Origin of the sequence: Bradyrhizobium semiaridum (genome assembly GCF_020329505.1) — a bacterium.
In the GTDB taxonomy this organism is placed as follows: domain Bacteria; phylum Pseudomonadota; class Alphaproteobacteria; order Rhizobiales; family Xanthobacteraceae; genus Bradyrhizobium; species Bradyrhizobium semiaridum.
The window spans coordinates 1-45,123 of sequence record NZ_JAGKJJ010000038.1 but is presented as its reverse complement, the minus strand read 5'-3'; the positions used below and the strand labels follow the sequence as shown (position 1 = coordinate 45,123).

Below are 45,123 nucleotides of genomic sequence, written 5' to 3'. Positions count from 1 at the left end.
GTCCGCCGGCGGAGGCCAGCCATGACGGCGTCACCATCCGCAACGACACCGGTGTGCAGGAGGGCGGCGAGATCTCGATCCATTACGATCCGATGATCGCCAAGCTCGTCACCCACGCGCCGTCGCGCGCGGCGGCGATCGAGGCGCAGGCGACCGCGCTCGATGCGTTCTACGTCGACGGCATCAGGCACAACATCCCGTTCCTGTCGGCGCTGATGAATCACCCGCGCTGGCGCGAGGGCCGACTCTCGACCGGATTCATCGCCGAAGAGTTTCCGAAGGGATTCTCCGCACGGCCCCCCGAGGGTGAGATTGCGCGGAGGCTCGCCGCGGTCGGTGCCGCGATCGATCACGTGCTGGGCGAGCGCAAGCGGCAGATCTCCGGCCAGATGGGCGGCCGCGTCGTGCAGCGCGAACGCCGCCGCGCGGTGTGGCTCGATCGTGACGAGATCGCGCTCGATGTCGCGCGCGAGGCCGATGCCATCGCGGTGCGCTTCGTCGGCACCGACGGGCTGCCGGGCAACCCGCACAATCTCGTCTCGAGCTGGGTGCCCGGCGATCCGGTCTGGCAGGGTACTATCGACGGCAATTACGTCGCGTTGCAGGTCCGCGCGATCAGCAACGGCTTCCGCCTCGCGCATCAAGGTTTTGAGGTCCCGGTCTATGTCTTCACCGAGACCGAGGCAACCTCGGCGCGGCTGATGCCGGTGGTCTCGGCCGCCGACACCGGCAAGAAGCTGCTGTGTCCGATGCCGGGCCTCGTGGTCTCGATCGCGGTGGCCGAAGGCCAGGAGGTCAAGGCCGGCGAGACGCTGGCCGTGGTCGAAGCCATGAAGATGCAGAACGTGCTGCGCGCCGAGCGCGACGGCACGGTGAAGAAGATCCACGCCGCGGCCGGCGCCACGCTGGCGGTTGACGCACTGATCCTGGAGTTCGCTTGAAGCTTCGTCATTGCGAGCGAAGCGAGGCAATCCGTCTCACCGCACACGCTGCTGGATGGATTGCTTCGTCGCTTCAGCGCAAAATTGCTTCGCAATTTTGTCGCGAGCTCCTCGCAATGACGCGGATGGAGAAGAAAAACCATGGCCTTCCGCAAACGCCGCGAAGCACTGCGCGCAATCCTCAACGGATCGACCTGCATCCGTCCGGGCTCGGTCTATGACGCGACCTCAATTCGGATCGCGGAGGATCTCGGCTTCGAGCTCGGCATGTTCGGCGGCTCGGTGGCCTCGCTCGCGGTGCTCGGCGACCCCGACATCGCGCTGATCACGCTCACCGAACTGGCCGAGCAGGTGCGCCGGATGTCGCGCGCCTCGACGCTGCCGTTCGTAGTTGACGCCGACCATGGCTACGGCAATGCGCTCAACGTTCGCCGCACCGTGCAGGAGCTGGAGGCCGCCGGCACCGCCGGCCTGACCATCGAGGACACGCTGCTGCCCCAGGCATTCGGGCAGGCGAAGCCGCAGCTGATCTCGCTGGAGGAGGGCGTCGGCAAGATGAAGGGAGCGCTCGACGGCCGCAGCGATCCATCGCTCGTCATCCTCGGCCGCACCGGCGCCGTCTCGATCACCAGTCTCGACGACGCGATCGCACGCGCCAGGGCTTATGAGGCGGTCGGCGTCGACGGGCTGTTCTTCACCGGTATCAAGTCGCGCGGCGAACTGGAGGCGATCTCGGCCGCGACGACGCTGCCGATCGTGCTCGGCGGCGCGCCGGAGGAGATGACCGCGCCGGACTATCTGGCCAGCCAGCGCGTCAGGATCGCACTGCAAGGCCACGCGCCGTTCGCCGCCGCGACGCAAGCCGTCTACGAGACGCTGAAGGCGCTGCGCGAGGGCACCTCGCCGAAGAACCTGAAAGGGATCGCCTCGGCCGAATTGACCAGTCGCGCGATGCGCGAAGCGGAGACGAAGGCGCGTAGCGGCGAGTTCCTGGGCCTCACGAAATGAGCGGCAGCGTCATCCGCCACGTCACCATCAGCGGCCGCGTTCAGGGCGTCGGCTATCGGGCCTGGGTGCATTCCGAAGCCACGATGCGCGGTCTCGAAGGCTGGGTGCGCAACCGCCGCGACGGCAGTGTCGAGGCGGTGTTTGCGGGACCCGACGCTGTCGTTGCCGAGTTGATCACGGCCTGCCGTCGTGGGCCGTCATCGGCGCGCGTGAACGATATGCAGGTAGATGCTGGCACGTCCGACCTGTTGAACCTGCGCGGGGCAGGCGAGCGGTTCGCATTTCTGCCGACGGTCTAAGCCGCCGAGATCACCAGCGCCTGAATCTTCCCGTCGATAGCACCGTTGCCGAAGCGGTTCGCCAGCGCCTCTGCTACACGCTGCGTTGTGGCCTCGAGGCCGGGCGTACCCCGCGCCTCGATCTCGCCGCGCATCGGGGTACCCTGACAGTAGGCGATGGCGGCATCGTGCGCCGAGGCAGCGGGACTGCGATGGGTGACCGTCTCGATCTGGATGTCGCCAAAGCCGGCGGCCGTCAGGTCCTCACGGATGCGCGCCGGATCGTGATAGCCGTGCGGCGTCCGTGCCATGAATAGCGGCGGGTTGGCCGGAAACACCTGATGCATCGCCTGCTGCATCACGTCGGCGAAATCGTTCTCCTCGATCCTGTCCCAAACGTTGAAGAGGAACCGGCCGCCCCGCCTGAGCACACGCCGTGCTTCGGCATAGCCCTTGACGCGGTCGGGGAAGAACATCACGCCGAACTGGCAGGCGACGATGTCGAAGTTCGTATCGCCAAACGGCAGCGCCAGCGCATCGGCCTGCTGCCAGGTGACGTTCGCGTTGCCCGCGAGGTGTGTCCTGGCCTGCGCCAGCATCGGCTCGTTGAGATCGGTTGCCGTGATCTGCGTGTCGGGCAATTCGGCGGCCAGCACCGTCGTGACGGCGCCGGTGCCGGCCGCGATCTCCAGCAGGTCGCGCGGCCGGTGGCGCTTGATGCGCTGCGCGAGATCGCGGGCATAGGGCGCGAAGATCATCGGCACCATCAGGCGGTCGTAGACCTGCGGGACCGATCCCGAAAACACGTTGTCGGAAGAGGGAGCAGTCATGACGTGTTCCTTTGCGAAAGGCGAGTGGCCGATCCTCGCCGTCACGGGCCAAGCCTTCGAAGTATGACGCAGTGACCAGGCCGCGCCAACACCCGGACCGGCGCCGCAGCGGAGTTCCGGCGCAGTGGCATCCGCCCGTTGACTTTCAATCCGAATTGTCTGATATTTCTGTCATGACAGAAATAACCGGCAAGAAGAAACTCCCCGCAGTCGTCGAGCGCTTCATCCTGCATTGGGGCGACATGGGCGACCAATGGGGCGTCAACCGCTCGGTCAGCCAGATCCACGGGCTGCTCTATCTGGCGGAGGCGCCGATGACCGCAGAGGACATCGCCGACACGCTCGGCATGGCGCGCTCCAACGTCTCCAACTCGATCAAGGAATTGCTGTCCTGGGGGCTGATCCGACGCGTGCCGATCCTCGGCGACCGCCGCGATCATTTCGAGGCCGAGACGGATATCTGGGAGGTCGCAGCGAAGATCGCTGCCGGACGCAAGGAACGCGAGATCGATCCGGCCATCGCGGCGCTGCGCGCCTGCGTGTCCGACGCTGCCGACGATCCGGCGATCAGCCCGGTCGCCAGCAAGCGGCTGAAGGAGATGCTGGGTTTCACCGAGCTGGTCGACCGCTGGTACGAGCAGATGCTGAAGGTGCCGCGGCCGCGTCTGGTCGCGCTGATCAAGCTCGGCGAGAAGATCGTGAGTTTTCTGCCGGCAGGCAGAGCCAAATAGGGACGGCGGCAACGGGAGTGTGCGATGGCGTCAGCAAGGATACCCGCTTTAAGGACATCGCCGGCTTCCGATACCAAATTGCTCGACGACCACCGCTTCCGCGCTTTGCTGTCGGATGAGGATTGGGGCCGCCTGCCGGTCGCTATCTGGCGGCGATTTTCGAAGCGCTTCGAGGACGGCAACACCGTCGTCTATGTCGGCGAGGTCGACGAGGCCAGCTTCAGCCGTCCCGGCTGGTGGGTGGCGCAGGCGGCACGCCTGATCGGCGGACCGCTTCCGACTGGCAGCGAGACGGGCGTGCCGATGATCGTCACGGTCACCGAGGACGCGGCGAGCGGCGGCCAGGTCTGGACCCGCATCTGCGCGCGCCGCGACGGCTTCCCGCAGGTCATTCACTCCGCCAAGCGCTTCGCCGGCCCGACCGGTCTCGAGGAATATGTCGGCTTCGGCGTCAGCATGGCGCTGCGCATCGCGGTCGAGCATGAGGCGCTGGTGTTCCATAGCGTGTTCTATGCGTTGCAGCTTGGTCCGTTCCGGCTGCGGCTGCCCGAATGGCTGACCCCCGGCGACCTCACAGTGACCCATTCCGATCTCGGCGGCGGCGACTTCCGCTTCACGCTCGAGATCATCCACCCGCGTTTTGGCCGGCTGCTGCGCCAGTCGGCCGTGTTCAGGGAGGCCTCGTCATGACGCCGCTGCTTTGGATCCTCATCGCCGTCCAGATCGCGATGGGCGTGTTCGACACCTTTTATCACCACGAATTCACCGAGCGGCTGGCCTGGCGTCCCTCGCAGCGCTACGAGCTGAAACTGCACGCCATGCGCAATATGCTCTATGCGCTGCTGTTCCTCGTGCTCGGCTGGCTTGAGGTGCACGGCATCTTCGCGATCGCCATCATCGCGGTGCTGGTGGTCGAGGTCGTGATCACGCTGATGGATTTCGTCGAGGAGGATCTGAGCCGCAAGCTGCCGCCGAGCGAGCGGATCAATCATACGCTGCTCGCGGTCAACTATGGCGCCATCCTCGTGCTGCTGCTGCCGGTGCTGATCGGCTGGGCGATGCGGCCGACCGGTGTCGTGCTCGCCTATGCCGGCTGGCTCAGCATCATCGCGGCCGCCTCGGCGGTCGGTGCCGCGCTGTGCGGTATCAGGGATTTTGCCGCCGCGAGGCGGCTTGGGCGGATGACCTCGGTGCCGTCGGCAACGCTGGTGGAGAAGCTGCCGGCGCGGCAGACCGTACTCGTCACCGGCGCGACCGGCTTTATCGGCAGCCGCCTGGTCGCAAGCCTTACCGCCTCGGGTCATCAGGTGATTGCGCTGATCCGCAATCCCGCCAAGACCGAAATGCTGCCGCCGCCGATCAACCTGATCACCAGCCTCGACCAGCTGCCTGCCGACACCAGGATCGACGCGATCGTCAATCTCGCGGGCGAGCCGATCGGCAACGGCCTGTGGACCGAAGCCAAGCGCCGCGAGATTCTGGCCTCGCGCATCGACATGACCGCCGATGTCGTCAGGCTGATCGCGCGGCTCGAGCGCAAGCCGTCGGTGCTGGTGAACGGCTCCGCGATCGGCTGGTACGGGCTATGGCAGGATCAGGTGCTGACGGAATCCGCAAAGTCCCATGCCTGCTTCAGCCACGAGCTGTGCGAGGCCTGGGAGACTGCAGCAAAGCCTGCCGCCGATCACGGCGTGCGCGTCGCTTTCCTGCGGATCGGCCTCGTGATCGGCACCGATGGCGGCTTCATCACGCGGATGCTGACGCCGTTCGAGTTCGGGCTCGGCGGCCCGCTCGGCTCGGGCAAGCAGTGGATGTCGTGGATCGAACGCGATGATCTGGTACGCCTGATCGCGCATGTGATCGCCACGCCCGAACTGTCCGGTCCGATCAACGCGACCGCGCCGATCCCCGTCACCAACACCACGTTCACCGAGGAGCTCGGCCGTCGCCTGCACCGTCCCACGATTTTCCGCGTTCCCGGGGCGCTGCTGCGAACTCTGGGCGGCGACTTCGCCAACGAACTCCTGCTCGGCGGCCAGCGCGTGCTGCCGAACAAGGCGCTGAGCAACGGCTTTGTGTTCCGGCATGAAACCCTGCGCAGCGCGTTCGAGACGATCTTGTAGGAGAGACCGGCATGACGTCGGCGACCGTCAAAGGCGGGCTCGCTGGATGCCTGGATCTTCGTCCCCGCCGGATGTGCGGCAGGACCAGGGCCGTGTACTGGTCGGGCGCCGGAAAACATGCCGGCGGCGAAGTTCAAGTGGCCGCTTGAGCGACGCTGCGGCCGGTTTGCCATTCAGCTCACGGACACTGCCCGTTGAGCGCGGTCTCGATCGTGCCGGTCCAGGCGGCGTAGCCGTCCTGGCTGAGATGCACGCCATCCGCGACCAGCGGGCTTGTCCGGGTTCGCAGCGTGCCGACATCGATCAGCGGGATTGCACGTTCGCGCGCGGTCTCGCGGATCACTCGGTCGATCTCCGCGAAGCGGGAACGGTCAACCTCGTCGGCCAGCGAGCCCGGTCTGGCGATCGGCGCCAGTGACACCGCGAACACCTTACCGCCGAGCGCAGCCGCCCGCTGTATGATCTCCGGATAGGTCTCCGCGAACGGACGGCGGTCGACCACGATGCTGTCGTTGACGCCGACCGAGATCACCAGCACGGCCGGCGAAAACCGGATGCGATCGAACGCCTCGACGAGGCGAAGCACGCCGCTCGCGACCGCGCCGGAATAGCCTGCATTGATCACCGGCCGCCCGCAGATGGACGGCGAGAAACTCGCATGCTCGACCAGGCTGTCGCCGAGGAAGACGACCGGCTTCACGCTGCCTTGGCCCGCGGTGAAATCCTCGATCCGCTGTAGCATTTCCCGTTCGCGGCGCTCGGCCGTCGGCGCTTGCAGAAAGTGAAACAGCAGCCCGGCGGCAATCAGGATGACGAAGGCGACCAGGAAGCGGGCGCGCATCAGGTGAGGGCAGGCTGTTCGCCGGCGCGGCGCGGCGCGGCGGCGCCGAATACCTCGACGAAGGCCTGCCGGAGCGCGATGTCGACATCGGCCATGGTGACGGGCAGGCCGAGATCGACCAACGAGGTGACGCCGTAGCGCGGATCGACCACGCCGCAGGGCACGATCGCCTGGAAGTGCGCAAGGTCCGGCTCGACATTGATGGCGATGCCGTGAAACGAGACCCAGCGCCGCAGCCGGACGCCGATCGCTGCGATCTTGTCCTCGTGTCCCGGCCCCTTGTCCGGGCGCTTGACCCAAACCCCGACGCGGTCCTCGCGGCGCTCGCCGCGGACGTTGAAGGAAGCGAGCGTTCGGATGATCCATTCCTCCAGCGAGGCGACATAGGCGCGCACGTCCGGCCGGCGCCGCTTCAGGTCGAGCATCACGTAAGCGATTCGCTGGCCGGGGCCGTGATAGGTGACCTGGCCGCCGCGGCCGCTCTGAAAGGTCGGAAAGCGCGGATCGAGCAGGTCGTCGGCCTTGCCGCTGGTGCCGGAAGTGTAAAGCGGGGGGTGCTCCAGCAGCCACACCTGCTCCGCCGCGGTGCCGGCGGCGATGGCGGCGACCCGGGCGTCCATGGCAGCGAGGGAATCGGGGTACGCGACCTGCTGGTCCGAAATCCGCCACTCCACCTCGCGATGGCCCGCGGCCAGCGCAAAACGTGTCAAATCAAGGCTTTGGCGCTCGTTAACCATTGGCTAACCCTAGCGTGGTCAGGTGAACCCACAATTTAGTTCCCATCCGGCGGTTCAGAAGTGGCCACCCTCGACAAAGTCAGCGTCAATCTCATGGTGGTCCTCGGCACCACCACGATGCCGATTCACCAGGTGATGCGGCTGTCCCGCGGCGCCATCATCGAACTGGATGCCACCGAGGCCGACGAGGTCAAGATCCTCGCCAACAACCTCCCGGTCGCCAGCGGCGTGGTTCTGGTCGACCGCAACAGAATCGCGGTCGAAGTCAAGCAGATGCTGCCGAAATCCCCCGATGTCAGGTAGTTAATTCGCTCACTTAACGCCCTTGTCCCTGCATCCGCGATTTGTTACATCGCGCCGTCGATCCGGCGGCACCCCTTGGGTTCCAACCGGCATCCCAGCGCTCGTGGCGGAATTGGTAGACGCGCTGCCTTGAGGTGGCAGTGGGTAACACCGTGGGGGTTCGAGTCCCTCCGAGCGCACCAAACCTTGTGACCCCTAAATTGCATGGTTTTCCGGGGCTTGGCTGCTCAGCGCCCTGTGCCCCGTCACGTCCAGACCTGAAGCCGGCTGGTGAAGCCTTGCAGCGTGAACAGGCCCTGCGCGGTGGCCAGTGCTGCCGCGGATGTGTCGCTGTCGTGGCTTGCGATGGTGCGCGAGACCAAATGGGCCAGCGGTGCAAGCGACGCGAGCTGATAGGTCTTCGCCAGGGGCGCCAGCAGGCGGTCGCGCGCCGAGGCGTGGAGGCCGGCTTCCGCGAATCCGATCAGCGCATCGAGGCCGCCTTGCAGCAGGCGGGCGGTCTGGCGCACGGAGAGGTCGGCCGGAGGAGGCGGCGCGAATTGGGCGACGGTCCGTCGCAGGCCGGCCATGAGGCGGGAGACCACGTCCTTGCCCGGCGTCGGGGCACGCTCGGGGAAATCGAGCGCCATCTGGCCGTCGCCCCACAGTGCGATCGGCTCCAGCACCATCTTGCCCGCCTCGGGCCGCGCGATCGCGACGATAGCGAAGGGCCGTTTGGTGCCGCCGTCGCCGAGCGCGGCTTCGAGCGCGGCGATACGGCGGGCGCCGAGGCCGCGGCCCTCGTCGTCATGCTCGAGCGTGAGCGCAATCCAGGCGCCGCTCGCATCCATCAGCGGCCAGCGCAGCCGCTGGCTCAGATCGTCGAAGGCCACCGGCGCGATCCGGCTCGGAAGCAGCACGAGCGGCTGTGCCGAGGGCGGCGGTGCATCGAGCGTCGGCGCGAAACAGCGCGACAGATGATCGGCCAGCATCGGCCATGACGCATGAGCGAGGGCGGCGAGCGAAGCATCCTGCGTCCAGTTGGCGACCAGCTCGCGGCTTGGCTTGAACGGCTGGATCGTCTCCGCGCGGCTGGTCTGCGACAGCGAGAGCCGGCCGGTGGAGGACGCCTGCGCGCCGGTGAGGCGGAATGTCGACGACGACAGCCGTGCCAGCGTCTGGCCCCAGACCGCCTGGTTGCGATAGCCGTCACGCGGGTCGAAGCGCGTGTCGTGGGTGGTGCTCCGTGCAAGTGTCGCGGTGAGCCGCCGTCCCGTCGCCGGCTCGACGAAATGACCGGTCACGCCGGCCGCGCCCGTGATGGTCTCGAACATGGTGGCGCCAAGGCCAATCAGTTCGACATCGCCGATCGGCTCGTATTCGGCACGCACTGTTCCGGCGAGCTTACGCAGGCGCGCGTCATCCTTGGTTTGCGAAACCGCGAACAGCAACGCGTGGGCAAAAGCGAGCTCGCGCAGCAGCTCGACCGGATCATGATTGACGTTCCGCGCACGGCGCTGCTCCAGCCCCTCGGCGACGCGCCGCAGGCTGGCCGACAGCCGCGGCATGGCCTCGGCGCGGCTCGACACAGCCAGCAACATCAACCGCTCCTCGAGCGCGCGCGAGGGGACGGCAAAGCCCTGCGCATAGGCGCGGCAGACCACATCCTGCATGATGCCGAGCAACGCCGGATCGGGTGCCAGCGTCGCCTGTTCGGACGCAGCTTCCGCATCGTCGATCTCGATGGCGTCGTGGCCGAAATGGCGGCGCGCGGCGAGGATCGCGGCGGCATGGCCGGCCGGTCGGCGGCGCTCGGCCAGACCTGATACGACCGAGCCGAAATCGCCCTGGCCGGGGATCGCGACCTCGATCTCCTCGGCCTTCAATCGCAGCACGACCTTGAGCGTCGCTTGGCCGGCGTCGATGGTCATAGCCTCGGTGAGAGCGAGCAATCGTAGCGCCTCGCGCAGGCCGGTCTTGCCGACGGCCTTGAGCAGGATCTTGCGATCGAACGTCGCGAGGCGGCCGGGCCAATCGATCTCGGCAACCGGTGCGGCGGCCGCCGGCGCACCGGCCTGCGTCCGCAACGCGAATACCACCGCGAGCTTGTGCCGGCACAGCGTCGCGGCGGGGCAGGTGCAGCGGGCCTTGGCGAGGCCCTTGGCGTCGAGCCGCACCGTGGCGCCCTCGATCGTTCCGACGATTTCGTCGGCGTCGAGCGCTTCGAACGTCACATTGGCCGCATCGGCGCGCGCCCGCCGAACGATGCCCTTGGAGGCCATCGCCTCCAGCGCGGCATCGTCGATCTGGGCATAGAGTGGGATCAGCGCGGACATCACGAGCCTCTAATCCATGATGCCGACCAGCCATTCGGCAAAGCGGTCGGGCGTCATCGCTGCGACGTGCATGCCAAGGCCAGACAGCTTCGCGGCGGTCGAGCGGTCGAACATCGCCTCGCCATTCGTATCGAGTGCGGCAAGGCCGATCAGCCGGGTGCGCGCTTCCGCCAGCCGCCGGACGCAGCGCAGCAGTTCGGTAAGCGAGCCGCCTTCCTCGAAATCGCTGATCAGCGCGATCACGGTTCGGGTCGGGTTGACGACGAGGCTCTCGCAATAGGTCATGGCGCGCGCGATGTCGGTGCCGCCGCCGAGCTGCACGGACAGCAAGAGGTCGACCGGATCGGCGAGCTTGTCCGACATGTCGACGATCGAGGTGTCGAAGGCGATGAAGCGAACGTCGACGGCCGGCAGACCCGCAAGGATCGAAGCCATCACGGTGGCATGGATCAGCGAGTTCAGCATCGAGCCGCTCTGGTCGACGCACAGGATGATGGTCCACGGCATCCGCCGCTTCTGCCGAGACACGAAGTGCAGCCGCTCGGCGATGACGGCCTTGTGCTCGGGACTGAAGTGCCTGAGATTGTCGCGGATGGTGCGACGCAGGTCGAGATTGGCCGCCGAGCGCAGCTTGCCGCGGCGGAAGCGATCGCGCCGGCCGGACAATGCGCGCTCCATCTCGGCCTTCAACTTCCGCTTCAGATCCTCGACCACGGCATCGACGACGCGGCGGATCGCCTCGACGAGGTCCTTGTCGGCCTTGCCCTTGAAGGCGAGCAGCACCTTCATCAGATCGAGATTGGGCTCCAGCTTCTGCAGCGCGGCGGGACTTGCGAACAATCCGGCGAGGCCGAGATCGTTCAGTGCATGGCCCTGGATGGTCTCGAACACCGAAGCAGGAAACAGCTTGCGGCTGTCGTTGAGCCAGTCGGGAATTGTGATCTGGCTCGGATCGAGCGAGCCCTTGCGGCCGCTGCCGAGACGCAAGCCACGCTGCCGGGAGCGTTCGGCATAGATGCGTTCGAGCAACTGATCGCGGCGCAGATCCTCGGCCGAGAGGCCGGAGCTGCCGAGCTGGTTGTCGGCATAGCGCCCGAGCGCCATGCGCCAGCGCAGCAGGCGGCGCGTCTGGTCGGCGGATAGCGGTTGCGTGGGGCGGTCGTTCGGCGGCGTCATGGCGCAGGCCCCAGCCAGGCGGCGAGGCCGTCGGCCTGCCATTGGCCGCGCAGGCGTTCGCTGAGCGCCAGATGATCCGTCAGTACGCGCGCATCCGGCACCTGCTGCAGCAGCGCGATGTCGTCCTCGCCGGCGCCGTGTGCGGCCGCGACGATCGCGGCGACCTTGTCGGTCTCCTGCGGCGAGAGCTCGGCGAAGGCCATACGCAGTTGCGGCAGCAGGTCGAGGAAGCCCTGGTCATCGACCGCACCGAACAGATTGTCGATCGCCGTGATGACGCTGCTGTCGTTGACGAACAGCTGCGGCGCCAGCGCCATCACGCCGGACAACGTGCGGATCGCGTCGCCGGGGCGCTCGAAGGCGCCGGCCAGCGCGGCCGACAGACGCCGGCCGGCCTCCGCCTCGTCGACCAGTCCAATCAGAGCGGCCAGCGCGATGACGGCGCCGGTCAGTTGCGGATCGAGTTGCGCGGCCATCAGGCCCTGCAGCGCATCGCGCAACGGCCGGGCCGGGAATGGCGGATCGGGATCGGCCATCGCCTCCGCCAGCGCCGCAAGGCAAGCGATCGCTTCGCCGACCGTGTCGGCGTTGACGGCGGCAAGGTCAGGCAGCAGCTCGGCGATCCGCCGCGCCAGCCTGTCGAGCAGCGGCGGGAGCAGATCGGCGAATGCCTTGACGGTGCCGTCGGACTGCATCGCCTTGGCGCGGCTGTCGAGCGCCTGACCCATGACGAGAGCATTGGTCAGCCGCAACAGGTTGGTGTCGGCGCCGACGGCGGTGCTGACGGCGGCGACCAGCGTGTCTGCGGCGCTGCCGATCCCGGCGTCGAAGGCAATGCTGAGGAGATTGAACGCCGCCGCGGCGTTGTTGCACTGGCCTTCGCGCTCGAGATCGCCGAGGCGCCGGATCAGGATCGTGGCGGCAACATCGCGCACGGTTTCGCCGTCGGCCGCCCGCTCGATCAGCGCGGCCTCGACGGCCGGCGACCAGGCGTAGGTCCAGGTCTCCATCAGCATGTCGGCGCGGAAGCCGTGCACCCGGTCGGGACCCTTGAGGCGCTCGGCAAAGGGCGGCGCGACCAGTCGCATCGCGTGCAGGAACCGGCTGGTCTGGCCATGGCGGGATTTGCGATAGATGTCCAGCTCGCGCGTCTTCGCTACGGCGTCTTCCAGCGACAGGCCGAACGACCTCGCTTCCGCGCGCGCCCGTTCGATCAGCGGCGGCAGCCGGCTGCCCGGCGGCAGATCGCCGAGCCGGTCGCCCTGCAGATAGGTCGTGAAGGCGGCGAGCAACGGATGCGCGCCGACCTCGATCTCCTCCTTGATGGCGGACGATTGCAACGCGTCGAACAGCTCGGTGCGTCCGGGCTCGCTGAGCCCGCGCAGCTCGGCGAGACGCCGGGCTGTCTCGACCATGGATCGCAGCGTCGGGAACGAGAACGCCAGCGCCGGCTCGCTTTCGATCAGATGCGCACGGAAGCCGACCAGGATGTCTTCAGTCAGCGAGTCTCCGGTCTCGCCGCCGTCTCCAATCAGACGCTGCCAGACGCGCTCGTAAAAGCCCGGCAGCGGCAGGCCGGCGCCGTAGCCGTTCAACCGGTCGAGCGCGCGGAAGTCGTAACGGATCAGCCAGGCATTCGAACGCGCGGCGGCACCGGCCGGGCGCACCGACTCCGCCTGCGCATCGATCAGGGCCGGCGTGTGAAAGCCGCCGGTGACGACGGCGATCGGCCCGGTGCGCGCTGCGATCGCGTCCTGGATGCAGGCGCGCATCATGGCTTCGCGCGGCAGCGTTCCGTCCGTCTGCAATTCATCCGGGTCCGACGCCGCGCGCAACGCCGAGCAATAGGCGCCGACGCTGGCGAAGAAACCGCGCCAGTCGGTGCCGCGTGCGCGGGCCTCGAACAGCCCGTCCCACAACGCAAAGCCATCGCGAAAGCCGGTCCGCGCGCACATCGCGTCGACATAGGCGCCGCGGTCGAACATCACCTCCCGCATCGGCAGCAGCGGCTGGTCCGGCCGGTGTCTGCGATCGGACAGCATCGCGGCATGGCGAGACGGCAGATCGATGAAGCGGACGGTGGCGCCGAGCTCGCTCGCCTCTCGGATCGCGATGAATTCGGGCGAATGCCGGCAGATCGGATAGTAGGTGGTGCCGCCGCGGCCCTTCTTGGCCCCATCAGGCAACGCCACCATGGCAACCGGCGGCACGACGCCGGGGGCGAGCAGCTCAGTGATCAGCGGTTCGAAGTCGACCGGTCCCTCGATCAGCACGGTGGCGGGACGGATCGCACGCAGCGCCTCGCGCAGATGCAGCGCGCAGGCCGGCGAGTGATGTCGGATCGGGAAGAAGTGCAGGTCGCGTTCGCTATCAAACAGGCGGATGGCGGTCGCGGCCGGATCGAGTACGGTCATGCCGCGAGCCTCAGCTCTCGTCCTTCATCGCCTTCACCGCGCCGAGAAAATCCGACCACACCTTGCTGCGGCGGGCCCGCTCCTTGACGATATGATCGACATAGGCGCGGACCTTCTTCACATCCTCCGCATTGTCCTTGACGATGACGCCCTGCAACTGCCGCCCGATATGGGCGCCGCCGACGTCGCCATTGCCGAGGAACGCCGCTTCGAGCGCCGCTGCATGCGCGATGTTGACGGCCTCCGCCGTCGACATCACCGCCGACGGCTTTGACAGCGGCACATTGTCCTTGGTCTGGCCGCGGCGCAGATCCTGGAAGGTGGTGACGAGCAGATCGGTGACTTCGTCGGGGAAGTTGACGGCGATCTCGGCCTGTCCGAGCCGCTTGCCGACTTCCTGACGGATCAGCTCCGTCTCCAGCGCCGGATCGGTCAGCGGCAGCACGGTCTCGAAGTTGAAGCGGCGCTTCAGCGCGCTCGACATCTCGTGCACGCCGCGGTCGCGCAGGTTGGCGGTGCCGATCACCGAGAAGCCCGGCGCGGCGTAGACACTGGCGCTCTCGCCGAGCTCGGGCACCGACATCACCTTTTCCGACAGCACCGAGATCAGCACGTCCTGAATTTCCGGCGGACATCGTGTCAGCTCTTCGACGCGGACGATGCGGCCGAGCCGCATCGCTTCCATCACCGGGGAAGGCACCAGCGCGCGCGGCGTCGGCCCCTCGGCGATCAGCAACGCATAGTTCCAGCCGTAGCGGACGTGATCCTCGGTGACGCCGGTCGATCCCTGCACCACCAGCATCGAGGAGCCGCTGATCGCGGCCGCCAGCAATTCCGACAGCATCGACTTGGCGGTGCCGGGCTCGCCGACCAGCATCAGGCCTTGCTCGCTCATCAGCGCAACCAGCGCACGTTCGACCAGCGCATCGTCGCCGTAGAATTTGCGGCGCACGGATAGCTTGCTATCGCCGAGGATGAAGCTGCGCACCGCGCGCGCGGAGAGCGCCCATCCCGGCGGCCGGCGGCCTTGATCGGCGGCCTTCAGTGCCGCGAGTTCGTCCGCGAACCGGGCTTCGGCGCTCGGGCGCAGCTGCAATGCATTTCGTTGTTCCATTACCAGGCCACCTTGTTGCGCCAGTCCTCGGCAAATCCGCTGCCGGTGGTGGCGATCTGATGCAAATCGTTCCAGACCTCGCTGAGCAGCACCGGCGGCACGTCGCTCAGCGGAAGCTGCGTGCCATAGGTCGACCGGCCGCCCTTGCGCGCGCGCACGAATTTGGCTGCGACCAGCGCCACGGCACGATTTTCCTCAGGCAGCGGTGATCCCGTGAACTCGATCACGGCGTTGATCCCGACACCCGCGAACGGCTTGAGGTATTGCGTGAACCAGCCGCCATCCTCGGCCTGGGCGCGCTCATAGCCGAGCTTCTGCGCCGCGCTGCGCAGCTTGAAGGCCTCGATGATGTGGCCGGCGCGATCGTCGATCGAAGTTCCGGCCGCGCCCGTCAGCACCGGGCGGTCGAGCTGGTTGAACAGCGGCTCGACCTTGTAGTCGGCGAGGTGCTGCTTCCAGGCTTCGCTCTGTTCGCCTGTGAGCAGCGAACGGTGCGCCAGCTGGATGCCGGCGAAAGATTCGGGATCGACAGCGTTGTCGCTGCTGTCGGTCAGTGACAGATCCTCGAGCGGCCGGAACGAGGCGACGATGTTGCCGTCCGCGTCGAGGCCGAGCCAGATCAGCCGCTGCACCAGCCGTCCGACGATCGGGTGTTCGAGCAGGAAGCGCTTCCATTCGGCAGGCTGCCAGCGCCGGCCGACGCAGAGTGCTTCGTACAGCCGCTTGGCTTGGAATTCGTGGACCTGCTTCAATTCCTTCTTGGCGTTGGCGAGCGCCTTCTTGGCTTCGCCGGCACTTTCCTTGTCCGGCCCTTCGCTGACCTGCGGCAGGCTCTTCACCACCTTGCCGTCCGGGTTGTACAGCGTGAGCACGTCTTCCTCGTCAAGCTTGACCTGATAGAGACGGGTGCCGATCTCGAGGTCGAGAATGCCGCGCTCGTCGAGGCCTGCGGTCGGGATGGTGCGGTCGGCGAGTTCGTCGGTGCTCCAGCCCCGCTCGTCGGCGATCCGCTCGACCAGCGCTTGCGCCAGCACCTGCACCGAATTGGTGCGATGGCGACGGGCGATCGATAGCAGCAGCTGCAGCGCTGCCGTTGACTGGTTGCCGCTGAGATATTCGGTCAGCGCCTTGACCTGCGAGACCCGCTTGTAATGATCGCGCATGTAGGTGCGGACCATCTGCACCGCGAAGGTGCCCTCGGCGCGCACCGCGAGCCCGAGGATGCCGCGGTCGGCATGGGCGTTGTTGAGATAGATCCCGAGCTTCTCGGCGCGCAGATCGGCGAACGCCTTCTCATAGGTGTAGGACCGGTAGAACTCGTTGTTCCAGCGCCTGGCGTATTCCTGATACTGGTCGTAGCGCTGCTGGGCGCGGGCCTTGGCGTGCGCATTGGCTTCGTCTTCGGAGCAGTGCGTGGCGTCGTAGCGAAGGAAGCTGCCGAGGATGTGGCGGCCGAATGCCTCGGCGCTCTCGGGACTGAGCTCATCGAGCCAGAGCGCAAACAGCGTATTGCCGCCGGGCTGCGCGAGCTTGCCGGCGAGCGCAATCCACCAGCGCGGAACGTCCGCCGGAACGGCGCCGCCGCCGGCCCAGGTGAGCGTGGGAAGGCTGTCGAGCGGAAACCAATCGATGTCCTTGGCTTTCTTGCCCTTCAGACCGGCCGCGGCTTCCTTGGTCAGGATCTCCGGCGAGACGTAGCTCGAAATATCGACCTTGAGACGGCGCAGCGCGCCGAGCAGGGAGGCCCGCACCAGTTCGGATTTCTCCTTGCCGAGTGCCTTCTTGAGCGGCTCGACGGCGGCCTCGGCCCCGATCGCGCCGAGCATGTCGGCGACGCCGGAGCGGACATCCTGCTTGCTGTCCGACAGGAAGGGCAGCAGACGCTGCTCGATGCCATCGATGCCGAGCAGCAGCGCGCGAGCGGGCTTGTTGAGCGACTTCTTGGATGACAGCGCGTGCGTCAGCACGGTGTTGAAATAGCGCGCGGGCAGCTTCGGAAACAGGCCGAGCAGGCCGAGCGCATTCAAGGACGGCAGGTCGCGAAAATCCGTTGCCGCCACCTGGCCAAGCGCCTGGTCGAGCACGTCGAACTGAGCCGCGAGGTAGGGCCAGATCGCTTGCGGGGGCAGGTCTTCGGAGACACCGGCAGTCAGCGCGTGGACGGCCAGCGTTTTCGCGGGTACGCGCGACTGCATAAAGGCGGCGACCGTCCGCAGGTCGAAGCCGTTGGTCAAGCGGGCATGGATCGATGCCGGGATGACGCCCTGGCCGTTCAGCAGGTTTCCGGTCAACCAGTAGTGGTTGCTGGTGCCGAGCGCTTCGATCGAGCGCGCGCGGCCGAGGTGCCATAGCGTCAGTTCCGGATCGTTGAACGGCGGATCGGCCGCGGTGGCGCCGGTGCTGTAGGACGCGAACGGCGCGACGTTGCCGATCTCCTTGATTGCGTCCTGATCGATCGGGTCGTCCGAGGCAAGGAACGCGCAGTAGCGATCGGCGACAGCGTGATCGACTGGTTTGGGCGCGGTCGGCACGTGCCAGTTCTTGCGCTGCTCGGGCGTCGCCTTCTCGCGTCGCTCCATCTGGTTTTCGTAGTTCTTCAGCCACTGGCCGTAGGCCTTGTCGAGCAGGCCGCGAAACCCCGCGGCGACGCTCTCTGGCAGCCGCGTCGGTCCCGGCATCGGCGCGAGCGGCGGCGACAGCACCTCGGTGCCGTCGGCGGCGAGGTAGCCTTCGGCGCCGTCGGCATTCAAGGTGCGCGGGATCTGGGCCGCGTCATCGCTGACGACCGCCGATCCGATGCCGAGTTCGATGATCTTGCGGACCGTCTTCGACGTCTCCTTGGCGAGATGGCTTTCGAGCAGAGCTCGCGCGTCTTCGCCCATCACCAGCGGCAGAAGCTGCGCGGCCTGCGCGCGCGCCGTCGGGTTGCCATCGGCCAGGGTCTGCGTTGCGCTTGCCGCCAGTTGCTCGGGTGGTGCGGCCAGCAGCGCGTTCTGGGCCGCCTCGCGAACCGCCTTGCTGGTGGACGACAGGTATTGCTGATAGGCGAAGTCGAAATATTCGCCCCGGATCAGATCGAACTGCTTCAGGATCTGGATGACGGTGGCTTGCGCCGGGCGATCGTATTTTTCGAATGCGGCAATGACCGCCGGCTTCTCGGCGGGCAAGGCGGTCTTGAAGTCAAACTTCGATCCGACGTCGTAATTGTGGAAATAGTACGGGCTGCTCTTCTCCAGAACGAGCAAGTCCAGCGCAAGCACCGTTGCGTTGTCGCCCTCATCGCGCCAATTCAGGATCGTGGTGAGATCGGTGCGCTCGGCCTGGTCGATCCTGTAGGACAGGAAGCCCCGGAGCCAAAGCGGGCTCGGTCCTTGATGGCCGTAGAGGCCATAGCGCGTCCCCTTTTGCCCCGAGGTGATGACCTCGAAATAGCGACGGATCCAGACGGCTTGCCGCCCATGTTGCCGCTTGAGGACATTGCTGCGGGCGAGGGCCGCCTTCTGCACTGCGGCTTGGGTCGCAGGACTGCCCCCGTATGAGTGGTGACTGAGCGCGGACTGGACCTGATTCGCCTGTTGCTCGAGTTGCAGCAGCACGGAGCTGTTCTCGCCGGTCAGGACGTAACTGATCGTCCGCCGTGCGAGATCCGGACTGATCGTCTCCAGCCGCCCGAGGTCAGTCGCGATGTCAGTTGCCGTGGCCCTGTCGGCGTCCGTGTCAGGCAGTCTCACCGATTTGCCGATGCCGATGACCGATTTGAGAAAATCAAACATGCGTGTGTTCTTGATTGAAAGGTGATCCTGCGGGCGCGGGTGCTAGGCGAGAATCCCTTGAGTTCGGGACGACCCAATCGGTTCATTGTAGCGATCGCAGATCACGGCTGCACGAACTGGAGACCGGCTCTGGCCATAACTGGCCGTTGCATCGGGAAGAACAGGCGAGGCGTCCTCCGCAGTATCGCCTGTTCCGCAATATGATTTAAAGGACATGGCTCAATTCCGATGCGAGCTCTTAGCGACATCGCAACGCTGCCGAGAGGCTTTGCGCAAGGAATTAGTAGGAGCGGACGTTGGTCCGGCGCCCCGTTATTGCCCCAAGCTGTTGAACTTGCTGCCGTCTTTGTCTCCCTCCAAGGGTCGCAGCGAACCTCGGCGCAGATTCGTCCTCGGCAATTTGGTGAATAGCGCTGCGATCGATGCCGTCGTGTAACGGCTGTCACCTATTGTCGCGGATGGCATGGTCCCGCCGGTTCGGCGTCGCCGGCCGGATGTACCTGCCTTGATCACGCAACCCCTCGCCAGCCAGCCCCACCCGGAGCGCCTGATGACGTTTCTCAGCTACGCCTACTGTGCCGTCTCCAATTTCGTGTTCCTGGGGCTGGTCTATTTCAGTCTGAACTTCCTCGACAAATATCCGCAGCGCGCGACCGTTGCGATCCTGATGCTGGTCTATGCGGGAATGCATGCGTTCTCGGCGCTGCGCTCGTTCTATTTCTTCCAGCGCATCGAACGGCTGGAAGGTGAAACGCGCCGGCTGGCCTCGACCGCCGCAGAGGGGCCCAATTCAGCCGCCTCGCGCAAGCAGATCGTCGGCGGAGTCACCGAACTCCGGCACGCCGGCGAGGTCAAGGCGTATATCGATCTGTTCTTCCTGGCGCTGGTGATCCTGCTCTGCATCGCCAAGATCGTCACCAATTGAAGCGGAGCATGCTCTAATCGGCCACCCGTTTGGCATTCGCCGACGCAACCGCGCGCGGCGTTCGCTTCTTCACATTGGCGACGCGCACCGGTGCGCTCGCCGCTTCGGGCGCTTCGGCAGCATGCAGGGGCAGGGGACGGCGCTTGCCGTGCGCTGCGGCCGGCGTTTGATGTGCGGCCTGCCTGGGGGGCTTTGCCTGACGGGCCGAGAGCGCCTGCGACCGCAGTGCGGCCGCGCCCGGTGCGGGCTGCGCGATCCTTTGACTGCGCAGCGATCGGGCGGCGAGCAATGTCAGGCTGAGCGCTTCAGGGATCCTGAAGACGTCGGCTCCGGGCTGCGCCAAGGTCGGGGCGGCTGCGAGCTGCGCCAGGCGCGGCTGCGGCCATACCGTCGGCCGAAGCGCGGGCAGGCGGGTGCGCTGCGCGTGGTCGAGCAGGTCGGCGTCACGCCAGTCCATCTCGGCAAGGACAGGCGCCGGCAGGGTCCGCGTCTCCGTGAAGACGAAGTTCGGAATGCTCGGCCAGAGCGTGATCGCCACCGTCTCGGATGGCGGGTGCAGATACCATTGCTGCGGCTCGGTCGGCGTCGCCGGGCGATCCGCCGTTGCCGGCACGACGTGGACGATGCGATAGCCGCGCTCCTTCAGCGTGGCCAGGATGCGCGGCAGCGCCGCGACGGTGCGCGGCTGGATGTCGTGCAGCAGCAGGATGCCCTTGCGCTTGGCCTCGATGCGCTGGATCGCGAGCTCATAGACCCGCTGCGAGGAGATGTGGCGCCAGTCGTCGGCCGGGAAGTCCGCGCTCCAGGTCTGGATGCCCTGCGAGGCCAGATAGTTCTCGACGATCTCGGCGCGCATCAATCCGGGGATGCGGAAGAACGGCGCCAGCTTGCTCCTGTCGCCGTTCAGCGCCGCCAGTGTCGAGACGATGCCGTCGTCGATCTCCTGCCGGGCGCGCTCGAGCGGCATCCGGTCCATGTTCAGCGGATGGTGCTGGCTATGGGTGCCGACGGTGTGCCCGGCCGCGATCAGCTTGCGCACGCCTTCGGGATTGGCGTTGGCCTGGCTGCCGATGGTGAAGAAGGTCGCCTTGACGCATTGGCTGGCGAGGATCGCCAGCACCTGGTTCGAGTATTTCGGCAGCGGTCCGTCGTCGAAGGTCAGCACCACCTCATGATCGGCGAGCGGCAGCGTCTCCCGGTACTGCATGGTGCCGATCCGCGGATGCTCCTGGGGATCGACCACGAGGGTGCGCGAGGTGCCGAGCGCGTTGGGGTTCGGGCAGTCAGCGGCGACGGCGCTCCGCGGCGTCACCAGGCAGCAGCCGAGCAACGCGGCGCCAATCACGGTCCGCGACCGCTTGCCGATGTTCACCAGGACGTTTGCAATCATCAATCTCGGCCGCATCCCAAACGCACTGGCGGATCCTTAAGTGTGGCGCCATGAATGCCGCCTTAACGGTCTGTAATCCAGCTTGGGCGCCGGGTTCAATGTGATCTGTCGGACACGGTTTTCATCCCTGGCGGGACGATGTGGACGACGCGATAATTATGCTCACGCAGGTATCTTAGAAACGCCGGCATCATCTCGGCTGTCCGCATTTGCGGGTCATGCAGCAGGATGATCCCCTTGCGCGCCGCTTCGAGCCGGCTGGTGAGCAGCTTGAGTTCCTCCTCTGGCGTCATCCTGACCCAGTCGCTGGCCCAGAAATCAGCCCCGAACACCGCGATACCGCGCCTTTCCAGGCGATTCAGCAGCTCGGGCGTGGACTCGAAATAGGGGAACCGGAAGAACGGCGTGGCCGGGGTCGTGCTCGCGGTTCCGCGCAAGGCCATCCCGACCGCTTCGATCCCCCGGTTGATATTGGCCTCGGCCAGATCCGTCGGGAGCCTGTTGAGATGCGGATGATCCCAGGTGTGATAGCCGATCGTGTGGCCGAGACGTGCGATCTTGCGGACCATATCGGGGTGGTCCGCCGCATTGCGGCCGACCATGAAGAAGGTGGCGCGCACGCATTCGGCCGCCAGCGCCGTGAGCACCTTGTCGGTGACAAAAGGCGTCGGTCCGTCGTCGAAGGTCAGCACGACCTCGTGATCCTGCAGCGGAAGGGTCTGCGGAAAGCTCTTCAGACCAACGCGCGGATAAGTCGCGGGGTCGACCTCCAGCACGCGAGCGGTGCCGAGCGCATCCTTGCGCGGGCAGTCGGCAGCCTGCGCAGAGGCGGCCAGCACCGCGGGCATGAATGCGAGCAGCACTGCGGCTGCGTTCAGGATCGATCGTGCTCCGCTCGACATATTTCTCATTGCGCCGGGCCCTGCCGATTAGGTAATCCGTTCCGCACTACTCACACCCGTTTTTCCCCTCCTGTCAAACCGGCAAATCACGGCATGGCCGAGAATATCGACGTTGCCCGCCCCGCCGAGACGCTGCTCGACCGCATGCCGATGCGGGACGAGGAGGGCCAGCTCCGCCCCGAATTCGTCGCAGAGGTTACCCGCGCCATCCACGCCGCCGACCGCCCCGTGCTGTGCGAGACGGTGGCGGAACTGCACGCGGCCGATCTTGGCGATTTGATCGCGGCGTTGGAGCCGGATGACCGCGTCACCCTGGTCGAAATCACCGGAACCGATTTCGACTTTTCCGCGCTCAACGAGGTCGACGAGAGCGTCCGCGAGGAGATCCTCGAGGAACTCGAGCCGGAGACCGTCGCCGAAGGCGTCCGCGAGCTCGAATCCGACGATGCCGTCGAACTGCTGCAAAGTCTCGACGAGGAGGACCAGGAAGAGATCCTGGAGAAGCTGCCGGCAGCCGAGCGCGAGGACATCGAACGCAGCCTGCTGTACCCGGAAAACTCCGCCGGCCGGCGGATGCAGACCGAGTTCATCGCGGTGCCACCGGACTGGACCGTGGGCCAGGCGATCGACTACATGCGCGACACGCCCGATCTGCCTGATCGATTCTACGAGATCTATGTGGTCGACGCCGAGAAGCACTGGCTCGGAGCGGTTCCGCTCGACGTGCTGCTGCGCGCGCGCCGCCCGGTACCGATCACCGACCTCGTCGACGAGGACCGCCGCCGCGTCTCCGCCCTGGAGGACCAGGAGCAGGTGGCGCGGATGTTCGGCAAGTACAATCTGGTCGCCGCGCCCGTGGTCGACACCACCAACCGGCTGGTCGGTGTCATCACCATCGACGACGTCGTCGACGTCATCGAGGAGGAGGCCGACGAGGACCTGAAGGCGCTCGGCGGCGTCACCCATCCGGAAGAGCTGTCCGACACGGTCTGGACCATCGCCCGTGGCCGTTTCAACTGGCTGCTGGTCAATCTCGCCACCGCATTCCTGGCCTCGTCGGTGCTCGGCCTGTTCGAGGGCCAGCTCGAGAAGATGGTGGCGCTCGCGGTGTTGGCGCCGATCGTCGCGAGCCAGGGCGGCAATGCCGCGACCCAGACCATGACCGTCGCGGTGCGTGCGCTTGCCACCCGCGAGCTCGGTTCCGCCAACGCGCTGCGCGTGGTGCTGCGCGAAACCATGGTCGGCCTCGTCAACGGCATCGCCTTCGCCGTCATCACGGGCGTTGCCGCGGTGGCCTGGTTCAAGATTCCCGGCCTCGGCCTCGTCATTGGCCTTGCGATCATCTGCAACCTCGTTGCCGGCGCGCTCGGCGGCATTTTGATCCCGATGGTGCTGGAACGGGTGCGGGCCGACCCCGCGGTCGCCTCCGGCACCTTCGTCACGACTGTCACCGACGTGGTCGGCTTCTTCTCGTTCCTCGGCATCGCCACGCTGTGGTTCGGACTGAAGTAGCGCAGCGTTTGCGAGCAGCGTGGTTCGCGTGGAGCAAACGCGTCCGGCGCGGGACGCTTATCGTTAATCGGACCTTTACGGGCTTCGTGGATGATGCACCTATCTCGAAGGGGGCCATCATGCGGCGCTTGCGTCTCAAGGCGGACGGACGGATCGTCGAACTCTGCGACGGCAGGGAAATCCCGCTTGTCCCGTCCGAGCTGGCATCGGCCGCAGCACCAGTCGCACAGCCTGCGGTGCGCGACCTGCGCCGAAAGGCGCAACTCACCCAGCTCGAATTCGCCGCCAAGCTCGGCGTCCCCGTCGAAACGATCCGCAACTGGGAGCAGGGCAAGCGCGCGCCCCGTGGTCCCGCCCGCGCGCTGCTCGCCGTAATCGCCCATTCGCCGGAGACAGTGTTCGCGGCGCTGGCGGGCGAGCCGACGGCGGCGTGAGTGGGAGCGCACGTTCTCCGTCATCATTTCCGAATAGATCTCGCTTGTGCGCCACACGCGCGTCCGGTCGAGCCGGGCGATGAGTTGTGAGTGGGATGTAGCTTCGCATTCTCGCGACATGATTTGTCCGAGCTTTGCATTTCGTTTCGCCCTTCTTCGAACAGAGGGCGCAGGGAAAGCCGGGTGCCGATCGCACCCATGGGCCCCGAGCGATGGGTAGAAAGCTCGGGGGTAGGACCACAGGTGTAACCGGAAGCAACCCGGCTTTCCCTGCGCGATGGGTTACGGCTTATACGTGCTTACCCCGGCGAGACTTGGCTTTGTTGTCACCGCCCTCGCAAGACGCAATTGCATCGAGCGAGAGGACACCTGCCGCTAGGGCGTCCGGCCTGCACGATTTCACCGTCCGCCTCGCGTGCTGTCGTCACTGACACGCGCGGCGTCCACCGCATCTCACCGCAACACCGTGACGATGCGCAGCGCCCCTCGATCGGGTGAGACAGGTGATATATACATTGAGTTGTCGTTCGGATAAAGCGAAAATTTTTTTGCGGCGGAGCTTGACGAGATGGGCAACTCAGTGATTGAGAAATTTGTCCAAAGGCAGCAGCAGGCGCACTAGGCTTGCTTGTGACGGAATGCCGCCTGTCGGGACATATCCATATTTTCTACAATTTGTGTTGCATCCGACGTGAAGGAGAAGCCAATGGCTGTTCGCCTCGTCAACACAGCAACCGTTTTCGATAACCCAAATCTTCTGCTCGCCGGCGCTTTTGGCGTGACCAGCGTCCTCGTCGGCGGGGTGCCTTACCTCTACGTATCCGGCTTCGCCGACTCCGGGATCAGCGCTTTTTCGATCAGCGGCACCGGCCAACTGATCAATGTGGCGTCCGGCAATCTCCTGGACAACGGTGTTACCGCATTTGGCGGCCCCACTGCGCTCGCCTCAGTCACTGCGGGAAGCAACGCTTTTCTTTACGCAGCGGGCTACAACGACGGCGGCATCAGCGGCCTCACTCTCAATCCGGCCAATGGCGGGATCACCGCGCCGACAGACCCGCCCCACAACATCCGCGACGTGGACTCGTCGATCTATCAGCTTCAGGGCGCTATCGACCTGGTCTCCGTCACAATTGGTGGGAGCAAGTATCTTTATGCGGCGGGTGTGCTCGATAATGGGATCTCCACTTTCTTCGTCAACCCGACTACGGGCGCGCTAACGGCCGGTGCCGGCGCGGCTTACCACTGGGCCGATCCGGCCGAACCGGGAGCCGGATTCCACACCGCGCTCGAGGGGGTGCGTGCGCTAGCCACGGCCGTTGTTGGCGGCACCACCTATCTGTTCGCGGCAGCAACGATCGACAGCGCTTTCAGCGCATTCACGGTCGCCCCGACCGGCGCCCTGACGCCTTATCAAACCATATTGGACAACGCGATGTTGAGGATTGGAGGCGCCAGCGCGATTGCAACGGCGTCGGTTGGCGGCAACACCTACATCTTCGTCGGCGGCGGCGAAGACGGGATCAGCGTTTTCTTGTTGCCACCGGGCGGCTTCATCAACAATGTTTTCAACCTGGGAGACGACGCGACCCTGCACCTCGACAATGTCACCGATCTATCGACGGCCAGCATCGGCGGGACCACGTATCTGTTTGCCGCCGGGCACGATGACGACGGCGTCAGCGTGTTCAGAGTCGCGGCCGACGGCAGCTTGGCAAACGTCGCGAACGTGTCGGATACCGGCGCCTTGGCCCTCAACGGCGCGGAGTCCCTGTCGACGATGGTCATCGGCGGCAGGACATTTCTGGCGGTTACCGGCTTTGACGACAGCGGTGTTAGTCTTTTCCGGCTCGATCTCGTTCCCCCGTTGAAGGATTTCAACGGCGACGGCCACAGCGATATCCTCTGGCAGAACGACAACGGCACGGTGTCGGTGTGGGACAGCGGCCAGCTGGGTGGCGCCCATATCATCTCCAGCGCGGGTGTCGTGCCGGCCAGTTGGCACATCAGCGGCAAAGGCGACTTCGACGGCAACGGCCGAACGGACATTCTCTGGCAAAACGACGACGGCAAGGTATCGATCTGGGATAACGGCCAGGTTGCCGGCGCCCATATCGTCGCCGGCACCGGCATCGTTCCGAACAGCTGGCATATCGCCGGTACCGGCGACTTCGACGGCAACGGTCACGACGACATTCTCTGGCGAAATGATGATGGCAAAGTGTCGATCTGGGATGACGGGCAGATCACCGGCGCCCATGTCATCGCCAGCGCCGGCGTGGTGCCGGGCAGTTGGCATATCGCCGGCACCGGCGACTTCGACGGCAACGGCCAGGACGACATTCTCTGGCAGAACGACAACGGCGCGGTGTCGATCTGGGATAACGGGCAGCTCGCCGGCGCCCACGTCATCGCCAGCGCCGGGGCTCTGCCGAGCAGTTGGCATATCGCCGGCACCGGCGACTTTGATGGCAATACGCGCGACGATATTCTTTGGCGAAACGACAATGGTGCGGTTTCGATCTGGGATAACGGGCAGATCGCCGGCGCCCATATCGTCGCAAGCGCGGGCCTCGTGCCCGGCAGCTGGCACATTGCGGATACCGGCGATTACGACGGCAATGGCCGCGTCGACATTCTCTGGCGCAACGACAACGGTTCAGCTTCGATCTGGGACAATGGTCTGATCGGCGGCGCTCACATCATCGCGACAATTTCCAATGATTGGCACATCGCATGACGGAGCTGCATCCTCGGCCGGGCCAGCGACTATGATCCGTGTTGGAAAGTTGCCCGAGCGGTCCTCCGGTAATGCTTCGCGGCTCTGCATCGCGGCAAAGCCGGCCCCGATCTTTGCCGAGCTGCCTCCGGGGATCTTGTGATAATCTGCACCGCGAAATCGCGGAGGACCGTGATGAAAGGCTTCGAAGCGTTCGCGATCTACGTAACCCCGTTCATCATCATCGGGGTCGCGATCAAGCTGCTGATGAGACGCTATGCAGTCGATCTGCGCGACGTCAAAAAGCAGGTGGGACCTGCGCCTAAGCGTAGATTCCTCCTCGGGGCCTGGCGCATGGATTAATGCGCAGGTTCACGAGCTCGCTGCCAAGGGCTGCCCCTGGCCAAAGCGGCGTTCACGCTGTATTCAGCCGATCTGGTTCAGCTTCCCGCACGGGCGCACAATCGATATTGGCGAGGTTTTCAATTGGCCGACCATTTCGATGAAATGGCTTTGGTGGTGGACTGGCTGGATTGCTGCAGGAGCCGTGATCTCAACGGGATGCTTGAACTTTATGCTGATGACGCCCGGCTAGACTGCGCCTGCGAAGGCGCTGGGATTAGCGGGCGGTCCGCGCTCGCGGACTACTGGAGGCCGAAGCTCGCCACCCTGTTGCCGGACGCATTCGGGCTTGAGGAGATCTCGCCGGGGTCGGATGGTGTTGTGCTCGATTATCTCAGCTTCGAGGGCAGGCCGGTCAGGATCACCTTTGCATTCGACGCGCAGGGCAGGATTTCGCACATGCGCTGTGCCCCGTCATCGCGGTGACAGGCCTCAGCGCGCGGCATGATGGTCGAGCGGAAGCTGGCAGCGAATGACGGTGCGGCCTTGCTCGCGAAGCAGCTCAAGCGTTCCATTGAGCGCGCGCACGCGTTCGTGCATGCCGGTCAGGCCGCGGCCGAACGACATGTCCCGCGGCAGGCCGACGCCATCGTCGGTAATCTCGATCTGGACTTGGCTCGCCTCGATCGAGACTGCGATTCCCATTGTCGTTGCCCGCGCATGCCGAAGCACGTTGGTGACGCCCTCCTGAACGACGCGATAGGCAGTCTGTGAGAGCAGGCCGTCGAGACCGTCCAAACGAGGATCGAGCCGGGACGTCAGGCGGATCCCGGGCGCCTGGGATTGCGCGTTGCGCAGCGAGGCCTGGATGCTCTCAAGCAATCCGAGCTCGGCCACGTAGAGCGGACTGAGCCCCTCGAGCACGCGCCGATTGGCCTGCTGCAAGGCCTCGGCCGCGCTCAGGATGCCATGGGCCGGCGAGCCGGGTTCGGGCGGTCCCTCTGCGCCGGCCTCGACAAGCGCCGTTGCATTGGCGCGAATGGCGAACAGCAGCGGGCCCATCTCGTCGTGCAGTTCGCGGGCCAGTTCGCGGCGCTCCTCGTCCTGCACCGCGACGATCTTGCGCAGCAGCTCGCGGTTGTCCTGGCTGAGACGCTTCAGCGTCGCGGCAAGCTGGTTCGCTTCCGCGCAGCTCTTGCGGATCTCCGGAGGGCCCGCCAGCGGGATGGTCGTGTCGTAATCGCCGTCGCGCATGCGCGTGAGGCCGGTGCCGAGTTGCGCCAATGGGCGGAGTGCGGTGCCCGTCGTGTAATATGCGCTGAGTGCGGCGAGCAGCATCAGTGCCGAGCCGGACGCCACGATCGCAAGGAACCCCATCCACTTCTCCTCCAGATCGGCGGTCAGGTCGGGGACGAAGACGATGTCGCCCACATGCGCAGTCCCGATCCTGATGGGATGGGCGGAGCCGAACTGAGGAACCTGCACCAGCGTGACGAACCATGCTGGAACGCTGCCGTGGGATACGAGCGTGCCGGAGCGGTGCGGCCGCGACCCGGACGGGACGAACGTGATTGCCTCATCGCTGCCGAGCCTGCGTGCGAACGCATCGAGAATCTGCTGCGGATTGGCGGCAGCCGCGAGCGCCGCGTTCAATGCGTCGGCCACCAGGCGGGCGGAGCGGGCGCCTTCGGCGTTCTCGTTCTCGAACTGCTCGGGCGAGACGGTCCGCAGGGCGAGGCCGCCGAGCAGCAGCGAGCCGACGACCATCGCTGCCATCGGCAGCAGCAGCCGGGCACGAAGCGAGAGTCTGTTCCAGATCGTTGGCATTCGGGCTCCGTTTGCCGATTTCGCTTTCAATTTCCGCGTGAAGTTCTATCTAGGCAGAGGAGGACTGTGTGCAGGATACGGCCAAATCAGCCACCAGAATATTGATCGTCGACGACCATCCGGTGGTGGTCTCGGGCTGCCGGTCACTGTTTGCCTCCGACAAATCGGTCAGGATCGATGAGGCCGCGGATGCCAGGGCCGGTCACCGTGCCTTCACACAGAAGCGGCCGGACATCACCATCATCGATATCAAACTTCCGGACGTGTCGGGCTTCGAGCTGATGCGGCGGATCCGGAAGGACGACCCGGACGCCCGCATCATCATGTTCAGCATGAATGACGATCCCGCATTCGTCGTGCGTGCGGTCGAGATGGGCGCGCAAGGCTATATCTCGAAGGGCGACGATCCCCGCCTGTTCGTCAAGGCGGTGCGCAAGGTCGCGGCGGGCGAGAAGTTCATCTCGCCGCATCTGGCGAAGGCGGTCACCTTCTCCTCGGCCGCGATCAAGGCGAATCCGGCCTCGATGATGACGGCCCGGGAACTGGAGATCCTGCGACTGCTCGGGCGCGGCGACAAGATCGTCGACGTCGCAGCGGCGCTCGGTATCTCCTACAAGACCGTGGCCAACACCACCTCGTTGCTCAAGCAGAAGCTCGGCGCAAAGAACCACTCCGACCTCGTGCGCATTTCCGTCGAGATGGAGCTGGGGTGACCCGCTGAATTGAACTGGCCGCGCCGTGGCGCGGCCAGTTCCTTACTGCCGGAGGCTGCATTCGCCGGGGCAATCGATGCGGCAGATGCAGGCCCGGCGAGTTCGCTTGTGTTGTTGGCGCTTCTTCACCAACTGGCGGAGGGCCAGCCGAACCAATCCGGCGTGCGGTAGCTGGCCACGCGCTGTCCGGCTTCACGCGTGGCGGTCCGCCGGCGGTTTTCGTACCGTGCTTGGCGTGTCGACCTTGCCTTGCGTGAGGTTGCCTGCGACTCGTCCGCCTGCGCCTGCTTCCCGGTCTGAGCCGGCTTCTGGAAGTGCGCCGGGGTTTCGGGCTGCGCCGGCGGAGCGGAGGCTTCGGCAGCCACAACGATCGGAACCGGAGCTGCTGCGGTGACGAGCGGTGCGCTCGTGTCCATTCGGATCGCCTCGGGCCATTTGTGGCGCGAGTGGATACGGATCACGGAACGGTCGATGTCGTTGCGCGTCTCGGTGAGCGGCGCCGCCGGAAGATACCAGTCCACCAGGAACAGCAGGCCGAGCAGCGTTGCTCCTGTGAACAAGAAGTATCGAAGCAGAGGCATCGCGCTTTCACCCGCCGTTCGCGGCCGGACGTCCGCGCCGGCGCCGACCAACGGGAAGAAATGGCAATGGTTCCTGGAGATCGGGTACCCCTAAAGCAGGAATCCTGCGCCATGGATACGGCGGAGCGACAAGCATGTCGTCACGGGCCTGTTCGTAACCGCGGGAAAAATATGCAACAAGTGTCGGAACGCTTTGTACGCCGCGGCGTTGATGCTGTGCTTCAAGGCACAATCAACTTCCCAATAAGAGCTCCGGCGCAGTTCCCCGGCTGCGCCGGAGCCGTTTTTTTTGCGCAGTTGCGGCGAGGCACCGAACCGGATGTGATCCCGGTGACTCGACCATCCGCATCTCACCTCGCCGGGAGTAGATGTGGGCGAACCGGGTGCGCCGTTAGAGATGGACCCGGACCTGTTGCACCGCGGGCATCGCGAGGTTCTTGGCTGACTTCGACGCCACGAACAGGTTAGCTGTCACGAGCAGCGCGATTGAAAACAGCGCTACCAGCGACGCGCATGCGAACTGTTCGCCCATACCCATCTCAGCCACTCCAGATGCCCTGATCGAAGAACCTGAAAAAAGTCGCTTCGTTCCAGTCGCCGGGAAAAAGTAGCAACGGTGCGGGCCGGCGCTCCGATCCGCGTGGCGGGGCGGCTTCACGCCCGATATCCCCGGCATGGCGGCATGCGGCGCCAGCAATTGACACGGGCATCGCCCCCGTTACCGTCTCGGACGGGAGCTTTCCCAGAGAATCAAGACCCAGAAGAAACCAAAGAAGAAGGGCAGAGAACGCCGTGAAACGCGTCTTCGCGTCGTGAGTGGGTCCGCGCGGACCTCCGCGCTCGCGCCATTCCGCATTCGCAGCTATCGCTTTCAATGGCCGTCCGACCTGCTCACCTCCTGGGCGTTCGAGGTCGAGACGCTGGTGCTCGGCTGGTACATCATGGTCGAGACCGGTTCGGTGCTGCTGCTCACGGTGCTCGCCTCGCTGCAATATGTCGGCACGCTGGTGGCGCCGGTGGTCGGGATGATCGGCGATCGGGTCGGGCACCGCGATCTGCTCGTCGTGATGCGCCTTGCGTACACGGCGCTGGCCGGGACCATCATGACGCTGGCGCTGACAGGGCATCTCGCGCCGCTCAATGTCATGATCATCGTCGCGATCATGGGAGTGATCCGCCCGTCGGATCTCGGCGTGCGGGGGGCGCTGCTCGCCGACATCATGCCGGGCGAGCAACTGGTCGGCGCCATCAGCCTCGCGCGCACCACGCAGGACTCGGCGCGCATCGCCGGCGCGCTGACCGGGGCCGGGCTGTTTGCCGCGCTCGGCATCGGCTACGTCTATGTCGGGATCACCTGCTTCTATTTCTTCGCCGCCGTGCTGATGATGTGCATGACCCGCCCGGCGAAGACCCACGTCATGGTGGATCACGCCGTCAGCGGCACATTCGCCGCGACGCTGCTGCGCGACCTCAAGGAAGGCATGGTCTATGCCTGGAGCGGGCCGGGCATGCGCGCCGCGCTCTGCGTCGCGTTCCTGGCCAATCTCACCGCGTTTCCGCTGACCAACGGCCTGCTGCCTTACGTCGCGCGCGACATCTTTCATACCGACCAGACCGGTCTCGGCTATCTCTCCGCCAGCTTTGCCGTGGGCTCGCTGATCGGTTCGATCACGCTCAGCATGGCCGGCGGCGTGCGCATCGCGCGGCTCCTGATCGGCGCGACGCTGGCCTGGTACGCGATGCTGCTGGTGTTCGTCGAGCTCCGGACCATGCCGGTGGCGATGGCCTGCCTGGTGCTGGCCGGCATCGCGCAGAGCATGTCGATGATCGCGGCCGCCGTGATGCTGATGCGCAACGCCAGCGCGCATCTGCGCGGCCGGGTGATGGGCGTGCGCATGATGGTGATCTACGGCCTGCCACTCGGCCTGCTCGCCGCCGGCAGCCTGATCGACCTGATCGGCTATTCCGCCACCGGCACGCTGCTCGCCGCCGCCGGCTTCATCGCGATGCTTGCCATCGCGCTGCACTGGCGCGCCGATCTGTGGCCGGTGCATGCGCCGGCGAATGCAAGGTGAGGGCTACGAAAGGCGACTAGCGCTTCCGGTCCAGAAATCCTTGCATCAGGCGCTGCGGCTCGCCGGTCAGGAAGGATTGGCCGAACACGCCGACGCTGAGGTTGACCGACTCCGTCAACGGCAACTCCTCCCACTGCCGCAGCAGATCCTTCTGGATGCGCAGCGCCTCGGGGCCGCATTCCAGCAGCGCCTTCACCGTGCGCTCGACGGCCGCGTCGAGGCCGCCGGGTTCGGCCACGGTGTCGACCAGGCCCCAAACCAGCGCTGTCGGTGCGTCGATGTTCTCCGCGGTCATCATGAGCCAGCGGGCGCGGCCCCAGCCGATCAGGCGCGGCAACAGCGCGGCGTGGATCACCGAGGGGATGCCGACGCGCACCTCGGGCATGCCGAACATCGCATCATGCGCGGCGATCCTGATATCGCAGGCCGCGGCGACCTCGAGGCCGCCGCCGAGGCACCAGCCGGGCAGGCGGGCAATCACCGGCGCCGGGAATTGCCGGACCGCCTCGCAGAGATCGCGCAGCCGGCTGATGAACTCCTCGGCGGAGCGCTGGTCGAGCCGCGCCATCTCCCTGATGTCAGCGCCGCCGATCATGCTGCGCTCGCTTTCACCGGTCAGGATCACGGCGCGGATGTCGCCGTTGGCGGCGAGGTGTTCAAAACCCTCGCGCACGCAGTCGGTGACGTCGGAGCTCAGGATGTTGAGCTTGCCGGCGTTGCAGATCGTCAGTCGAACGACGCCTCTCGCGTCGCCGTCGATGCCGCAATGGGGATTGAGCAGGTCCATGGATGGTCTCGGGAACAGGGAATGATTGCGCCATGTCCCGGACAATACCGGCCGCTGTCAAGGGACCGGCGGGACAGTTGCGTGCCGAGAGGCGCACGTATAGAATTATAAATATCATATAATGGAGCCGTCATGACCGCCGCCGGGACCACCGACCTTCATTCGCCCGATCTGCTGCGCGTGCGCGTCGTCGAATGGCAGGCGCCGGGGCCGGTGGCGAAGGCGGCGATGCCGATGTCCGGCATGGAGGCGATGCGCGCGATCCGCGACGGTGTGCTGCCGCCGCCACCGATGGCGAAGCTGATCGGCTTCCGCATGGCCACCGTCGATGAGGGGCGGATCGTCATGGAACTCGACCCGCATGAGAGCCTTGAGAATACCATCGGCCTGCTGCACGGCGCGACCGCGGCGGCGCTGATCGATACCGCCATGGGCTGCGCGATCTCGACCGTGCTGCCGGCCGGGCAGACCTCGGTGACCCTCGATCTCAAGCTGACCTATCTGCGGCCGCTCTCGGTACGCTCGGGAACCATCAGCGCCGAGGGCAAGGTGATCAAGCTCGGCCGTCAGACCAGCTACACCGAGGGCTTCGTCCGTGACGGCAAAGGCAATCTCGCAGTGCACGCAACCGCGACCTTTTCCATGATCGGGGAGGCGCCAAAAGCGCAATAGGAGCGAAATAGCAGCAGCTTTTCCGCCGCAAATCTGCTATTATATGATTGGAAACATTTCATGAGAGTGGCATGCGCTATTCCAAGGAACACAAGCAGGAGACCCATGCGCGGATCGTGCGCAAGGCCGCGGTGAAGCTGCGCGAGAAGGGCGCCCACGGCATCGGCGTCGCCGACCTGATGAAGGACGCCGGGCTGACCCATGGCGGCTTCTACGCCCATTTCGACTCGCGCGAGGCGCTGGTGATCGAGGCCTTCAACTACGCGATGGACCGTGGCATCGAGCGCTGGCGCAAGGTCGTCGCCGAGATGCCGTCCGAGAAGCGGCTTGCGGCCATCGTCGACGGCTACCTGACCCCGGTGCACCGCGACGATCCCGGCCATGGCTGCGCGATCCCGGCGCTCGGTGCCGAGATCGCCCGCGAGAGCCCGAAGACGCGCAAGGCCTTCGCGCTCAAGCTCGAGCAGATGATCGACATGATCGCCGACCAGATCGTCGACGTGCCGCGCAAGACCGCGCGCAAGCAGGCGACGGCGGTGCTGGCGACCATGATGGGCAGCATCGTGATGTCGCGGATCGCCGGCAATGGCGAATTGTCGGACGAGATACTCGGCGCCGGCCGCGAGGCGGTGCTGGGGCGTGCGGCGGCGGCGAAGAAGAAGGCGAATTAAGCGCGCTCTTTCCGCGACCCATAACCCCAGGGCTGTGTTGTTGAAGAACGCTGTGGCCCCCAGCATCGCGCAACAATCGACATTTGGGGTAATGGGTCCCGGCCTTCGCCGGGACGACGGCGGAGTTATTGTCCCCCAAACAGCGCGCGCTCCGCTTCCACCGTCTCGTAGATGTAATCCGCCACCGCGCGGATGCGCGCGAGGTCCTTGCTGTCGGCGTGCATCAGGAGCCAGAAGGTGCGGGAGATCCGCACTTCGTCAGGCAGCACCGGCTGCAATTCCGGATGCGCGGTCGCCATGAAGTGCGGCAGCACGGCGATGCCGAATCCGGCGATGGTGGCGTTGAGCTGCGCGATCAGATTGGCGCTGCGGAATTTGGCTGAGATCTTCGGCGAGACCTGCGGCAGGTAGTCCAGTTCCGGTGTGAACAGCAGTTCCTCGATATAGCCGACGAAGCGATGCTTCGCGAGGTCGGCACGCCCGGCAATGTCGGGCGCCTGCGCGAGATAGGCGGGTGCGGCATAAAGCCCGAGCGTGTAGTCGAGCAGCTTGCGGCCGACGATGCGACCTTCCTTCGGCATGGTCAGGCTGATCGCGATGTCGGCCTCGCGCTTGGAGAGCGAGAACAGCCGCGCGGTGGCTACAAGTTGCAGATCGAGATCGGGATACCGCTCCGTGAACTTGACCAGCCGCGAGGCCAGGAAGTGGCTGCCGAAGCCGTCGGGCGCGCCGATCCGCACCGTGCCGGTGAGATGGGCGCGCGAGCCGCCGACCGCCTCCTGGTTGGCGACGATGGTGGATTCCATCGCTTCCGCGCTGTCGGCAACGCGCTGGCCGGCCTCGGTCAGCAGATAGCCGGTCTTGCGCCGATCAAACAGCTTTGCGGAGAGGTGACGCTCCAGCCGGTCGACACGCCGGATCACTGTGGCATGATCGACGCCGAGCTGCTTGGCGGCAGCGGAAACCGATCCGCCGCGCACGATCGCCAGCACGAAACGGAAGTCATCCCAGTCGATCGTGCCGCCGCCTTGATCCAGCATTTCCGCACATCTATGGTGCAATTTATCGGACTTGAATCCCATAAAATGCAGGGTCAATACCGTTTGTAAAGCGATCTCGCCGCCCAGCCGCGGCGATTCAGGTCCCCAGAGGGAGGTTATCCATGCGCTCAATCGGACATTTCATCGGTGGCAAGGAGGTCAAGGGCACGTCAGGCCGCACGGCCGACGTCTTCGAGCCGATGACCGGCGACGTCCAGGCCAAGGTCGCGCTCGCCTCCAAGGCCGAAGTCCGCGCCGCGGTCGAGAACGCCAAGGCGGCGCAGCCGGAGTGGGCCGCGACCAACCCGCAGCGACGCGCCCGCGTCATGATGCGGTTCGTCGAGCTGGTGCAGCGCGACTACGACAAGCTCGCCGAGCTGCTCGCGCGCGAGCACGGCAAGACCGTTCCTGACGCCAAGGGCGACATCCAGCGCGGCCTCGAGGTCGCCGAGTTCGCCTGCGGCATCCCGCACCTGATGAAGGGCGAATACACCGAGGGCGCTGGCCCCGGCATCGACATCTATTCGATGCGCCAACCCCTGGGCGTCGTCGCCGGCATCACGCCGTTCAACTTCCCGGCGATGATCCCGATGTGGAAATTCGCTCCCGCGATCGCCTGCGGCAACGCCTTCATCCTGAAGCCCTCCGAGCGCGATCCCGGCGTGCCGCTGAAGCTCGCCGAACTGATGATCGAGGCGGGTCTGCCGGCCGGCATCCTCAACGTCGTCAACGGCGACAAGGAGGCGGTCGACGCCATCCTCGACGATCCCGACATCAAGGCGGTCGGCTTCGTCGGCTCGACGCCCATTGCGCAATACATTTATGAACGCGCCGCGCAGACCGGCAAGCGCTGCCAGTGTTTTGGCGGCGCCAAGAACCACGCCATCGTGATGCCCGACGCCGACATGGACCAGACCGTCGACGCGCTGATCGGTGCCGGCTACGGCTCGGCCGGCGAGCGCTGCATGGCGGTGTCGGTCGCGGTCCCCGTCGGCAAGACCACTGCCGATCGGCTGATGGAAAAGCTGATCCCGCGCGTCGAGTCGCTCAAGATCGGCACCTCGGTCGATCCGTCGGCTGACTACGGCCCGCTGGTGACCCGCGAGGCGGTCGAGAAGGTGAAGAGCTACATCGACATCGGCATCAAGGAAGGCGCGACGCTCGCGGTCGACGGCCGCGGCTTCAAGATGCAGGGCTACGAAAAGGGCTTCTATCTCGGCGGTTCGCTGTTCGACAACGTCACCAAGGATATGCGGATCTACAAGGAAGAGATCTTCGGCCCGGTGCTCTCGGTGGTGCGTGCCCACGACTACAGCGAAGCGCTGGCGCTGCCGTCCGAGCATGACTACGGCAACGGCGTTGCGATCTTCACCCGCGACGGCGACGCGGCGCGCGACTTCGCCGCGAAGGTGAATGTCGGCATGGTCGGCATCAACGTGCCGATCCCGGTGCCGATCGCCTACTACACCTTCGGCGGCTGGAAGAAGTCGGGCTTCGGCGACCTCAACCAGCACGGTCCGGATTCGGTCCGCTTCTACACCAAGACCAAGACGGTGACCTCGCGCTGGCCGTCCGGCGTCAAGGAGGGCGCGGAGTTCTCGATCCCGACGATGAAGTGATTGTGTCCTGAGAGGCGAAGCATGCAGTTCGCTCTCAACGAGGACCAGATCGCCATTCGCGACATGGCGCGGGCGTTTGCGGCGGAGAAAATCGCGCCGCACGCGCTTCGCTGGGATGAAGAGAAGCACTTTCCCGTCGACGTGATGCGTGAGGCAGCACACCTCGGCATCGGCGGCATCTACATCAAGGACGACGTCGGCGGCTCGGCGATGACGCGGTTCGACGCGGCGCTGATCTTCGAGGCGCTGGCCACGGGCTGCCCGACCACGTCGGCCTTCATCTCGATCCACAACATGTCGTCGTGGATGATCGATGCCTATGGCAACGACACCCAGCGCCACAAATGGCTGCCAAAGCTCTGCACCATGGAGCTCTTGGCGAGCTACTGCCTGACCGAGCCGGGCGCCGGCTCGGACGCGGCGGCGCTGCGCACCCGCGCGGTGCGCGACGGCGATTATTACGTGCTCAACGGCCAGAAGCAGTTTATCTCCGGCGCCGGCGACACCGATCTCCTGGTCGCAATGGTGCGCACCGGCGGCGACGGTCCGGGCGGCGTCTCGACGCTGGTCATCGACGGCAAGACTCCGGGCGTCTCGTTCGGCGCCAACGAGCGCAAGATGGGCTGGAATGCGCAGCCGACCCGCGCCGTGATGTTCGAGAACGCCCGGGTGCCGGTCGAGAATCGGCTCGGCGAGGAGGGGATCGGCTTCAAGATCGCGATGGCAGGCCTCGACGGCGGCCGGCTCAACATCGCGGCCTGCTCGCTCGGCGGCGCGCAGGCAGCACTCGACAAGGCCTTGGCCTACATGAAGGACCGCAAGGCCTTTGGAAAGCGCCTCGACGAATTCCAGGCGCTGCAGTTCAAGATCGCCGACATGGCGACCGAGCTCGAGGCCGCGCGCACCTTCCTGTGGCGCGCCGCTGCCGCGCTCGACCGCAAGGACCCTGACGCCTCGATGCTGTGCGCAATGGCCAAACGCTTCGGCACCGATGTCGGATTCGAGGTCGCCAACCAGGCACTGCAGCTGCACGGCGGCTATGGCTACCTCAGCGAATACGGCATCGAGAAGATCGTGCGCGATCTGCGCGTGCATCAGATCCTCGAAGGCACCAATGAAATCATGCGGCTGATCGTGTCGCGCAAGTTGATCGAGGGCGCACGATGAGTGACGCAACGATGGCCGATGGCGACCTGATCGCGCGCAAGGAGGGGACGGCCGGCATCATCCGCCTGAACCGGCCGAAGGCGATCAATGCCGTGACGCTGGAGATGTTCCACGACATCGACCGCGCGCTCGACGCGTTCGAAGCCGATCCCGAGGTCGCCGTCATCGTGCTGGAAGGCGCCGGCGAGCGCGGCCTGTGCGCCGGCGGCGACATCCGCGCGCTCTGGGAGAGCTCGAAGATCAAGGGCGATCTCGGCAAGATCCTGTGGCGCGACGAGTACATCCTCAACGCGCGGATCAAGAAGTTTCCAAAACCCTATGTCGCGTTCATGGACGGCATCGTGATGGGCGGCGGCGTCGGGCTGTCAGCCCATAGCCGGCACCGCGTCGTGACGGAGAAGACCAAACTCGCGATGCCGGAAGTCGGCCTCGGCTTCTTCCCCGATGTCGGCGGCACCTACTTGCTGTCGCGCTCGCCGGGCGAGATCGGCACCTATTTCGGGCTGACCGGCACCACCATGAACGGCCCCGATGCGATCTACGCGAAGTTCGCTGACGCCGTGGTGCCGAGCGCAAAGCTGCCGGCGCTGCGCGAGGCGCTGACCAAGGTCGCCCGCGGCACGAGCTCCGCCGAGATCGACCGGCTGATCGCGGGGTTTGCGACCGGCGAGACCGCCGGTCCGGTGGCGGCGATGCAGGCCAAGATCGATAGCTGGTTCGCGCATGATCGGATGGAGGATATCGTCGCAGCGCTGAAGGCCGACGGCTCCGACATGGCGCAGGCGACCTTGAAGACGCTCAGTGAGAAGTCGCCGCGCGGCATGGTGGTGACGCTCAAACTGCTGCGGCTGGCGCGCGCGGCCGAGACGCTTGAGGAGTGTCTGGTGCGCGAGTATCGCGCCGCGCTGGAAGTGTTCGCAAGCGACGATTTCCGCGAGGGCGTGCGCGCCGCTGTAATCGACAAGGACCGTAGTCCGAAATGGTCGCCCGACCGGATCAAGGGCGTGACGCCGGAGATGGTCGCGCCTTACTTCGCCGAGATCGGCGCAGACGAATTGAAGTTTCCGAATCGCAAATAGAAACGTCGCAAGGGGAGAAGCGTCATGGCAGCAGTCGCATTCATCGGGCTCGGCAATATGGGCGGGCCGATGGCGGCCAATCTGGTCAAGGCCGGCCACAAGGTGACCGCGTTCGATCTGGTCGCCGCTTCGCGCGATCAAGCCAAAAGCGACGGTGCCGCGATCGCCGAAAGCGGGGCCGGTGCGGTGAAGGGCGCCGATGTCGTCATCACCATGCTGCCGGCCGGCAAGCATGTGCTCGGCGTGTGGAACGAGATCATCCCGCACATGGCCAAGGGCACGCTGATCATCGATTGCTCCACCATCGATGTCGAGAGCGCCAAAGAGGCGCATGCGCTGGCCGCCAAGCACGGCATGGCCTCGGTCGACGCGCCGGTTTCCGGCGGCACGGGAGGGGCCAAGGGCGCGACGCTGACCTTCATGTGCGGCGGCGAGGACAAGGCGTTCGCGGCGGCGCAGCCGGTGCTCGCCAACATGGGCAAGAAGATCGTGCATTGCGGCGCCGGCGGCGCCGGGCAGGCGGCCAAGATCTGCAACAACATGATCCTCGGCATTTCGATGATCGCGGTCGGCGAGGCCTTCGTGCTTGCCGAGAAACTCGGCCTGTCGCACCAGGCGCTGTTCGACGTCGCCTCGACCTCGTCAGGGCAGTGCTGGTCGCTCACGACCTATTGTCCGGTTCCAGGCCCGGTGCCGACCTCGCCGGCCAACAACGGCTACAAGCCGGGCTTCGCTTCCAGCCTGATGGTGAAGGACCTGACGCTGGCGCAGGATGCCGCCAACGCCGCCGGCGCGGTGACGCCGCTCGGCAGGCACGCGCAGGAGCTCTATAAGACCTTCGATGCGTCGGGACACGGCGGGGTCGACTTTTCCGGAATTATCCAGCACGTTCGGGGACTCGCTGGGAAATAGCCGCTTCGCTCGTAGCCCGGATGGAGCGAAGCGAAATCCGGGACGACTTCGTCATTCGGCGCGACCGGCCCCGGATTGCGCTTCGCTCCATCCGGGCTACGTTGAACGCAAATTCGACGGGCTCGGAAGAAGATGACCACATTCCAGGACGCACGCGCCTTTCTGCTCAAGCACCGCACCGACTACGACACCGCGGTGAGGGATTTTCGCTGGCCGGATCCGGTGCCGTTCAACTGGGCGCTGGACTGGTTCGACGAGCTGGCGAAGGCTCCTGACAGCCGCGACCGCGCGGCGCTGTGGATCGTCGATGCCGCCAGCGGCAACGAGACGAAACTCTCCTTCGCGGAGTTGTCGCGCCGCTCCAACCAGGTCGCAAACTTCCTGCGCGCACAGGGGCTGAAGCGCGGCGATCATCTGCTGCTGCTGCTCGGCAACGTCGTGCCGTTGTGGGAGACCATGCTGGCGGCGATGAAGCTCGGCGTCGTCGTGATCCCCGCGACCACGCTGCTGACCCCGGACGAATTGCGTGACCGGCTGGAGCGCGGGCGGGCGAGGGCGGTGGTGGCCACGCAGGACCAGGTCGCCAAGTTCGCCGGCCTCGGCAGCGAAAAACTGGTGCGCATCGTGGTCGGCGCCACGCAGGCGCACGACGGCTGGCTGCCATTCGAGGATGCGGCGACGGCGGGCGAGGCGTTCACGCCTGACGGGCCGACCAATGCCGACGATCCGATGCTGCTCTATTTCACTTCGGGCACCACCGCAAAGCCAAAACTGGTGCGGCACAGCCAGCGCAGCTATCCAGTCGGCCACCTCTCGACCATGTACTGGATCGGGCTGCAGCCGGGCGACATCCATCTCAACATCTCCTCGCCCGGCTGGGCCAAGCATGCCTGGAGCTGCTTCTTCGCGCCATGGAATGGTGTGGCGGCTGTTCATCCAGGAGCAGCTCGCGAGCTTCAAGGTGAGCCTGCGTGAGGTCTGCGGCGCCGGCGAGCCGCTCAATCCTGAAGTGATCGACCAGGTGCAGGCGGCCTGGGGCCTGACCATCCGCGATGGCTACGGCCAGACCGAGACCACGGCGCTCGCCGGCAATTCGCCGGGGCAGAAGGTCAAGGTCGGCTCGATGGGCCGGCCGCTGCCGGGCTATCGCGTGCAGGTGACCGACAATGACGGCTATGCCGCGCGCGAAGGCGAGGTGACGCTGCTGCTCGGCGCCGACAGGCCGGCTGGCCTGATGCAGGGCTATCAGAGCGACGACGGCAAGCTCGGCGGCGCCGATGGCGAGATCTATCGCAGCGGCGACGTCGTGTTCACCGACGAGGAGGGCTATCTCACCTTCGTCGGCCGCACCGATGACGTGTTCAAATCCTCCGACTACCGGATCTCGCCGTTCGAGCTGGAGAGCGTGCTGCTCGAGCACGGCGCCGTTGCCGAGGCCGCGGTCGTGCCGAGCCCGGACCCGATCCGGCTCGCGATCCCGAAGGCCTATGTGCTGCTGGTCGCCGGCGTCGAGCGCACGCCGGAGACGGCGTTGTCGATCTTCAGGCATCTGCACACCCGCCTTGCGCCGTTCAAGCGTATCCGCAAGCTCGAGCTGGTCACCGAGCTGCCCAAGACGATCTCGGGAAAAATCCGCCGCGTGCAGTTGCGCCGGCTCGAACATGACGATAATCGCGGGGACGCGTTGCGCGGAGCCGAGTTCCGCGAGGAAGAATTTCCGGAGCTGCAGAAGGTGCGGGCTGCCGGATCGGAGAGCTAGCGAAATGAACGAAGTCTGGAAGAAGCCGCCGGTGTCCTTTGCTACCTATCAGGGCATGGTCGGCAAGGAGATCGGCGTGTCCTCATGGCACCTGCTGGATCAGGGCCGCATCGACACCTATGCCGACGTGATCGAGGATCACCAGTTCATCCATGTCGATCCCGAGCGCGCCAGGAAGGAGACCGCCTTCGGCACCACGATCGCCCACGGCTTCCTCACGATGTCGCTGATGTCGATCATGTCCTACGAGGTGATGCCGGTGCTCGAAGGCACCGCGATGGGCGTCAATTACGGTTTCGACAAGCTGCGTTTCATCTCGCCGGTCCGCTCCGGCAAACGCGTGCGCGGCCGCTTCGTGCTGGCCGAAGCCACGCTGCGCAAGCCGAAGGAACTGCTGTCGCGCACCAACGTCACGGTCGAGATCGAGGGCGAGGAGAAGCCCGCTTTGGTCGCCGACTGGCTCGGCCTGATCTATTTCTCCTGAGAGGATGTGAAGCTTTGTCCCACCCACCGCTGTCCTCGCCCGGCCTGTGCGCATTGCGCACATGGACCGGGCGATGACACCGAGCAAGTTGAGCAAACCTTCCCGTCACTCTGAAGGATCAGGCAACGCGATTGAGCAACGGCTGCGCCGGCTGTCCCGCTCGCGGGGCAGGGGTCTCCTTGATCCGATGGTGCGGTGCATTTGCCCACATGGCGCATTGACGGCGGCGATCTCCGGTGTCCATCATCCCTGCTTTAGGCGGTGCGGGTCCAGGGAGTGGCAGCCATGGTGCAGAACATCGTCGCCGGACTTGTTGTGGTCGCCTTGATTGTGATCGGCCTGATCAGCTACGCTCAGGAGCATCATGAATGCTGGAACGGGCACCTGATCAAGAGCCTGAAGCCGTGCGGATCGATGGCCCCGTCCGTCTAACCGTCTCCCGCGGCAGTCATGGCCGGGCTTGACCCGGCCATTTATCGCTGCTCAAAAGTCACCAACCTCTTCATGCCGCTCGGGCGGTGCACCCTCTCCCCTTGTGGGAGAGGGTCGCGACATCGAGCGGAGCGAGATGAAGCCGGGTGAGGGGTATCTCTCCGCGTGCTCATCTGTGGAGAGAACCCCTCATCCGGCGCGCTAACGCGCGCCACCTTTTCCCACAGGGGGAGAAGGTGAAGAAGCAGGACTTGCAAATGGCAATCAGGTTTGACGGACGCGTCGCTATCGTCACCGGCGCGGGCAATGGTCTTGGGCGGGCGCATGCGCTCGGGCTGGCCAGCCGCGGCGCCAAGGTCGTGGTCAATGATTTCGGCGGTGCGCGCGACGGCACTGGCGGCTCGCTGTCGCCGGCAGAGACCGTGGTCGAGGAGATCCGCAAGGCCGGCGGCACCGCGATGGCCGACGGCGCCGACGTCTCGAATTTCGAGCAGGTCACCGCGATGGTCGAGCGCGCCACCAAGGAGTGGGGCAGTGTCGATCTGCTCTGCGCCAATGCCGGCATCCTGCGCGACAAGTCGTTCGCAAAACTCGAGGTCGCCGACTGGGACAAGGTGCTCGGCGTGCATCTCACCGGCACCTTCTACTGCTGCAAGGCGGTGTGGGCCGGCATGCGCGAGCGCAACTACGGCCGCATCGTGCTGACGACCTCGTCATCCGGCCTGTTCGGCAATTTCGGCCAGGCCAATTATGGTGCCGCGAAGGCCGGCATGGTCGGCCTGATGAACGTGCTGGCGGAAGAGGGCCGCAAGAACAACATCAAGGTCAACACCATCTCGCCGACGGCGGCGACCCGCATGACCGAGGAGTTGCTGCCGCCGCAGGCGCTGCAACTGATGAAGCCGGAAGCGATTACGCCGGCGGTCGAATTCCTGCTCTCGGAAGACGCTCCGACCCGCACCATCATGGGCGCCGGCGCCGGCTCGTTTGCGGTCATCAAGGTGCTGGAGACCGAAGGCGTCAACCTGCCGCAGTCCGAATGGACTCCCGACGCGATCGCGGCGAACTTTGCTGCGATCGGCGACATGTCGACCGCCAAGGCGCTGCAGGGTGCGTTCGAGCAGACGCAGAAGTACGTCGCGCAGGCGGCGGCGCGGGCCGGAATCAAGCTCTGATCATGACAGCCGCCGTCATCGGTGCCGGTCCGGCCGGGCTGATGGCGGCGGAAGTGCTGGCGCAAGGCGGAGCGCGCGTCACCGTCTACGACGCGATGCCGTCGGCCGGGCGCAAATTCCTGATGGCCGGTCGCGGCGGCCTCAATCTCACCCACTCCGAGCCGCTGCCGGATTTCCTCGCGCGCTATCGCGAGGCGATGCCGCATCTGAAAGCGGCGATCGAGGCGTTCCCGCCGGCCGCGCTGCGCGACTGGAGCGCGGCGCTCGGGCAGCCGACCTTCGTCGGCACGAGCGGCCGGGTGTTTCCGGAGGCCTTCAAGGCATCGCCATTGCTGCGAGCCTGGCTACGGCGGCTCGGCGCTGCGGGCGTGCAGTTCGCGTTCCGGCACCGCTGGCTCGGCTGGGATGAAGCCGGCGGTCTGCTGTTTGCAACGCCGGACGGTCCGCGCGTGGTCGATGCCGGCGCCACGGTGCTTGCGCTCGGCGGCGCGAGCTGGCCGCGGCTCGGCTCCGATGGTGCGTGGACGGTGACCCTCGCGGCAAAGGGAATCGCCATCGCATCGATATGGCCAGCCAATTCCGGCTTCACGGTCGCGTGGTCGGATCTGTTCCGCGATCGCTTCGAAGGCCAACCGCTCAAGGGTGTCGCGCTGACCATCGGGTCGCACACTGTGCGCGGCGAGGCGATCATTACCCGCGCCGGCATCGAAGGCGGCGCGATCTATGCATTGTCTGCGGAACTGCGTGAGGCGGTGCTGGCCGGCGGGACGGCGACGCTGCTGGTGGCACTGCGCCCCGATCTTGCCAAGCAGGACCTCACCGCGCGCCTGTCGGCGCCGCGCGGCAAGCAATCCGTCTCCAACTTCCTGCGCAAGGCTGCACAGCTCTCACCGGTCGGCATCGGGCTGCTACAGGAGGTTGCTGCGACGACAGGCCGGCCGCTGGCGTCGCTGTCGCCGGCCGATCTCGCCAGTCTGATCAACGCGGTGCCAATCCGGATCACCGGTGTCGCACCGATCGCGCGCGCGATCTCAAGTGCGGGCGGGATCAGCTTCGACGAACTCGACGATCACTTCATGCTGCGCAAGCTGCCCGGCACTTTTGCCGCCGGCGAGATGCTCGACTGGGAAGCGCCGACCGGCGGCTATCTGTTGCAGGCGTCGTTCGCGACCGGCGCTGCGGCCGGGAAGGGCGCATTGAAGTGGTTGAACCTGTAGGATGGGCAGAGCGAAGCGAAACCCATCCTACGCGGTGCCACTCACTCCGATCCCGTCTTCGTCGCGAGGTCGGTGATGAAGCCGAGCACACCGAACGCGGCGGCG

40 protein-coding genes, 1 tRNA gene and 1 pseudogene are annotated in these 45,123 nt (G+C 65.8%); 27 read left to right on the top strand and 15 right to left on the bottom strand.

The window, feature by feature from the left end; all coding sequences use genetic code 11:
- From J6500_RS28825 to J6500_RS28815, 3 genes are all read left to right on the top strand, one after another.
- On the top strand, nucleotides 1-941 hold a 941-nt coding region (locus J6500_RS28825), incomplete at its 5' end, for a biotin/lipoyl-containing protein (RefSeq protein ID WP_225716089.1).
- A 141-nt stretch (nucleotides 942-1,082) separates the two neighbouring features.
- On the top strand, nucleotides 1,083-1,949 hold the full coding sequence (locus tag J6500_RS28820; RefSeq protein WP_225716088.1) for an isocitrate lyase/PEP mutase family protein: 867 nt from the start codon (nucleotides 1,083-1,085) through the stop codon (nucleotides 1,947-1,949).
- A complete protein-coding gene (locus tag J6500_RS28815; protein WP_225716087.1) occupies nucleotides 1,946-2,248 on the top strand; it encodes an acylphosphatase in 303 nt (100 codons plus the stop codon). The genes J6500_RS28820 and J6500_RS28815 overlap by 4 nt, the downstream gene beginning before the upstream one ends.
- On the opposite strand, the gene J6500_RS28810 is transcribed toward J6500_RS28815, so the two are convergent.
- The gene (locus tag J6500_RS28810; RefSeq protein ID WP_225716086.1) at nucleotides 2,245-3,057 is read right to left on the bottom strand and encodes a class I SAM-dependent methyltransferase; all 813 of its coding nucleotides are present in this window, start codon (nucleotides 3,055-3,057) and stop codon (nucleotides 2,245-2,247) included. The genes J6500_RS28815 and J6500_RS28810 overlap by 4 nt on opposite strands.
- A 173-nt stretch (nucleotides 3,058-3,230) precedes the next feature.
- On the opposite strand from J6500_RS28810, the gene J6500_RS28805 reads away from it, so the two are divergent.
- Genes J6500_RS28805 through J6500_RS28795 form a run of 3 tightly spaced genes read left to right on the top strand, consistent with a single transcriptional unit; the run spans nucleotide 3,231 to nucleotide 5,911 of the window.
- The gene (locus J6500_RS28805; RefSeq protein ID WP_225716085.1) at nucleotides 3,231-3,788 is read left to right on the top strand and encodes a GbsR/MarR family transcriptional regulator; all 558 of its coding nucleotides are present in this window, start codon (nucleotides 3,231-3,233) and stop codon (nucleotides 3,786-3,788) included.
- A gap of 24 nt (nucleotides 3,789-3,812) precedes the next feature.
- Nucleotides 3,813-4,478 (top strand): DUF4166 domain-containing protein, encoded by a 666-nt coding sequence (locus J6500_RS28800; protein ID WP_225716084.1) that lies wholly within the window; start codon nucleotides 3,813-3,815, stop codon nucleotides 4,476-4,478.
- A complete protein-coding gene (locus tag J6500_RS28795) occupies nucleotides 4,475-5,911 on the top strand; it encodes a TIGR01777 family oxidoreductase (protein WP_225716083.1) in 1,437 nt (478 codons plus the stop codon). Before J6500_RS28800 ends, J6500_RS28795 begins: the two co-directional genes overlap by 4 nt.
- A gap of 178 nt (nucleotides 5,912-6,089) precedes the next feature.
- Here the strand turns inward: J6500_RS28795 and J6500_RS28790 are convergent, their stop codons facing one another.
- Nucleotides 6,090-6,752: an SGNH/GDSL hydrolase family protein gene (locus J6500_RS28790; protein WP_225716082.1), complete on the bottom strand. Its 663-nt coding sequence runs from the start codon at nucleotides 6,750-6,752 to the stop codon at nucleotides 6,090-6,092.
- A complete protein-coding gene (gene lipB / locus J6500_RS28785; protein ID WP_225716081.1) occupies nucleotides 6,752-7,489 on the bottom strand; it encodes a lipoyl(octanoyl) transferase LipB in 738 nt (245 codons plus the stop codon). The genes J6500_RS28790 and lipB overlap by 1 nt, the downstream gene beginning before the upstream one ends.
- A 60-nt stretch (nucleotides 7,490-7,549) precedes the next feature.
- On the opposite strand from lipB, the gene J6500_RS28780 reads away from it, so the two are divergent.
- Entirely contained in the window at nucleotides 7,550-7,792 is a 243-nt protein-coding gene (locus J6500_RS28780) for a FliM/FliN family flagellar motor switch protein (RefSeq protein WP_171712315.1), read from the top strand.
- Between the two features lie 97 nt (nucleotides 7,793-7,889).
- A tRNA-Leu gene (locus J6500_RS28775) sits at nucleotides 7,890-7,974 on the top strand.
- A 63-nt stretch (nucleotides 7,975-8,037) separates the two neighbouring features.
- Here J6500_RS28775 and J6500_RS28770 read toward each other — a convergent pair.
- The 5 genes from J6500_RS28770 to J6500_RS28750 are packed head-to-tail and all read right to left on the bottom strand — an operon-like array spanning nucleotide 8,038 to nucleotide 18,584.
- Nucleotides 8,038-10,107, bottom strand: coding sequence for an SWIM zinc finger family protein (locus J6500_RS28770; protein ID WP_225716080.1), 2,070 nt, complete (start codon nucleotides 10,105-10,107; stop codon nucleotides 8,038-8,040).
- Nucleotides 10,108-10,116: 9 nt separating this feature from the next.
- A complete protein-coding gene (locus tag J6500_RS28765) occupies nucleotides 10,117-11,283 on the bottom strand; it encodes a VWA domain-containing protein (RefSeq protein WP_225716079.1) in 1,167 nt (388 codons plus the stop codon).
- Nucleotides 11,280-13,697, bottom strand: coding sequence for a DUF5682 family protein (locus J6500_RS28760; protein WP_225716078.1), 2,418 nt, complete (start codon nucleotides 13,695-13,697; stop codon nucleotides 11,280-11,282). Before J6500_RS28760 ends, J6500_RS28765 begins: the two co-directional genes overlap by 4 nt.
- A gap of 10 nt (nucleotides 13,698-13,707) precedes the next feature.
- Nucleotides 13,708-14,811: an ATP-binding protein gene (locus J6500_RS28755; RefSeq protein ID WP_225716077.1), complete on the bottom strand. Its 1,104-nt coding sequence runs from the start codon at nucleotides 14,809-14,811 to the stop codon at nucleotides 13,708-13,710.
- A complete protein-coding gene (locus tag J6500_RS28750; protein WP_225716076.1) occupies nucleotides 14,811-18,584 on the bottom strand; it encodes a DUF4132 domain-containing protein in 3,774 nt (1,257 codons plus the stop codon). Before J6500_RS28750 ends, J6500_RS28755 begins: the two co-directional genes overlap by 1 nt.
- A 550-nt stretch (nucleotides 18,585-19,134) precedes the next feature.
- Here J6500_RS28750 and J6500_RS28745 point away from each other — a divergent pair.
- The gene (locus J6500_RS28745; protein WP_225716075.1) at nucleotides 19,135-19,509 is read left to right on the top strand and encodes a hypothetical protein; all 375 of its coding nucleotides are present in this window, start codon (nucleotides 19,135-19,137) and stop codon (nucleotides 19,507-19,509) included.
- A 13-nt stretch (nucleotides 19,510-19,522) separates the two neighbouring features.
- Here J6500_RS28745 and J6500_RS28740 read toward each other — a convergent pair whose 3' ends face one another.
- Both J6500_RS28740 and J6500_RS28735 read right to left on the bottom strand, forming a co-directional pair.
- Entirely contained in the window at nucleotides 19,523-20,899 is a 1,377-nt protein-coding gene (locus J6500_RS28740) for a polysaccharide deacetylase family protein (protein WP_225716074.1), read from the bottom strand.
- Between the two features lie 95 nt (nucleotides 20,900-20,994).
- On the bottom strand, nucleotides 20,995-21,801 hold the full coding sequence (locus tag J6500_RS28735) for a polysaccharide deacetylase family protein (protein WP_376707872.1): 807 nt from the start codon (nucleotides 21,799-21,801) through the stop codon (nucleotides 20,995-20,997).
- 93 nt (nucleotides 21,802-21,894) lie between these two features.
- On the opposite strand from J6500_RS28735, the gene mgtE reads away from it, so the two are divergent.
- From mgtE to J6500_RS28710, 5 genes are all read left to right on the top strand, one after another.
- Nucleotides 21,895-23,313 (top strand): magnesium transporter, encoded by a 1,419-nt coding sequence (gene mgtE, locus J6500_RS28730; protein WP_225716073.1) that lies wholly within the window; start codon nucleotides 21,895-21,897, stop codon nucleotides 23,311-23,313.
- A 119-nt stretch (nucleotides 23,314-23,432) separates the two neighbouring features.
- Entirely contained in the window at nucleotides 23,433-23,747 is a 315-nt protein-coding gene (locus J6500_RS28725) for a helix-turn-helix domain-containing protein (RefSeq protein WP_225716072.1), read from the top strand.
- Nucleotides 23,748-24,453: 706 nt separating this feature from the next.
- Nucleotides 24,454-26,487: an FG-GAP repeat domain-containing protein gene (locus J6500_RS28720; RefSeq protein ID WP_225716071.1), complete on the top strand. Its 2,034-nt coding sequence runs from the start codon at nucleotides 24,454-24,456 to the stop codon at nucleotides 26,485-26,487.
- A gap of 174 nt (nucleotides 26,488-26,661) precedes the next feature.
- The gene (locus J6500_RS28715; protein WP_225716070.1) at nucleotides 26,662-26,829 is read left to right on the top strand and encodes a hypothetical protein; all 168 of its coding nucleotides are present in this window, start codon (nucleotides 26,662-26,664) and stop codon (nucleotides 26,827-26,829) included.
- Nucleotides 26,830-26,952: 123 nt separating this feature from the next.
- Nucleotides 26,953-27,294 carry a nuclear transport factor 2 family protein gene (locus tag J6500_RS28710; protein ID WP_225716069.1) on the top strand — a complete coding sequence of 114 codons (342 nt, stop codon included), beginning with the start codon at nucleotides 26,953-26,955 and terminating at the stop codon, nucleotides 27,292-27,294.
- A 6-nt stretch (nucleotides 27,295-27,300) separates the two neighbouring features.
- On the opposite strand, the gene J6500_RS28705 is transcribed toward J6500_RS28710, so the two are convergent.
- Entirely contained in the window at nucleotides 27,301-28,575 is a 1,275-nt protein-coding gene (locus J6500_RS28705) for a histidine kinase (RefSeq protein ID WP_312018248.1), read from the bottom strand.
- A 128-nt stretch (nucleotides 28,576-28,703) separates the two neighbouring features.
- Here J6500_RS28705 and J6500_RS28700 point away from each other — a divergent pair, with 128 nt between their 5' ends.
- Complete coding sequence (locus tag J6500_RS28700; protein ID WP_225716068.1) at nucleotides 28,704-29,348, top strand: response regulator transcription factor; 645 nt, start codon at nucleotides 28,704-28,706, stop codon at nucleotides 29,346-29,348.
- 125 nt (nucleotides 29,349-29,473) lie between these two features.
- Here the strand turns inward: J6500_RS28700 and J6500_RS28695 are convergent, their stop codons facing one another.
- Nucleotides 29,474-29,908, bottom strand: coding sequence for a hypothetical protein (locus J6500_RS28695; protein ID WP_225716067.1), 435 nt, complete (start codon nucleotides 29,906-29,908; stop codon nucleotides 29,474-29,476).
- Between the two features lie 412 nt (nucleotides 29,909-30,320).
- Nucleotides 30,321-30,461, bottom strand: coding sequence for a hypothetical protein (locus J6500_RS28690; RefSeq protein WP_225716066.1), 141 nt, complete (start codon nucleotides 30,459-30,461; stop codon nucleotides 30,321-30,323).
- Between the two features lie 280 nt (nucleotides 30,462-30,741).
- On the opposite strand from J6500_RS28690, the gene J6500_RS28685 reads away from it, so the two are divergent.
- Nucleotides 30,742-32,004: an MFS transporter gene (locus J6500_RS28685; protein WP_225716065.1), complete on the top strand. Its 1,263-nt coding sequence runs from the start codon at nucleotides 30,742-30,744 to the stop codon at nucleotides 32,002-32,004.
- A 16-nt stretch (nucleotides 32,005-32,020) separates the two neighbouring features.
- Here the strand turns inward: J6500_RS28685 and J6500_RS28680 are convergent, their stop codons facing one another.
- A complete protein-coding gene (locus tag J6500_RS28680) occupies nucleotides 32,021-32,791 on the bottom strand; it encodes an enoyl-CoA hydratase (RefSeq protein ID WP_225716064.1) in 771 nt (256 codons plus the stop codon).
- Between the two features lie 132 nt (nucleotides 32,792-32,923).
- On the opposite strand from J6500_RS28680, the gene J6500_RS28675 reads away from it, so the two are divergent.
- Both J6500_RS28675 and J6500_RS28670 read left to right on the top strand, forming a co-directional pair.
- The gene (locus J6500_RS28675) at nucleotides 32,924-33,463 is read left to right on the top strand and encodes a PaaI family thioesterase (RefSeq protein WP_225716063.1); all 540 of its coding nucleotides are present in this window, start codon (nucleotides 32,924-32,926) and stop codon (nucleotides 33,461-33,463) included.
- 71 nt (nucleotides 33,464-33,534) lie between these two features.
- On the top strand, nucleotides 33,535-34,134 hold the full coding sequence (locus tag J6500_RS28670; protein WP_225716062.1) for a TetR/AcrR family transcriptional regulator: 600 nt from the start codon (nucleotides 33,535-33,537) through the stop codon (nucleotides 34,132-34,134).
- A gap of 125 nt (nucleotides 34,135-34,259) precedes the next feature.
- Here J6500_RS28670 and J6500_RS28665 read toward each other — a convergent pair whose 3' ends face one another.
- Nucleotides 34,260-35,174 (bottom strand): LysR family transcriptional regulator, encoded by a 915-nt coding sequence (locus J6500_RS28665; RefSeq protein WP_225716061.1) that lies wholly within the window; start codon nucleotides 35,172-35,174, stop codon nucleotides 34,260-34,262.
- A 122-nt stretch (nucleotides 35,175-35,296) separates the two neighbouring features.
- Here J6500_RS28665 and J6500_RS28660 point away from each other — a divergent pair, with 122 nt between their 5' ends.
- The 9 genes and pseudogenes from J6500_RS28660 (at nucleotide 35,297) to J6500_RS28620 (ending at nucleotide 45,018) form a co-directional block, all read left to right on the top strand.
- The gene (locus J6500_RS28660) at nucleotides 35,297-36,793 is read left to right on the top strand and encodes a CoA-acylating methylmalonate-semialdehyde dehydrogenase (RefSeq protein WP_225716060.1); all 1,497 of its coding nucleotides are present in this window, start codon (nucleotides 35,297-35,299) and stop codon (nucleotides 36,791-36,793) included.
- A 21-nt stretch (nucleotides 36,794-36,814) separates the two neighbouring features.
- Nucleotides 36,815-37,960 (top strand): isobutyryl-CoA dehydrogenase, encoded by a 1,146-nt coding sequence (locus J6500_RS28655; RefSeq protein ID WP_225716059.1) that lies wholly within the window; start codon nucleotides 36,815-36,817, stop codon nucleotides 37,958-37,960.
- Nucleotides 37,957-39,039: an enoyl-CoA hydratase/isomerase family protein gene (locus tag J6500_RS28650; protein WP_225716058.1), complete on the top strand. Its 1,083-nt coding sequence runs from the start codon at nucleotides 37,957-37,959 to the stop codon at nucleotides 39,037-39,039. The genes J6500_RS28655 and J6500_RS28650 overlap by 4 nt, the downstream gene beginning before the upstream one ends.
- A 24-nt stretch (nucleotides 39,040-39,063) precedes the next feature.
- Complete coding sequence (mmsB, locus tag J6500_RS28645; RefSeq protein ID WP_225716057.1) at nucleotides 39,064-39,951, top strand: 3-hydroxyisobutyrate dehydrogenase; 888 nt, start codon at nucleotides 39,064-39,066, stop codon at nucleotides 39,949-39,951.
- 132 nt (nucleotides 39,952-40,083) lie between these two features.
- Nucleotides 40,084-41,710, top strand: a pseudogene (locus J6500_RS28640) (AMP-binding protein).
- A 4-nt stretch (nucleotides 41,711-41,714) separates the two neighbouring features.
- The gene (locus J6500_RS28635) at nucleotides 41,715-42,194 is read left to right on the top strand and encodes a MaoC family dehydratase (RefSeq protein WP_225716056.1); all 480 of its coding nucleotides are present in this window, start codon (nucleotides 41,715-41,717) and stop codon (nucleotides 42,192-42,194) included.
- A gap of 285 nt (nucleotides 42,195-42,479) precedes the next feature.
- Nucleotides 42,480-42,626, top strand: coding sequence for a hypothetical protein (locus tag J6500_RS28630; protein WP_225716055.1), 147 nt, complete (start codon nucleotides 42,480-42,482; stop codon nucleotides 42,624-42,626).
- A gap of 257 nt (nucleotides 42,627-42,883) precedes the next feature.
- Nucleotides 42,884-43,801, top strand: coding sequence for an SDR family NAD(P)-dependent oxidoreductase (locus J6500_RS28625; protein ID WP_225716054.1), 918 nt, complete (start codon nucleotides 42,884-42,886; stop codon nucleotides 43,799-43,801).
- Nucleotides 43,802-43,803: 2 nt separating this feature from the next.
- Nucleotides 43,804-45,018 (top strand): BaiN/RdsA family NAD(P)/FAD-dependent oxidoreductase, encoded by a 1,215-nt coding sequence (locus tag J6500_RS28620; RefSeq protein WP_225716053.1) that lies wholly within the window; start codon nucleotides 43,804-43,806, stop codon nucleotides 45,016-45,018.
- Nucleotides 45,019-45,123: the final 105 nt, after the last annotated feature.

Bases quoted from the DNA above. Each gene is read 5' to 3' on its own strand.
- J6500_RS28680 (WP_225716064.1), bottom strand. From the start codon at position 32,791: ATGGACCTGCTCAATCCCCATTGCGGCATCGACGGCGACGCGAGAGGC.
- J6500_RS28750 (WP_225716076.1), bottom strand. From the start codon at position 18,584: ATGTTTGATTTTCTCAAATCGGTCATCGGCATCGGCAAATCGGTGAGA.
- J6500_RS28720 (WP_225716071.1), top strand. From the start codon at position 24,454: ATGGCTGTTCGCCTCGTCAACACAGCAACCGTTTTCGATAACCCAAAT.
- J6500_RS28625 (WP_225716054.1), top strand. From the start codon at position 42,884: ATGGCAATCAGGTTTGACGGACGCGTCGCTATCGTCACCGGCGCGGGC.
- J6500_RS28810 (WP_225716086.1), bottom strand. From the start codon at position 3,057: ATGACTGCTCCCTCTTCCGACAACGTGTTTTCGGGATCGGTCCCGCAG.
- J6500_RS28620 (WP_225716053.1), top strand. From the start codon at position 43,804: ATGACAGCCGCCGTCATCGGTGCCGGTCCGGCCGGGCTGATGGCGGCG.
- J6500_RS28815 (WP_225716087.1), top strand. From the start codon at position 1,946: ATGAGCGGCAGCGTCATCCGCCACGTCACCATCAGCGGCCGCGTTCAG.
- J6500_RS28770 (WP_225716080.1), bottom strand. From the start codon at position 10,107: ATGTCCGCGCTGATCCCACTCTATGCCCAGATCGACGATGCCGCGCTG.
- J6500_RS28725 (WP_225716072.1), top strand. From the start codon at position 23,433: ATGCGGCGCTTGCGTCTCAAGGCGGACGGACGGATCGTCGAACTCTGC.
- J6500_RS28660 (WP_225716060.1), top strand. From the start codon at position 35,297: ATGCGCTCAATCGGACATTTCATCGGTGGCAAGGAGGTCAAGGGCACG.
- lipB (WP_225716081.1), bottom strand. From the start codon at position 7,489: ATGGTTAACGAGCGCCAAAGCCTTGATTTGACACGTTTTGCGCTGGCC.
- J6500_RS28675 (WP_225716063.1), top strand. From the start codon at position 32,924: ATGACCGCCGCCGGGACCACCGACCTTCATTCGCCCGATCTGCTGCGC.
- mmsB (WP_225716057.1), top strand. From the start codon at position 39,064: ATGGCAGCAGTCGCATTCATCGGGCTCGGCAATATGGGCGGGCCGATG.
- J6500_RS28650 (WP_225716058.1), top strand. From the start codon at position 37,957: ATGAGTGACGCAACGATGGCCGATGGCGACCTGATCGCGCGCAAGGAG.
- J6500_RS28735 (WP_376707872.1), bottom strand. From the start codon at position 21,801: ATGTCGAGCGGAGCACGATCGATCCTGAACGCAGCCGCAGTGCTGCTC.
- mgtE (WP_225716073.1), top strand. From the start codon at position 21,895: ATGGCCGAGAATATCGACGTTGCCCGCCCCGCCGAGACGCTGCTCGAC.
- J6500_RS28805 (WP_225716085.1), top strand. From the start codon at position 3,231: ATGACAGAAATAACCGGCAAGAAGAAACTCCCCGCAGTCGTCGAGCGC.
- J6500_RS28670 (WP_225716062.1), top strand. From the start codon at position 33,535: ATGCGCTATTCCAAGGAACACAAGCAGGAGACCCATGCGCGGATCGTG.
- J6500_RS28705 (WP_312018248.1), bottom strand. From the start codon at position 28,575: ATGGTCGTCGGCTCGCTGCTGCTCGGCGGCCTCGCCCTGCGGACCGTC.
- J6500_RS28630 (WP_225716055.1), top strand. From the start codon at position 42,480: ATGGTGCAGAACATCGTCGCCGGACTTGTTGTGGTCGCCTTGATTGTG.
- J6500_RS28755 (WP_225716077.1), bottom strand. From the start codon at position 14,811: ATGGAACAACGAAATGCATTGCAGCTGCGCCCGAGCGCCGAAGCCCGG.
- J6500_RS28800 (WP_225716084.1), top strand. From the start codon at position 3,813: ATGGCGTCAGCAAGGATACCCGCTTTAAGGACATCGCCGGCTTCCGAT.
- J6500_RS28790 (WP_225716082.1), bottom strand. From the start codon at position 6,752: ATGCGCGCCCGCTTCCTGGTCGCCTTCGTCATCCTGATTGCCGCCGGG.
- J6500_RS28690 (WP_225716066.1), bottom strand. From the start codon at position 30,461: ATGGGCGAACAGTTCGCATGCGCGTCGCTGGTAGCGCTGTTTTCAATC.
- J6500_RS28820 (WP_225716088.1), top strand. From the start codon at position 1,083: ATGGCCTTCCGCAAACGCCGCGAAGCACTGCGCGCAATCCTCAACGGA.
- J6500_RS28635 (WP_225716056.1), top strand. From the start codon at position 41,715: ATGAACGAAGTCTGGAAGAAGCCGCCGGTGTCCTTTGCTACCTATCAG.
- J6500_RS28655 (WP_225716059.1), top strand. From the start codon at position 36,815: ATGCAGTTCGCTCTCAACGAGGACCAGATCGCCATTCGCGACATGGCG.
- J6500_RS28665 (WP_225716061.1), bottom strand. From the start codon at position 35,174: ATGCTGGATCAAGGCGGCGGCACGATCGACTGGGATGACTTCCGTTTC.
- J6500_RS28795 (WP_225716083.1), top strand. From the start codon at position 4,475: ATGACGCCGCTGCTTTGGATCCTCATCGCCGTCCAGATCGCGATGGGC.
- J6500_RS28745 (WP_225716075.1), top strand. From the start codon at position 19,135: ATGACGTTTCTCAGCTACGCCTACTGTGCCGTCTCCAATTTCGTGTTC.
- J6500_RS28760 (WP_225716078.1), bottom strand. From the start codon at position 13,697: ATGACCGTACTCGATCCGGCCGCGACCGCCATCCGCCTGTTTGATAGC.
- J6500_RS28715 (WP_225716070.1), top strand. From the start codon at position 26,662: ATGAAAGGCTTCGAAGCGTTCGCGATCTACGTAACCCCGTTCATCATC.
- J6500_RS28765 (WP_225716079.1), bottom strand. From the start codon at position 11,283: ATGACGCCGCCGAACGACCGCCCCACGCAACCGCTATCCGCCGACCAG.
- J6500_RS28740 (WP_225716074.1), bottom strand. From the start codon at position 20,899: ATGATTGCAAACGTCCTGGTGAACATCGGCAAGCGGTCGCGGACCGTG.